Consider the following 51,328-nt stretch of genomic DNA (forward strand, 5'->3'; position numbering starts at 1 on the left):
TGCTAGGTTCGCCCTGCCAATGCCGCTGCTATGGCAACACAATCATAATCAACCGATTGGCGAAGTTACGAATGCCACTGTCACTGAAGACGGTATCGAAATCACTGCGACCATCGTAAAGATTGAAGAAGAAGGCGCACTCAAAACCCGCATTGATGAGGCTTGGCAGTCTATAAAGTCTGGACTGGTCAAAGGCTTATCAATTGGCTTTAGATTGCTTGAGTACAACTACCTTGAAGATAGCTACGGTCTGCATATCAAAGAGTGGGAATGGTACGAGTTATCCGCTGTCACAGTACCAGCAAACCCTGATGGTCAAATAACCAGCGTCAAAAAAATCAAGCAAGCATTTTCGGACGCTCAAAACCCCGCGCCCACGCCTTCAAACGCAGCGCCCGACCCAGCAGTACCAGCCACACAAACAAAAGCTCCTAGCACTACTAGCGTTCCAAACCCACCACCACAAACTATTACCTTAGTTGCCACCAACCAAGGCAGCATACAATTACTATCCGGAGATTAAACCATGTGGGAAAAACAACGCGCGCAACTACTTGCGACGATCCAATCTAAAAAAGGTCAGTTAAAAACCTTGATGACAAAATCTGCGGAAGAAGGTCGCACGACTGACGATACCGAAGACGCTGCAATCAAAACAGTCGAAGATGACCTTGCTAAGCTCACCGAAAATCTATTACGCGTAGAAGGCATTATCGCTGACATCGCAACAGCTGCATCTTCAGCTACTCCTGCCGCTGGTGGCAACCCTGATGAGGCTGGCGCTAGTGCTGACGGCGAGCCTGAGCCTGAGAAAGCGGCTAAAGGCATTACTGTGAAGCCAAACCAAGCTAAAAAAGGTATCGGCTTTGCGCAGCTTGCAAAAGCAAAAGCACTGGCAGTACTCCAGCAAAAGAACGGCAACTACATCACTCCGCTTGATGTTGCAAAGTCGCAAGGTATGGACCCACGTGTCATCCAAGCACTTGAAAAAGCTGTGGTGCTTGATACGTCAAACTCAAGCGCCTTAATCGTTGAAAATCAACTCGCAGGTGAGTTTGTTGAGCTATTACGTGCTGAGACTATCGTGGATAAGCTAGCTTCATTTATGCGTGCTGCACCATTTAACGCAACTATCCCAGGTATGGCAACTGGCGCAATCGCTGCTTGGGTAGGCGAAGGCGCTGCGAAACCTGCTACCAATCCAACGTTTAATACTGTCGAAATCAAGCATCATAAATTGGCTGGTATCGTGGTCCGTACTGATGATTTGCTTAAACTATCATCGCCTAGTACTGACCAAATGCTACTTAATGATTTAGTCGAAGCATCTGCTACGCTCATTGATACGACGTTTATGGATGATGCAGCCCAAACTGCTGCGCGACCCGCAGGTGTATTGAATGGCGCTATTAAGATAGTCGCTACTGGCATCACTGCTGCTGCATATGATGCCGATATTGCAGCGTTAACCGATAACTTCATCTCCAAAAACTTATCTTTAACGGACGCTCATTACGTCATGAGCGCCACCCGCGCTAGTGCGATGGGTCGCTTACGTGATGCTCTAGGCGGTCGCTATTATCCCGACATGGCTAATGGCTCTGGTGCAAAAAGCTTAGACGGCATTCCTGTCATTGAATCGGAAAATGCCGGTGAAATCATCGCTTTGGTCAAACCTTCTGAGCTATACCTTGCAGACGATGGCGATGTCGAAGTTGCCTTCAGTGACCAAGCCACTATCGATATGGGCGCTACTACTTTAGTCAATTTGTGGCAACAGAATATGACGGCTATTCGTGCCGAGCGTCATATCACTTGGGCACCACGCCGTACTACCGCCGCTGCATATATTGACTACTCACTAATCCCATAATCTTAAATATCATCTAGCTAAAGACAGACCAAAACCTCAACCATGTGTTGGGGTTTTTTATGAGTAGGTATTAGTAGCGCCCTTCCTTCGCTATTAGTATCTACTCCTAAAAAATACGAGGTCACTATGAAAATTAAATATATCAAAAACGCGCCCAATGGCCCTGCCGGTATGACTGATGATGTCAGTGACTTTCATGGCAATATCTTAATCCTAACTGGCTATGCTGAATTAGATAACACGATTTATTTCGATGACCAATCACAGTTTACGCTGGTGACTGAATCAAGATCGTTGGTTAATTCTAAGCAGGTGTTTGAGCCAACCGAGCCAACCGAGCCAACCGAGCCAACCGAGCCAACCGAGCCAAAGCCTAAAACCAAATCAAAGGCTAAAGCAACGACTAAAACCGATAACGAGTAAAAACTATGGGCAAGTTTATTGATTGGATGACTGGCAAAAAATCAGCAAGCACTGCCCAACCAGTCACTGGTGGCGATGTTTGGCACACGATACATGAGCCGAGCACCGGCGCATGGCAACGCAATCAAGAGATTGAAGTTAGTAAAAACGACCAGATGCGCCACCATGCTGTGTTTGCCTGTATCTCTCTAATTACCTGCGACATTGGCAAGTTAAAAATCAAGACTAAAAAAAATATTAACGGCGTCAGTCAAACCTGTGACAGCAATGTAAAAAAGCTTTTGGCCAAACCCAACGAGTTTCAAAACTGGCAACAGTTTGTAGAAGCATGGGCGACAAGTAAAGCCACCAGCGGTAATGTATATGTTTGGAAGGTCCGTAATATATATGGCGATGTATGGAAGTTGCAAATACTGAATCCTGAACGTACTAAGCCATTGGTAGATCCTCATGGCAATGTGTTTTATCAAGTGCGAAAGGATCGGCTATTTGATTTATCTGAAGACGTTGTATTCCCTGCGTCTGAAATTATGCATGACCGCTTTAATTGTTTTTACCATCCGTTGGTTGGCTTATCCCCTATTACAGCTTGCGCATTATCAGCCAGTCAAGGCATTAGCATTCAGCGTAACGCTCAGTCATTCTTTGCTAACGAATCACGCCCGTCTGGAATATTAACCGCACCTGGTGCTATCAGCGAAACCAATAGTAAAGAGCTTAAAGAGAATTGGGAAAAAAACTACTCTAAGGGTGGCAGAGGCGGCACAGCTGTATTGAGTGACGGCATGACTTACGTTCCTATGTCTGTTGCTGCACACGATGCTCAACTTGTTGAGCAGTTAAAAATGTCTGGCGAAATCGTTTGTACCGCGTTTAGAGTGCCGGCTTTTAAAGTTGGACTTGCCCCTATACCTGCGGGCAAAGTTAGTGATCATAACGATATCTATTATAGCGATTGTTTACAGCACTACATTGAGAGCGCAGAAAATCTACTTAATCAACATTTAGATTTAGAAGATGGTGTCGAAGTTGAGTTTGATTTAAAAGCGTTATTGCGTATGGATGCAGGTAGTCAAATGGCATTTCTCAAAGAAGGCATTGGTGCAGCGATATTATCACCGAACGAAGCCCGTGCTGAGCTTGGCTATGCAGCCGTATCTGGCGGCGAAAGCCCCATGATTCAACAGCAAAACTTTAGCCTTGCCGCCATCGCCAAGCGTGACAGTGGCGACCCGTTTGCCAAAGCACCTACTCCAACTACTGAAGAACCGAAAGGAGATGATGATGGATTGGGTAACGCTTGAAGAAGTAAAGCATCATCTGCGCTATGACGATGATGCTAACAACTCAAATCTAACAATGTATATCAAAGCTGCTGAGTCAGCGATAAAGCGTTATATAACCGAAGATATACCAGCGACCGGCACTGACGATATCAAAGTCGCAATGCTAATGATGGTCGGCTACTTTGACGAGAATCGCAGCCCAGACAAAGACACGCCCACCAATGGCAACTACTTACCAGCGCCGGTCGTGTCTCTGCTTTATACGTACCGTAAGCCAACTGTGACATAAGGATGATTATGAAAGCCAGCGCCTTACGTAATCGCGTGACTGTGTACGAGCCTGTTATCACATCGTCACCAATGGGTGGCAGCAGTAGCACATCATGGACGCCCACTCACACACTATCAGCAAACTTTACACCGCTATCGGTCAAAGACATCATCAATGCTCAAGCCGCTGATAGCGAAACACGCGCTCGCTGTGTGTTGCGCTATCGAACTGACATCACTAGCAAGATGCGCATCGAGCATCGTGGGCAGATGTACGCCATCGACGGCGACCCATTACCTGATGACCGCAGTGGTCTTGAGTACATCACGCTGATGTTAAAGAGCATGCCATGAGCGATGATTGGGGCAGCGTAGACATCGACGGTCTGTCCGAACTTGACGATAAACTCGAATTGTTAACTGACAAATTAATAGGCAAATCATTAACGGGCGCATTAAATTACGCCACTGCGCCAATGCTGAAAGAAGCCAAAAAGCTCGCACCGAAATCCGAGGAAACTTATCGCCGTTATATGTCTGGCGGTCAAGGCGAAAGCACCAAGGTAAAAACCAAGCGCGGTAAATTCCGTCGTGGCAAATCTAAAAGAGCGAAACGCGGCGAAGGTAAATTCGTAATGCAAAAGCCTGGCACCCTTAAACGCAGTATTAAACGCCTAAAGATAACCAAGCTAAAAGAGTTTAAAAATAATGGCGTCGCAGTCGGTATTTTTATTCAAAACTCCAAAAACGACTTGCCGCCTTACTATTGGTACTTTATCGAAAAAGGCACATCAACGATGCCCGCCACGCCATTTTTGCGTCCAGCATTCGACCATAATGTCGAAGAAGCGGTGAATCGATTTGGTGAGAAACTTAACGAAAACATTGATAAATATTTGGAGTAGTCATGATTGCAGGTGTGCAACTGGTACAGACGCTGGGATCATTGGTTGACGCCCGCATCTACCCTATGATTATCCGCGAACACGATGATGCAACCGCTCCATACATCATTTACCAGACCATTAGCAGCGTCGCTGAAGTCACCGACGACGGCATCACTGGGCATGAGTGGGTACGGGTGCAAATAGATGTCTATCACAACGACGCTTATCAGTGCACATTACTCGCTAACAAAGTCATTAATGCTATTAACGAACAAATCAAGCCAAGCATCTACGATGGACAAGAGCAAATGCACGATGCTGCAAGCGACTTATATCGTCAATCGATAGATTACGAATTTAGCCAAACCACCCCAACCGAATAGAGGACAATCACATGGCAGCAATTATCGACGGCTTATCAGACAGCCAGCACTTTTTAAAAATCAGCGCTGATGCAGGGCTCACCTTTGTAAAAGTGCCGCTACTCACTAACATTGATATGCCAGATCAGAAAAAATCAATCGATGAAATCACCACGACTGATGCACGGAACACGCAAAAAGCCGTAGTTGATTTTACTGAAGTTAACGACTTGGCATTTGAACTGGTCTATAAAGCCACTGACCCACAACACGTCCAGCTTAAAGCCGCCTATGACAACAATGAAGTGGTGCAATGTGAGATTCACTTTGCGGATGTCGCCGTATCTGGATACGCCTTTGATGGCATGATCTCAGAGTTTAGCAATGTCACTGACCCGAAAAAGAAGTTGCGCAAAAAAGGCATGATCGTGATTGGTAGCAATGTGACCGAAATTACATCAGTGCCATAATCCTAACTGATCCGTATCTATTCAAACGCCCACTTAACTGTGGGCTTTTCTTTACCTAATTTTAGAGACTAATATCATGGCTGCCAGACTCCCCAAGACTAAAGAAATCCCCGCACCACAACTTAAAAAATCTGTCACTAATGAAGATAAAATACTTAGCGTTGCTAGTTTATTATCTGTAATTTCAAAAACAAAACTATTAAGTCCATCACGACTCCCTATCAAAGAGTTGGATGCTGACGTATTCGTCAAGCGCCTGACACTTGGTGAGCGCGATGATTATTTTGAAGAAATGAAGAATGTTAAAGGTAAGGGTAATGTTGAAGCTTTTATCATTGCTCTTGTTGATGAAAACAATGAGCCATTATTTACACTAAAGGATATTGATGTCGTCAAGACCATCCCACCAGTGCTGACTGATGCTGTGATACTTGAATTTAATATTATTAATCGTTTTGTGGTCAAAAAACCTGAAAAGAAAGATGCCACCGATCAACCACAAGAAGATGAAGACCTAAAAAACTCCTAACCCAGCGGGATAAATTTTTTAAATTTAAACTCGCTGGGCATCTATCAAAAACCGTCGCTGAGCTTGATGCTGAAATGAGCATCGATGAGCTACGTGAGTGGCAAGCGTTCGACAGCGTCAACCCGATTGGCGATTATCGAATGGATCTAAACTTCGCGCTACTCGCACAAAAAATAATTTCATGGTCTGGTCACTGCAAAGAAGCGCCTAGCATTAAAGACTTGCTTGTGATTGACCCTTTCCCGTTGACCAATGAACAACGGGCTATTGAAACAGCGAAAGCAGACGCTGAACGTAGCCAAGCCTACACAGAATCGCTGATAGCTACTCTTAAACGACGTGCCAAAAAATAAAGGATTGCATCATGGCAAAAGTATTACAGCGCTTAGATATTGTACTGTTTGCCAACACTGCACAGTATCGCAGTGAAATGCGTGATACTCAGGAAAGCACCCACACCATTTTAGGTGCTATCAAAGCCGATGCTGCTAATATGGCGAAAGTAGGCGCTGCTGCTTTCGCTGGTATGGCTGCTGCTGGTACTGCTGCAATCGGCGTGATGATCAAAGAGCAAACAGAACTCGCAAACGAAATCGTAAAAATAGCTAAAGTATCAAATACCAATATTGAAGTTATGCAAAAACATATTGTCGCTGCACGCGCGATGGGTGTTGAACAAGAAACATTGGGCGATATTTACAAAGATACTCAAGATAAAATCGGCGACTTTTTAACCACCGGCGGCGGTGCAATGGCAGACTTTTTTGACAGTATGCCCGCAAGCGTAGACATGACCGCCGAGAGCTTTCGAAACTTGTCAGGACCTGATGCTCTCCAAAGATACTATAACGGTTTACAAGAGGCTAACTTAAGCAACTCTGAATTAATATTTTACATGGAATCTATCGCGTCAGACGCGTCGTTACTGATTCCACTACTGCATGACAACGGTGCTGGGTTTGATGTGTGGGCGGAAGCGGCAGAGAATGCCGGCGTCATCATGGATGAAAAAACGGTCGCTGCTACTCAGGACTTGATAGCTGCGAACAGCCTTTTAACCTTGTCTGTCGAAGGGGCAAGGACACAGTTCACCAGTGCATTTATCCCAGTACTGGCAGATGTCGCTGACGAGCTAGTAGGTACAGCAGGCGCAGCCGATCTCGCACGCGAAATGGGCGAAGACTTAGTCGTCGTCTTTAAGAGTGTTGCCAAGGTCGGTATCGGTGTCGCCGCTGTATTTGACGTGGTAGGTAGCAGTATTGGCGGCGTCGCCGCCACAGTTGGTGGGCTGCTAGACGGCGTTAGTATGATGGACAGCGTGTGGGTTACGTCTCTTAAGATTGCTAAAAACTTTGGCGCTGCAAATGAGATTGCAAGATTAGCAGATCAAGATATCTCTGCATCACTGTCAAGCTACGCAGCCCAGCTTGATTTTATTGACAACCTAGGTAGTGGTAAGCGTGAAAGCCGTTTCTTGACTGCGGCCAAACAGCAAGAAGAATTGCGTCGGCAACTAGGTTTGACCGGGCAAGCAGTACAAGCCAATGCTGCGGCAGAAGAAGATGCGGCTAAAAAAGCGGAAGCTAATGCTAAAAAACAAGCTTCAGCAGCAGCAACCGCTAGTAAAGCCGCCTCACTTATACCCAAAGCTGTCAGCGATGCGATACTTGATGGCGCTAAAAAGTTAGGCATCAATCCAAATGATTTAGCTGCGGTAATTTCATTCGAAACAGGTGGTACGTTTAGCACAAACGCGCGCAACCCAACATCATCCGCCACTGGCTTAATCCAATTTATGGAAGGCAGCGACAATAAGGACGATGGTAAATACTTTGGCATGACACGTGACCAGTTTGGCAACTTGTTACCACTTCAGCAGATGGATCATGTTGTCTCTTATCTTAAAGGTCGCGGCATTGGACCAGGCGCAGGGGTCGCTGAAGTATACGACGCTGTCGCTGGATACGGCTATAAGCGAGGCAGTACAGGCTATGAATCAAACAAAGTATGGGATGTTAATAAGGATGGTGTAGTCGCTAAAGGCGAAGCTGTTACTGGTAAACGATTTAAACAGCATATAAAAGACTACTACGGAGACGGGGTTGCCATTGCGCAACAGTCTATCAGTCAGATAATGCAAAGTGAAATCACCGCCGCTGCTGAACAAGCACGAATTGCAGAACAACAGGGTAAAGATCGCAATGCTATCCGCTTAGAGTACGGCGACGAAGCCTTGCGCATCGAGGAGCAACTAAAAACCGCAATCTTAAAGATTGATGCCAGCGGTTTTAATGATAATGAGCGCGATATCTTTATCGCTGCTGCAATCGACGTCGCCAATGCCAAGCTCGCACAAATGCAGCTTACGCATGATCAACAAATGCAGTATGCACAGCAATCAGAACAAACTGACGCTGAGCGTATCCGCAATCAATACGCCCTTGAGCGCCGAGAAATCCAATTAACAGTCAAAATGGATGAAGAGCTGCGAACAGCTAAAATCGATGCGCTGAATCAAGCCGAACAACTGGCACTTGATGAACGTCGTTATGCTTTCGAGAGCGAACTGCGCCAACTAACCAGTATTGGCCAATCAGATTTAGCAGCCTTGCGGCAATCTTATGCGGATCAACGCCGCGCCCTTGATATGCGCACTGACATTAATGGTGCGCAAAAGTCTGACTTGCGCAACGCTATGGCTGGCGCTCAGATATACGATACCAACCAGCTGCAGAAAGCACCTCGCGCGGCTTTCGAATCGCAACAAGCAGAAATGGGCGGTACAAGCGAAGAATATGGACTTACCCAACACTATCAGTCGCGACTTGATGTCATCCAAGAAGCCCTGAAAGCAGAGGTCATCACTAAGCAGCAGGCATTGGATGCTGAACTCGAAGCACAAACACAACACGAAATAGCTATGAGTGATTTGCGCTTAGGTCAGGCTGAAGGCGTCGCTGGCAGCCTATCTGCCATTACTAAAAATATGTTTGGCGAACAGTCAAAAATTCATCAAGCCATGTTTATCGGTGAAAAGATACTTGCCGTTAGTCGCTCAGTTATGAACATCCAAGTTGCTATGTCGTCCGCAGCAGCATCACTACCCTTCCCTGCCAATCTTGGCGCGATGTTAACGGTTGCATCCAACGTCGCCGGTATTGTTAGCACGATCTCAAGCCTAAAACCACCGCCAGTACAGGGTCAGGCGCATGATGGGCTTGATTATGTACCAAAAGAAGGCACATGGATGCTTGATGAAGGCGAACGAGTCGTTAAGCCTGCTGATAATCGCAAGCTAACTGATTTCTTGAATTCAAAACCAACTCAAGCTTCAGCACCTCAAGCACCAGTCATCAATATGACTATTGAAAATTATGCAGGTGTCCCGGTATCGCATCGTGTAGACGATGATGGCCGTATTCGTGTGATTGTCGGCGAAGAGCTTAACAAGCAACTGCCCAACCATATCAATGACCCATACAGCGCAACCACCAGAGCATTGAAAGCCAACTATCACCTACAGCGGGACCTATAGTTATGACTGAAATACCCAAGCTCATGCTAAAGCCGCAGCGCGATGGCTATAACTTTAGCCTCGCACGTAGCGTGACCAGCACTGAAACCATTGTCGGCTTACCTCGTGAGCGCAAAGACAGCGTGGGTAAAGTCCATCGCCCTAACGTCACTTATAAATGCACCCGTGCTCAGTGGCAGTACTTTCTAAAGTTTATGCGCGCTTACGAGGGCTTGCCATTTTTGGCATACCTACTACTTGATGATATTGACCACCAATGGTACGAATGCCGCATCGTTGGTGACTCACTGCCAGTCAGTACATTGGGCGACCAAATATTTACCGTGCAGTTATCACTGGTTGCCAAGCCCATTAAATATGATGTTGAAGCCGACCTTACCTTTTTAGAAATCTACAAGATGACAGATGGTCAGGTCGAGCGATATTTCAATCTACTCGCAAAACTGGTCAATGAAGATCTGCCAGATGCTCTTGGAGGTTTGTAGTGGCCAATATAAAAGAGATGGAGTATTGGCTGCGCGGTCGCCATGATGACGTGCGCCTTGAATGTATCGAAATCAAGCATCCATCCTTCAGCCGCGACTATCGTTTTGTACGCAATCACGCAGATGGCGTGCGTGTAAAGCATGAAGACGGGGTTTACCGTGATTATCAGCCATTACCGCTGACCATTAAAGCCGCCAAAGCCGCTGACGACTTACAGCAAAAATTCACCATCGGTATCGGTGATGTCGGTGAGATTATGCCGTATGAGATTGACCGCTTAAGACGCGGCGCTCATTCAACTGTCAGACCGACTTTAAATTACCGGGTGTTTTTAACCAGTGATTCAACAGAGCCCATGACCAGTGTGCGCGGCTTAGAGATAACCGACAACCAACCACAAAAACGCGGCGCCGTCTTCTCCTGCCAAGCTAAAGAGCTCAATAAAACCAGCACTGGCATCCTGTTTACCATCGATTTATTTAAGTCACTGCGAGGATTTTAGCCCATGCTTGATTTAACTAAATACGACAGTAAACGTTATGACGATGAGCTTTATAACTGCTTGCATTTCGCCGTTGATATTTACCGTGATATCACTGGACGTGACATGGGCGTCTATGTTGACGATCTGATGACGGGGCGTACCAAGCGTAAGGTGAATACCGCCAAGCTTAAAGAGTTTGCTCAGCTCGATAAGCCTATCGACCCGTGCTTAGCTTTGATGCATGGCAAAGAGCTACACGCCGGTATTTACCACCAAGCAAAAATCATACACATGACTGAATCGGGACCGCAGTGCGTACCACCGCATATCGCCACGCTGAAACACGGACGGATAAAATATTATGCACTCTAATATCGAACTGATCGTTGTCCGCAATCCTATGGCTTATGCTTGCGACAACTCCGACTGTAAAATCGTGCGCGGTGAAGATTTGTTTGAGCTTGTCACTGGCATTTACCCAAAAGGCATGCCGCCAAACACTTATTGGTATCATGAGACTTGGGATACTGAGTGTGATGTGACGCCTGAAACGCCTGAAGATATCATCGCTTTAAATGATAAAGGCGGCTCATTCTATATCGTCACGTATCCTGCCGGACCTGAAACATGGATACCGATATTGGTATCGGCGTTTATCACTGTTGCCGCCGTCTTACTCATGCCAATGCCGGTGATACCAAACGGCTCAGCCAATGCGCCGCCAAGCCCAAACAATGCCTTGGCTCAGCGCACCAACCGTCAGCGCCAAGGCGGTCGGACCGCCGATATTTACGGTCAAGTGTGGTCGGTACCAGATTTGGTCGCCGTCACTTATACCGTTTATATTAATAACCGCGCCATCGAGATGTCATACATGGTCATCGGCCGTGGTTGGTACTTGGTCACTGAAGCACTGGATGACACCACGCCCATCAATCAAGTATTTGGTAGCGGCGTGCTGATTTTTAACCCCGATAGCACCCTTGATGATACGCCCGCTTACCAGTTTGGTAGCGCCTTTACCCCAGATGAAGCGGCATTATCGCGCCTGACGACCAAGCGTTATACTTCGGTCAATGGGCAATTATTGCCACCTACTGATAACTACCTGACACTAGACAAGGCGGTCTTTCGTGCGCCCAACATCATTGAAATCAGCGGCTTTAATTTTGTAAATCAATTCAAAGTCGGTGATAGCTTGGTGGTTGAACAAGCCAATGACCTCGCATCGGCAAATGGCATTGTTGATGCTGACAGCAATCCAGTAACCTATACGCTCAGCGGCACTTATATTATTGAAGCACTGACTGAAACACGCATTATGTTATCAGCGCCCATCAGTGTAAATGCAGACTGGCAGAAGCTTTTAGATAATGCTGATTATACGGTAGAGCATGAAGTGACCGTTTCAACGCAGTCATCAAGCTTATGGCAAGGCTATTTTTATACCAGTGAAAAAGACCATGAGTTCGTGATGGTTAATTACATAGCGTCAGGCGGGCTTTATATCACGGACGGACAGACGTTTGAGCCGATTGGTATTGAAGTCGAGATTGAATCAGAGATTGTTGATGTCACAAACAATCCGGTACCGGGCACACTGCAAGTCGATACCCATATTATTTACGGCTCGAAATACGCAGAATACGCCAATAATAATGGCTTAGGCGTATGGCGTGATGGCAATCACTGGTGGTCAGGCGCTCATGTCAGTAACACCGATGCCGCGCAGACTGCTGCAAGTACCATTAAAATTGAAAACGCACACATGGCAGAAGGCAAGCGCCTGCGTTGGCGCTCACGGCGCAAGCACGGTCGGATGCGACCTTCTAAGGGTTATAGCGTCGTACAAGATATTCGTATTGCGGATTTTTATGGCGCTAAGTTGATGGGTGCGGACTACAGCCCGCCAGGGTTCACCAAGGTATATAGCAAAACGTTGGCAACTGAAGGGGCTTTATCACTTAAAGAGCGCAAACTTACGGTACTTGCGCAGCGCCTTGAACGGGATTGGCAAAACAATGATGCGCTTATTCCGTCCAAACGTATCGATGACATTATCTATGATATTGCTACTGACCCAGTGACCAGTAACTTGACCGCTGATGACTTGGACATGGTGCAAATCAAAGCGGAGGTCGATGCGCAAATCGCTTATTTTGGCACTGACTTGTGCGCCCAGTTCTGCGGGACATTTGATAGTAAAGACATCACCACAGAGGAAATGATACAAACGGTCGCTATGACGGGATTCTTTACCGCTTATCGCATCAATAATAAAGTCTGTCTGCATTTTGAGCGTCCTGAAGCTTATCCCGTCGCCACTTTTAACAGCCATAGCATCACACCGAATAGCTTTGAGTATAGTGAGTCGTTCGGACCGCGTAATGATTATGACGGCATTGAAGTCACCTACACTGACCCTATCGATGATGCCAAAGTAACTTTACGCTATCCAGAAGATGGCTCAGCGACCAATCCTGATACTAAAAATAAGGATTTGGTGGGCGTGCGTAATAAGGTACAAGCACATATGCACATGATGCGCCGTCACTGGAAAAACCAACATGCTTATAAGACTTGCTCATTCACGGCCGCCGATGAGTCCGGCATTGTGTTACCAACCAACCAAATTAATGTGGCTGACCAATATCGCGCTGATACCCAGCAAGGTGCGGTCGAAGCTTTGCAAGTGAATGGCAACGGTCAAGTCGTTCTGACCCTAAGCGATAGTGTTGATTTTGGCGGTAAAGCCCAAGCGACGGTGTTTGTGCAGACCGTTGCCGGTATCGTTGACAATATCCGCTGCATGCCAAGTAACAATCCGCATGAGGTGATATTAGCCCGTGCTCCATCTCAACCCATCAGTACGTCTTGGGATGCGCAGGTGCACGCTACTTATCAGTTGGTATTGCATGATGACTTTGAGCGCGACAATTATATCGTGACGACCAAAGACCCTGGCGATAATCCGTATTCGCATCGTCTGTCGTGTATCAACTATACCGACAAGTACTATCCAAACGACAAAGACTTTATAAACGGCTTGATAGCCTAAATTAATTTAAACATACGCCCTCCATTGTGAGGGCTTTTTTGTGGGAGTTTGAAAGATGGCTGACGATATAGTACAGGCAATAGCTAACACTAGAGTAGATGCTACATCGCTCGAAAAAGTAGTTAATGGCGACGAAAATACGCAAGTAACAACGAGGCTTGGTGAGAGCTATCCGACTGTCAAAAAGGCTATTAAGCTGATGACCCATGCAGGTGTCGGCTTTACACCGTTTGAAAGCAAAAACCTAATGATTGCCAGCTCGTTAGCAAACGGCACTTATGCAATTGTGACAAATGATACGCCACAAAATAGCGGTTTGCATTTAAAAAAATCGGGCGCTTGGTCTAAAGTAACGTGGGATATTGACGAGCGACAAAAGACTTATACCGATACAGCAAAACAAGATGCTATATCTAGTGTTGACACAATGATTGTAGATTATGACAAAAGCACTGATGCTGTTGCTATTAACTCAGATAAAAACTACCCTTTCAAGCCATTGGTGCGTAATGGCATTACGTCTGCAAAAGATGCAATCAGTGATACTGACAGCTTAAAGCTGTTTTTAGATGCAGCTGTCTTAAACGCTGAGCAGGGTTTTTATTATAGTGTCGCATACTATCGAAACGGCTTAACTGGCGATGGTAAGTCTCCTAACGGCTGGATAATAACAAAGCACACAAAAGCAACTTACGCCACTGCGTCAGATTCTGTAGAGATAATAGACGCAGAAACAGACCAAACTCCTCTTGTACGTGACGGCAGTATTCAAACGATATTTCTGACATCGCCGAACAACCCTGAGATTATCAAGCTAACTGTCGATACAAAGTATCTTGCTGCGTCAGGTGGCTTCTATGCGTGGAATACAAATTTAAGACCGTTATGGTCGTGGGTCATTGATGAGAATACTTATGTTTACCCCGACTACTCTTTGAAAAATCAAGTTGTGAAGTTAGGTAGTGACGACACAATGACCATAAATAGCGGTAAGAACTACCCTTTCAAACCATTGGTGCGTGATGGTATTACATCTTCAAAAGATGCAGTTGGTGACACAAAAAGCTTAGAGATGTTTTTAGATGCTGCTGTTATGAACGCTGAAAAAGGTTTTTACTATGCAGTGTCGTACTATAGAAACGGGCTGACAACGGGTGGCAAATCAGGTGATGCTTGGATGATAACCAAACATACAAAGTCAACTTATGCTACTGCCTCAGATGAAGTGCAGATTATGACGACTAGTGACGACCAAACACCACTAGTCCGTGACGGTAGTATCCAGACTATATTTCTAATATCGCCAACCAACCCCGAAATAGTAAAACTGACTATTGACACATCTAAGCTTAACCCAGCTGGCAGCTTTTACGCTTGGAACAACAACCTACGACCGCTTTGGTCGTGGATTATAGACGAAAACACTTACACATTGCGTGGCGGTGCTGATGCCATAGCGCCTGTAAAAATACCCGAATCCGGTTTGTACGTGACACTTGATGCAGGTGTGTTAAAGGTCGCGCACAATGGTGGCACACACGACTACCGTACAACTATCAAACCAAACGGTTATAACGCATTACCTAATATCGCACAGATTGATAAAAAGACAGTCGCTAGCACAAGCTGGTTGTGGTTGACAGGGGGAGACACTGATTGGCTGCCACCATTGCGAGCAACAGTAGTGAGCGGTGATGCTGGTGGCAGCGACATAACAACGGGCGGCAATCATGGTAAAAATGGTGGGGCAGGTGGAGGTCAAACAGCGCGTAATATTTACTACAGTACCGAAATTGACGGCAAAAAACAGACAGCGTTTGACGGGTTTGCGTCTACTATTAAAGTAACTATTGTTAACGAGGTGTTAGCGATGAACACTTTTACTACAGACCGTTATGCAGTACGAGAAGCTTTTGTGATTGATGTCAATCAATACGGTGTAATGACAGTCAGTTGTGACAGACGGGCACTAGAGCCGCTAACAATATCTCGTGACAGGGGTTTGCAAGCGATGATAAACGCGTTCAATGCGTCCGTATTGTTCTTGGAGGGCAGTGTTAACGCTAGAGCAGCAGTCATAGAGGGTGGCGGAAGTGGTCTAAAATCAGCAGCCCCTACTGCCCATACTGCTATATTCCACGGTGCAGCTTTAGACCAACTCACTATGAGCGTTGATAAAAATTATGGCATAGGTGACGGCTCAAAGGTGGCTACTACTGAGCAGTTATTTGTCACTAGCAATAACACGACATCACGTAAGGCTTATACAGCTATTATTATGGGTACAGACATGGTGCTTGCTAAAGGTGAGGGTTATCAGTGGCGTAGTAGTTATCAGATAAAAGCGATTGCCGCAAAGCCGACAGGCGCAGATAGTCAGCTTGATACTGTTAATAATCGCATTATTGCTTATGATGCTAATGATTACATGCTTGTCTAACCCCTTAACTGGGGGTTTTTATTATCTAAAATTTGAGGACGGCGTATGCCAAACAACACACCCTTTTGGGACATAATCCTACTAAAGCTTTTGGTGTTTCTGCCCAAAGTTTTTGCAGCCGTCATCGGCGCCATTCTTGGTCTGATGCTAAGCGGCGACATTGGCAGAGATGGTAAGATGCAAGTCAATATTTCAGTCATCATTAAGTTTACGATCGCTGTTACGATCAGTCTGTATGGCGGCGCGGCATCTATCGAATATTACGAATTGCAAAACTACAGTGTTATGACCCATGGTTTTGTCATGCTTATGTGGGCAGTATTTGGGATGCTTGCAATCGGCATTGTTTATCAAGCTATAGCATTGTGGCAGGGCAAGACGCTTGCTGAGGTGATAAAAGAAGTCAAAGATGCAGCGTTTGCAATCTTTGGCAAATAATAATCATCATTAAATACAGCCTCTATTTAGAGGCTTTTTTAATGTCTAAAATAAGGTAAAATTTATGAGCGTATTCGACGCAATTTTCGAGCGACTAATGAAGCACGAAGGTGGTTACGTCAACCATCCAAACGACCCAGGCGGCGAAACAATGTATGGCGTGACCAAGCGAGTAGCGCAAGCGCATGGTTATTTCGGTGATATGCGTAAGTTGCCAAAATCTACTGCTAAAGCGATTACCGAGAAGTCATACTATAAAGCAGTGAAGGGCGATCAGTTAGACCGATTGATTGCATGGCAGTTGACAGATGCGGCATATAATCACGGCAATCGCCAAGCTGTTAAGTTTCTGCAGCGTGCAGTTGGCGTTACTGCCGATGGGTTGATTGGTCCGCGCACGCTTGCAGCAGTTGCGGAGATGGATAAAAATGACGTAGTGTTTTTATTCTTAGCGGAGCGCCTAGAGTTTTTCACCAACCTTCGCATTTGGCAAACTTTCGGTAAGGGTTGGGCTCGTCGTATCGTTGGAAACCTACGTTACGCAGCAGCAGATAATTAGTCTGTGACATGATTCTTGACATCCTATCGTCATACGCTATCACATCTAATCACATTGCATAATCGTAAGTCGTTGATATTATTAAGAGTGAATTTGATAGCGTGTGATAGAATGTGATGTAATCGGGTTCAACTCCCGCCATCGCAGCGAACCATATTACCCTGAATACAAAGCGTAAAATTTGACGCAGTTTTTGACGCAGTTCGCAGTAAGTCAGTTTAAATCAATCAAAACCGTTTATCATAAATATATGATTTAATTATATTTATTCTTAACTGATTTATATTAAGCTATATCAAAAAGAGTTCGAGTCTCTCCAGCCCCACCATTTTCGGATAGTACATCTTAGACCAAATATCAAAGCCTGCTTTTTAGCAGGTTTTTTTGTGTCTGTATTTTGTCGGAAAACAAACACTCACTTCAAAACTAATTCAGATCTCCTTCGCTTTTCTTTAATACCAGATTAGTATTTTGGAATAAAAACCCACACCCATCTAATAATTACAATAAAACAATATTTATAATTAATTAGTAATACTAACGACTAATTGTTTACATTAGTTAACTTTTTGTTTACATTACCCTTGACAGGCTTAGGTATGAGATATTCTATAAACATCATACTTAAATAAAAGAGTTAAGTTTATTGATAGTCCAAAAGGAAAGATAATGAAAACTATAGTTGCCTTGTTGGCTGCCCTATCATTGGTTGGTTGTGTTTCAGCATCTGAGCATGCTGCCCAAGTCCAAAACAATGGAAACATCTCTGTAGGGGTTGTTCAAAAACAGATTAAAGTTGGAATGAGTGGCGCAGATGTGTTGCAGGCGCTTGGCTCACCAAATATGGTTTCTACTGACGACAAAAGAAGAGAAGTTTGGGTTTACGATAAGGTAGCAACAGATACCGTGCAGTCATCAAGTACAGGCTGGGTATTTGCTGTTTTAGCTGGTGGCCAGACTAGCTCAGGAGCATCGTCTAGATCACAAAGAACGCTGACTATCATAATAAAATTTGATGAGCAAAACTTGGTAAGAGACTTTGCATACCATTCCTCAAAATTCTAAAGGCCAGCTAAATGAAAAAACTGAAATATATATTTGTTGCTTGTGCCTTAGGAATAACAGGCTGTGCAACCACTCCACCAGAAAACTTATTTCAAGTAGCAGAGACCTCATTACAAGATCGACAAATGCAATCGAGATTTTTTGAAACAAGCAACGAGGTAGAGCTTCTTTCGGCTGGGGTAGCTGTGTTACAAGACATGGGATATTCAATAGATGAAACAGAGACAAAATCAGGTGTTGTGACCGCATCTAAAACTGTAGATGCTACTAACAATGCGCAGATAGCGGGTGCTGTATTACTAGCGGTACTTGGTGGCGGAAACATGTCGATTGATAGCCAGCAACAGATAAAAGTTAGTTTCGTAACATTACCGTCTAAAAACAATAAAAATGGTTATTTAGCTAGAGCTACTTTTCAACGCATTGTGACGAATACACAAGGACAGGTAACCAAAGCCGAAACAATGAAAACAGAAGAGCTATATGCTGAATTCTTTAACAAACTATCTAAATCAGTATTCTTAGAGGCTCAAAAAATATGAATACATTAAAAATAGCTTTATTCGCAGCTTGTCTAACTTTGATTACTGGTTGCGCTACAACTCATGATGCCAGAATTTTAGGCGCTGACAATCAAGTAGAATTACGTAGTATGCAAACTAGATCTTTTGATACTAGTGATAAAACTGTAGTTGTTAGAAATGTCATATCAACGTTACAGGATTTGAGCTTTGTAATTGATAAGGCTGATACCGACCTTGGTACTGTTTCAGCGACGAGATTGTATAATGGCAACAAGGTTAGAATGACTGTAACCGCGAGACCGTCTTCTTCTAGCAAGTCTGTAATCGTTAGAGCTAACGCTCAGTACAACCTAAAGCCAATTGAGAATCCTAAAATATATCAAGATTTCTTCTCATCTTTATCGAAGTCGCTTTTCTTATCAGATAATGCTGTAGAGTAAAACATAATATCCTAACCATTAAAAATAAAAAAAACTCACTAAATAGTGGGTTTTTTATTTAACTCCTTCCACATAAAACTGTACTCTTAGTAAATTCGTAATTGCTCTAAACTCTTCAACACCTCTTCCATACTCTGATACCTTCTCTCCACCCGCTTTGCCAATGCTTTATTAATGATACCTTGATAGTGACTATATTCTAACGGTAAGGTTGGAATAGGCTGTTGGCAATGCTGAATCGCCCATGCTTTTAATTTGTCATTACTGTTAGCACATATCTGAAACGGTCGCTTGCCTGTTAGTATTTCAACCATCATAATACCAAACGCATAGATATCACTTTGCACTGTCGCACTCTGACTCTTACTTTGCCAGCGTTCAGGGGCAAGATACGCTGGTGTACCAGCAAGACTAGTCTCTATTGATTTACTAATTGGCTTAGCTAAGGCAAAATCGTTTAACAATAAATCAGCCTTGATACAGCTATCATCCGCATGATTTGGCAAAAAATCATCTAGCAAAATATTACTGGGCTTAATATCATTATGTAGCCAACCAGCGCTATGTAGAGTAGCGATAAGGTGCGCAGATTGCACCATAAAATGATGCTTTCGTTGAGAATTTAATAACGAATGATTTCGAATATTAAGCTGAGTTGCTAAGCTACCACTGAGATAATATGGCATGGTAAGTATCGTCAGCTGCGAAAACGGATCTAATACCTGTACCCTTAAAGTTTCATAAGCGAGCATTGGCGGAGCAATAGCAAAAAGACTGTCTTGAAATCTCTTTTGATTGGCTGATAAATTATTGATAGATTTTAGAATACCGATTTCATGGGTTAAGCCCGCCAAATTTTGATTGCTAGCAGCCGTTAACTGCCATTTAATCATCACTCGACCAAACTGTAGATGCTGGGCACGCGTCAAGCCTTGGTAGTCATTCTCGTTATTATTGTTACTTTGCTGGCTGAGTCGTTGATGCGAAATATCGTTATAATTCAGGCTTGAGAATAACGCAGTCAATGTTGGCAACATTTGCTGCGCTTGCATTTGTAATGCTTGTTTTGCACACGCTTTTGCATTAGAGGAATTACTGGCACTATTTTTCATGGTAAAGTGATACCTCTATATAGCTAGTATGCCGAACGTCATTTTAATTTTTATGAGCGACTGAGTATTATGCCCCAATCCACTAAGCCTGTTACGAATTACGCCCTACCCGACCATTTATTGGATTTACTCGGACAGTATCTACAAGAGCAGGTCACGCCCACTATCGAAATTGATCCTGCACAGCTGGCCTATCGCTGGGTCGGTGGTCATAATGGACATTTAGAGCCATTGGCAGTTAACTTATTTTTAAGTTTAGATGATTTGCATGGTATCGATACGCAAAAGGCAAAACTGGTACAAAACACACGGCAATTTCTAAAGGGCCATCCTGCCAATCATGTCTTAATGACAGGGACACGTGGTGCTGGTAAATCATCACTGATTAGGGCATTGCTACAAGCCTATCATAGTGAAGGATTACGCATTATTGAAATTGCCCGTGATGACTTGCGAGTGCTTGATAAGATACGTGCCGCCATTAATGCGTTGCCAGCGGATTGTGGCTGTCATTATGTGGTGTACTGTGATGACTTGGCGTTTAACGGTCAAGATGAAAGTTATCGGACATTAAAAAGCGTATTGGACGGCTCGCTAGACTCAGAGCAAGACAAGCTACTGGTCTATGCGACCAGTAATCGCCGTCATCTATTGCCTCAGCTAATGAAAGACAATGTCAATATTTATAATGGTCAAACCGATGAGGTCAATCCTTATGAAGCCATTGATGAGACGGTATCGCTGTCTGATCGCTTTGGGCTTTGGTTGTCCTTTCATCCAATGGATCAAAATACCTATTTACACATCGTGCGCCATTATTTATCACTTTCGCCAAACCGCCATCTAGATAATGCGAATGACGTTAAAGAAAGTAATAATGAAGAAAAAAATAAGACGTTACCTGATAACATCAGAGCAGCAGCGCTACGTTGGGCATCAGAGCGCGGTGGACGTTCAGGACGAGTGGCGTATCAGTTTAGCCGCCACTGGATAGGACAGACACGATTAACAGCTGAAGACAGTCCATCGTAAAGCTTCATTAAAAGTTATTTTTATGATGACGCTCAGTACTTAACGACCGCGTGCAGAACCCAAATATTGTACGCGGTTATTTTCTTTAATACCTGCCACATCAACCGCACCATCGACCATGTATTGGTCAAAATCTGCGGCTAGCCATAGATTACCTTTGTAAACGCTCTCAGCATCTAGACGAATGTATGCCATATTTGGCGTTTTGCTATTAGGATTCTCAAAACCCTGATAACGCGCGCTAAAATGGGTCAATATTAGATTGTTTACACCACTGTTTTCTACAAAATCCGCCACCAATTGCGCACTACTATGCATTGGATCAAACTCTGGATTTTTGGCTTGAATCTTAGTCAATACCTCATGCGTATATGTCGCTTCATGCACCAATAAATCCGTATCAACCAACGCCGCAGTGAGACACGCTGGCGTATCGTTATCACCAGCCACCACTACTCGCGTTCGTGATAGTTCATCATTGACATAATCACCTGCACATAATTGCTGACCCTCTTCAGTGATGACATCGTGACCTTGCTGCAATTTACCCCATAGTGCGCTTGCAGGAATACCTTGCGCCAGCAGTTTGTCCGTATCAAGCGTGCGATGATGGATAGTCTGCGTGATACCAAATGCATGAGAAGCAACCCGATGTGCTAGCAACGTGATATCAATATCAAGCTGATGCTGGTCGCTTAATCGGATATTCACCTTGCTTGTATCACGTTGCTCAGATAGCACCTCTTCAATCGCTATAAAATTAAGAGTAAAGGGTAAATACAATTCCGTGGTTAAGGTAATGGCTTCGAGCAATGTCGCGATTGCTTTTGGGGCAATGAGGGTCAGCGGATCACGGCGTTCTGACATGGCGGCACTCGCCAATAACCCTGGTAACCCGTAGCAATGATCGCCATGCACATGGGTGATACAGATAGCGGCTAGTTGATGCAAAGAGAGCTTGGTATGCAATAGCTGCTGCTGTGTGCCTTCACCGCAATCTATCAGTAGCCATGGACGCGATTTTTTATTTTGATTGGCATTCTGTTGACGAATGCCTTGCTGTAACCCAGATAAATAAGGATTCAGACATTCAATCGCCAGTGCGGTCACATTGCGCTGTTTGGTTGGCACACCGGCAGAGGTACCCAAAAAAGTCAGCTTCAACATAGATTACCTCTCTTACACATGATACTTATCTGCTATGACAATTGGCACATCATGGTTTTTTGCGCTGCAACCATCTGCCCACCATTGGCCGTACATTCACTGACCATATTTGACTCATAAGATTTCCAGCCGCCATAAAAGCTGGCAATACACAATATAACCACGAGCAATTTTTGTGACCATGCTTTAATGGAGACCTGCTGATGGTTCACATTGTCAGCAGTCGTATCAAGCGCAGGCTTAGCAGCAATGCCAGTATCGACATCAGTATGCTTGTTATTCAATTTATTTAAGTCTGTCATTTCTTATCCTAAAAAAGGTTTTGTTTATGAATAAACAAAACCCTTCATTTTAATATTAAATCAGTCATTTATTAACGATTAAATGCGACGCTTTTAGAACTGCAAACGACCACCCTTTTCTTCTGCACGCTTAAAGGCATCACGCTCTTCACAGCGTTTTAGCCAAATTAAGATATTGGCATATTTACTGCTATCTAATCCTGTACCAGCATTAGCACCTACAACCGCAAGATGCATTTGGATATCAGCGGCACTAAATTCAGCCCCAGCAAACCAATGATTGTCTTGCAAATGCTGCTCTATCATCGCCAATATAGCATCTAGACTTTTGCTTATCATATTTTTTTCGACTTGATTGCGAATGCTTTTGCTCACAGGCTTGATCAGCATGGGCGACTGCCCAACCACTTTGTTAAATACCAAACGCATGACCAATGGCGGCATCACTGATGCTTCAGCGAAATGTAACCAAAACGTGTAAGCCTCCCACGCCGCTTCATTATCATCCGCAGGCTTGAACTGTTTCTCTCTATCATAATGCTTCAACAAGTATTCGATAATAAAACCTGATTCGATGAGCACACGGTCATTTACTTCTAACATGGGTGCATGACCGAGCGGATGTATTTTTTTTAAACTGTCAGGCGCACGGTATGCTTTATTGCGCTCATAGCAAGTCAATTGATAATCGACGCCAAGCTCTTCTAACAGCCAAATAATACGAAATGAGCGCGAATTTGCTAAATGATGAAGGTGTAACATAAACCATCCTAGTTATAATGTGAATAAGTTATCGTATGAATAAGTCGTAATATGTATAGTTGGTGCCACGCATTCCATTAATAAACGTTGTTAAGCGTGGCAGCAATGCTATCGATAATAGCGTAATTAATGCCTCTTTAACACAGAAACTGTGTAGAGTAATGACGAAAAATACTGCCCGCTAAGTCAAGTCTAGATCGACTTGCTGGCAGGCGCTACTTTGAATGCAGCTCTTCAATTTTGCGTGTCATCTTATGTATTTTTTGCTGATACTTTCTAATTTTGCGGAAACGATGCGCGGTTAATACACCTTTAATACGGCGGTTTTTCAGACGGCGACGTGGCGGGAAGCTACCCACTTGTGGCTCATTATAACCATGCAAACGGTCATCACGCTTACGCGCCAAGTAACCAAGCGCACTATCCACAATCATCATCAACAGCGCGACAAAAATCATGCCGTACATAAATAAAGAGCCGCCCTCATCGATACTTTGATGCAAAATCGTGATGGAAAATATAAATAAAAATATCGGCTCAAGGTAGCATAAGGTGCCAAATAATGAGACGGGCAGCTTTTGACTGGCAACCATGGTCAACGACATCGCAGCCGTACTGATAATGCCTAATAGTGGCAACAGATACCAAAACTTATCGGTAGATATCGCCAGCGCAAACCCGCCATTGAGATATAAAGCAATCAACACCACCGGCGTCAATAAAACAAGGTCAGAGATAAGCCCTGTGATCGGCGGCACTGCCAATTTACGACGCAGTAGATAATAAGGCGGATAACCCAAGCAAACAAATAAAGTCGCCCAAGAAATACTGCCGTACTGAAAGACATCATAGGCAATACCTGCGCCTGCGCAAATGGTGGCAATCCATTGTAACAAGCTCATGTCTTCGTTATAAAAAAACCGACCAACCATAATCATAATCATTGGATATAAAAAGTAACCCAATGTCACCTCAAGCCCTAAATCATTGACAGGTGCCCACATAAATATCCAGATTTGCGCGCCCAATATTGGTGTGGGTATGATAAATAAAAACCATTCTTTTGGCGTCTTTAGGGTTTTTAAATAATCAAAAATATGCTGCCACTGCTTCAGCACACTAATCAGCAGCACCAGACTCAATAGCATCATCAATACGCGCCAAGAAGCGACTTGCGTGCCTGACAACGGCTGCATCAATAGACCAAATAAGAATAGCAATGAATATAAAAAATTTGCTGCCACTGCAGCGATGGTACCCTGCGACGTTTGATTCGTGGTGAGCATAACGACAACCTTGAAAAATGAGCGCACGTCCTTGGCAATTTTAGAAAAAAAACAAAAGCCTCCGACGCGGACGTCGAAGGCTTTTTGATCTATAAACTCTGTTATCTACAACATTATCATATAAGATTGAGATAAATACTTGGAATATATCGTGTTTATCTTATGGTCAGTATTATGTCAAAGTCAGAATAGATAAGCAATACACCTGCTTCACTAAAGCGTGCGCCTATTCATTCAGTATCTTACTTTGCACTCAACTGCTCGATTTTTTGCTGTATTCTATCCATCTTTTTTTGATAGCGCCGAATCTTGCGAAAACGATGCGCGGTTAAAACCCCATCAATACGCTGATCTATGAAACGACGACGCGGCGGAAACCCGCCCACTTGTGGCTCTCGATAGCCATGCAAATGATTGTCACGGCGGCGCTTAAGATAACCTTTTATACTATCAGCAATCATCACCAGTAACGCCAAACTTACCATACCATACATGAACAAAGAGCCGCCCTCATCGAGGCTTTGACTTAGAACAGTGATGGATAAAACAAACAGCAGCATAGGTTCGACATAGCTTAGCGCCCCAAATAATGACACGGGTAATTTGCTACTGGCAATCATGGTTAAGGACATCGCCAGCGCACTAAAAGCTCCTAGCAGTGGTAATAAATACCAGAACTTGATGTCCTGTGCTGCCGTACTAAAGCCGCCGCTAAAATACAACATAATGAGCACTACTGGCGTTAACAGAGCCAAATCAGACAACAGCCCTGTAATAGGCGGCACAGCCAGTTTACGACGCAGCAGATAATAGGGTGGATAGCCCAAGCACACAAACAACGTTACCCAAGATACTGAGCCATATTGAAAGATATCATAGCCAATACCTAAGGCTGCACATAGCGCGGCCACCCACTGCAACGCACTCATATGCTCGTGATAAAAGAAACGACCCAACACTATCATCACCAGCGGTAACAAAAAATAGCCCAAGGTGACATCCAGACCAAAGCCATTGACTGGTGCCCACATAAATAGCCAAATTTGACCACCCAAAATCGGTGTGGGCAAAATAAATATCAGCCACTCTTTCGGAGTTTCTAAGGTTTTCAAATAATCAAAAACATGTTGCCATTGCTTGGTAAAACTGACCAACAATAGCAAACTTAGCAGCATCATGAGCACGCGCCATGAGGCTACCTGCGTACCTGTCAAAGGCAGCATAAATAGCCCAAACACGAACATCATCGAAAATAAAAAGCTCGATGATATCGAAGCAAGGGTTCCTTGAAAAGTTTGATTGGTCGAGAGCATAACAACAGCCTTAAAAATAGAACTTTATGGGCATTATTTATAAAAAATTAGAGCAGCGGAAACTTAAAGGCAGACTCTAACAATAGATGACGTGCAGAAAAAAATAAAAGCCTCCGACGATAACGTCAGAGGCTTTTTATAGAACAATCATATAAGACTAGATCAAAAAGCTAACTACTGAGACATTTATTCGTCGTCTGCGTTTTCACCGTCTGTACTATCAACATCTAATTCATTGTCAGTAGCAATATCCATAACGTCATTCGTTGCTGTGTTGCCAGTCGCCGCATCAATATCTATCTGCTCTTGACCTGCCACATCAAATGTACCGTCTTCTCTCATGGCATCAACCAGCTCATCGTCACCTTCTTCATGCTCAACACGCGCCATAGCGACCAGCTTCTCGTCTTTTGATAAACGAATCAGCGTCACACCTTGCGTATTACGACCAGAGCTAGCGACATGCTCAACGGGCGTACGAACCAACGTACCTTTGTCAGAGATTAAAATAATATCGTCTGTAGAGTCAACCTTGGTGGCTCTTACTAGCGCACCATTACGCTCACTGGTTTTGATAGCAATTACACCGCCGCCGCCACGATTTTGGGTATTGAACTCATCGATAAAGGTACGTTTACCAAAGCCGTTTTCACAAGCAATAAGGATTTCGCGGACATCATCTTCGATCACAACCAATGATTTTATCGACTCATTAGCCGCCAAACGCATACCACGGACACCTTTAGCCGTACGACCCATCACACGCGCATCATTTTCATCAAAACGAATGGCTTTACCACTGGATGCAAACAACATCACTTCTTGGCTACCATTAGTGATACGAGCACTGACCAGCTTATCGCCCTCTTCTAGTCCAACCGCAATCAAGCCGTTCGAGCGAATATTGGCAAACTGCTTAAGCTCTACCCGCTTCACCGTACCATTGGCAGTTGCAAAGAACACAAAAGGTGGCTCTGCTTGCGTGATAGCGTCTAATGAATCATCATCCCCATCTATTAGAGCATCTGTTAACGCGTCACCTTTTACCGATAATTCTTCCACTATTTTTGGAATTGGCAGTATCGTAGTGACGGTTTCATCAGGATTTAAGCCAATTAAATTCACCAATGGACGACCACGAGCACCGCGACTGGCAATCGGCACTTCAAAACCACGTAAGCTAAAGACACGACCGCTATCCGTGAAACACAATACGGTAGCATGCGTTGAGGTCACCACCAAATGATCAATCACATCATCTTCTTTCATTGCGGTTGCAGACTTGCCTTTACCGCCACGTTTTTGTGCGACATAATCATCAATCGGCTGAGTTTTTGCATAACCTGTACGCGAGACCGTCATGACAACCGTCTGTTCAGGAATCAAATCTTCACGGTTAAAGTCAGTACGTGAGTCAATAATATCGGTACGGCGCTCATCACCAAAGTTATCACGAATCTCAATCATCTCATTGGAGATAATGGTCATTAGCTTATCAAAATCACCAAGAATAGACTCTAAATGAGCGATTTCACGTAGCAAATCTTGGTATTCTTCGGTTAATTTGTCTTGCTCAAGACCCGTTAGACGATGCAACTGCATATCTAAAATCGCGTTGACCTGCTCAAGTGATAAGCGATAACGTTCTTCGCCCTCAATCAAGCCAAATGGTGCTTTAGGATCTTCGCCTTCGATATAGTCAGGACGCACAGATTGGCTACCAGCAGCGGTCAGCATCGCCACCACGCTACCTGAACCCCACGTATTATTCAATAAGCTTTCACGTGCCAAACCGCGGTTTGCAGACGCTTTAATCGTTGCAATAATCTCGTCGATATTGGCTAACGCAACAGTCAAACCTTCGAGCAAATGACCACGTACACGCGCTTTGTTTAACTCATAAATCGTACGGCGTGTCACCACTTCTTGGCGATGACGTACAAAGGCGGCAATCAGCTGACGCAAAGTTAGTAGCTTAGGCTGACCATTATCGAGCGCCACCATATTGATACTAAAGCTTGATTCGAGCGGCGTTTGCAAGAACAAGTTATTAACGATAACTTCAGCTGTCTCACCACGACGCAAATCAATGGCGATACGCATACCATCTTTGTCAGATTCATCACGAATCTCGCTAATACCTTCAATCTTTTTATCACGTACGAGTTCTGCGATACGCTCAATCATTTTGGCTTTATTAGATTGATAAGGTACTTCGGTAAAGACAATACGCTCACGATCGCGGTTGACACCCGTATCACTCATGGCTTCAATATGATAGCGACCACGTATGTGCAAACGACCTTTACCCGTGCGATAAGCATCTAAAATACCAGCGCGACCATAAATGATACCGCCTGTAGGAAAGTCAGGACCTGAGATGTGTGACATCAACTCTTCAGCTGATACTTGTGGGTTTTCGGCATAAGCCAAACAAGCATTAATCACTTCTGTCAGGTTGTGCGGCGCCATATTAGTCGCCATACCAACAGCAATACCAGTCGCCCCATTAATGAGTAAGTTTGGAACACGCGCTGGCATGACGCTAGGCATACGCTCAGAACCATCGTAGTTGTCTTCCCAATCAACCGTGTCTTTGTCTAAATCAGCAAGCATCTGATGCGTCAGCTTGGTCATACGTACTTCGGTATAACGCATCGCTGCCGGAGGATCATCATCGATCGAACCAAAGTTACCTTGACCGTCAACCATCGGATAACGCAAACTAAAATCTTGCGCCATCCGCACAATGGCATCATAGACCGCACTATCGCCATGTGGGTGATATTTACCAATGACATCGCCGACGACACGTGCAGACTTCTTATATGGCTTATTATAGTCGTTAGATAGCACGTGCATGGCGTACATCACACGGCGGTGTACAGGTTTGAACCCATCACGCACATCAGGCAGCGCACGCGAGACAATCACGCTCATCGCATAATCCAGATAGGATTGCTTTAGTTCCTCTACGATGCCAATAGGACTGACCGATTCGCTCATATACACTCCTTCACTCACATTGTTTTTCTAATGTTGACACGTTTGTTCAAGATACTCATGGGTTATACAAAAATATAGCTGCATCAATGCGCAGCTACTATCAGAATATAGACCCTAAAAAAGCACTGTCAAAGGTGCAAAACAATAGGAAAATAGTGATACGGTTTTTGTTAAAAATAATGTTCAATTAAAGAAGCTATTTTAGCACAAATTTGCTGATTTAGGGGCGTCTGGCTGTTATTAAAATTAAGCAAAACAGCTGATTAGCGGTTTTTTTCACTCTAATAACAAGGGTAAAAACAACTTTAACGACATACTTGTTTTGATTGACTGATTTTGCCGTTTTTACAAACAAATTTACCATCTTTTGAGCAGTGAGATACGCCGCCCATTTTGCCCGAACAAGGTGTATTCTTAGCCTGTGCTTGACTGATCGGAGCTGTGATAAAGACACAGGCAATTAGTGATAATATTATCGATTTCATATTTTTCTCTTATTGATGATTAAATGATATTCATGAAAAAACTGCATCCAGTGGATACAGTTTTTTCGATAGTCAGGCTATTTTTTATGGTTAAAATGACCTCTATTAAGCAGGTTTAAATTCCTGATTAAAGAACTCACGTGTGGCTTGCGTACAAGCCGTACTGACTAGACCGCCGTGATAGTTGCCCAATACAGCAACGCTTGCAGGTATGCCTTGCTGTGCTCCTGCATCTACTACGCGTTGAAGATTTTGAACAAAGTTACTTTGAACACTTGTTACCACAGAATTAATATTCCATTGGTTCATGGACGCCTGTCCAATAAGTTGAACATTAGAATTATCAGGACGATCATCAGCTGTCGTCGCATCAACATCTAATACTGTCACGTTAACGGTAAGCGCTGGATTTTGTGCGACACTCCCTTGAATAATAGCAGCCATTGAACTGGTATTTAGGTCATAAAAAACCGTTGGATCTTGATTACCACCACATAGCAGAGTTGGCATTTTTGGTACATATCCACGTAGATCATTGGCTTTTAAGGCTTTTCGTAAGTTGTTTTGTGGATTGGCTGCTAGTGATGCTCCTGTCATCGCGATTAGGCTATCAGGGTTCTGTAATGCATCTGCGACATAAGCGGTACGGAAGTCTGTTTTGATCAGATAATTATCATCCGCGAAGCCAATAGAAGCAAAGGGAACGGTAGGCGCTGGTAGAAGATCAAGCGTGGGATTGTTTTCAGGATCTTTTTCAAACAGCGCATTATCAGGCAGTTTATTAGCAGCGACCAACTCACCAAAGCTCAATAAACTTGGTAATTGTGTGTTTGCATAATTGGCAGTGAATATATCAGCAGTACTATTATAGACATTGCCATACGCATTTTGGAGACCAGATGCCAGTAGCGGTGCAAAACGCGATGCACCGATATTGACGTTACCCGAAAATATTGCATCACCAAACGCTGCCAGTGCATAAGGCCCTGATAAAGGTGCAATGGCAGTGACAGGCTCATCATTTTTCTCGAACATTCTTGCAGTTGCCATCGCCACATGCCCACCCTGAGAGTAACCACTGATGAATAACTTACCAGAGTCATCAAGGTTGGTGTAGTCAGGATCATTAGCGCGTTGTTGTCTTGCAATGATGGTACGGGCACTGTCTAACGCATCAGCCATGTCAGTGGCTTGTTGCTCAGCCACAAGGTATGGATGGTAATCAAGATCAGACTCATCGTAACCAGCATAGTTTGGTGCAACGACGATGTAGCCTTGAGCGGCAAAGTTGGCAGCGATTAATGTCGACTCACCAGCGGCTGGATTTTGAGGATTAGCGACTTGACTAAAATCGTAGCCTTTGTCCGTAGTTGTACCATGGGCATACAGCAAGATAGGTCGATCGCCTTGACAGTCAGCACTGTCGCCACTTGGTAGCATCAAAGCTGCTGTCGCGTTGGTACGCTCACCCGCGGCTCCTACTGTCGGATAGCTGACTTTTTCGATTTTGATATCGCATTTGGCATCAGGGGTTGCCGTACCATCAAGACCAAACTGGGTATTTATTTGCGCGGTGTTAAATGAGCTGATTGATTTAACTGACGTCGCAGAGTCAGAGCCTATGACAGCATCAAAGTCATTGTCATCGCCACAACCGACGAGTAGCAAGCTACTGGCAATAGCGACGGATAATAGGCAGCGCAGCATCACAGGCTTGCTCGTCGTAATGGATACTGATTGATGGGTACTGCTAGATGATTTGTCAGTTATAGCGGTAGTAGATTTAGATACGATCATGGTTGCTGTCCTTAGCGGTGGTAGATCAGACGTTTGCTGAGAGTCCTTGACAATAAAAAATTTCAGTATGGCAGACTCTTTTTATCGATTGGTTTTTATCGAATACAGTGAAGTATCAAATATTTTCAATAAAACTTACTCAATAATTGTTTCTTAAACCTTACTACTTATACCGTAAAATATTGTGAAAAGCTACTGGAAAACAGGTATTTAATGGCATCTTTAATGCTATGGTAAAGCTAGTATTGGCGTCAAACCTAGCTTAGCTTTTGTCTTTGTTGTACGATGTTCCAAAATACCACCCTAATACAGATAGCGCTTTATGCAAACCCATAGTGAAAGTACCAAAGAACATGACAACCAATCGGTTGATCTGACACAAACAATCGACGCATCAGGCGATATACGTGCCGATCGTAGCTTCGATGCGATTGCGGATCATTTTGAAAAAAAGGTCTACGGTGGCTTAAAAGGCGATATTCGATTGGCGGTGCTACGCCGTGATATCTTTGAATATAGCGCGCAAATGAGTGAAAGCCTTGGGCGACCTTTACGTATTTTGGATGTGGGTGCAGGGCTCGCACAGATTGCAATAGAGCTGGCAGCTCAAGGTCATACATTGGTCATCAATGACATCTCAGCCAATATGCTAGAAAAAGCGAAAGCGAGTGCCGCGCAGATAGACGAAAACCTCGATATCACATGGTATGTTTGCCCCTATCAGGAGCTGCCAGAAAAATTAGACAAAGAAAAGCATGAAAAGTTTGATTTAATCATGTGTCATGCGCTGCTTGAATGGTTGGCAGAGCCCGCTGCCGTGATGGACTTTTTTGATCAGCAATTAACGGATAATGGTGCGCTATCTTTATGCTTTTATAACCCAGTAAGCTTTGATTATCGCAACCTGATCATGGGGAATTTTAACTTACTCGATAATACAGAATACAAGGCGGACAACAAAAAAAGCCTCACGCCCAACCATCCTGTCGCCAAAGAAGAAGTTGAATCTTGGTTGACGGCGCATCATTATCAGACCATACGTACCAGTGGTCTGCGCGTATTTCATGATTATGCCCCGCTTAAGCGTGGTGGTCACAATGACCCAGAGGCCGTGATACGCATGGAGCTGCGCTACTCGCAATTAGAGCCGTATAAACGGTTGGGACGTTATTTGCACATATTGGCGACGCGATAAGCGTAAGTGCAAGCACCTGTTTTTTGGAGGGAGTTTTAATCAATATAATCGCAGCAGTGTAAAATCGCAGCAGTGTAAAATAGGTATAAAGTAGATACAAGGCAGCCAAGCGTCAATAGCATACCGTGTGCATGTCGCGAGGTTAATTTCCTAATCCTTTATAAATGCTTTGATTATAACGACTATTCTGTCTCATCAACTCTCTCTGATCTATCATACTCTGACCAAGTCGTCGCATTGATGTCTTTTTCATCAAATACCACGACATGCTCTAGGATAGGTAAGATACCAATCTGCGATCCAATCTCATGATTATGGTGACTGGCGACTAAAGACAGTACCGTTTGCCCGTCGTCAAGTTGCAAGCGATATAAATAGTTGGCACCGCGAAATACGCGTCCAACGACTAAAGCGGTTTGTGTGCTCTCATCGTCATGAATGATATCATCAGGGCGCACCAACACCTTAATCGGTGTGCCGTTAGGATAATCATACTCGCAATACTGTGGGTACCCTGATTCATCATACACTTCCATACGCCGATAGATATCGCCTAATGCCGTCTCAACATGGCCTTCTTTGATGATGCCATCTATCATCGCGCCTTCGCCGACAAACTCGGCGACAAAAGGACTGATTGGCTCATGATATAGCTCGCTTGGGGTTGCCCACTGTACCAGCTTGCCTTTATGCATCACCCCCACTTTATCAGCCAGTGCAAAGGCTTCGTTTTGATCATGAGTGACCAATATTGCCGTGGTATTGGTGCGTTTAAGAATATCACGGACATTCATTGCCAATGATTCACGTAGCACCACATCTAGATTAGAAAACGGCTCATCGAGTAGTAATAGTTTTGGCTTTGGGGCTAATGCACGGGCTAATGCCACCCGCTGCTGTTGGCCACCTGACAGCTCATTTGGACGTTTGTCAGCATGCTCAGACAATTCAACCAGCTCTAGCATCTCAGCGACACGGGCTTTTTTGTCAGCAGCAGACCATTTATTCAGACCAAAAGCGATGTTTTTTGCCACGCTCAAATGCCCAAACAACGCATAGTCCTGAAACACCATACCCATACCGCGTTTGGCGGGTGCGACTGCATACGAGTTGCGGTCAGTTTTATCAGTAAGACATTGATTGTTTAAGAGAACCGTACCATCACGGCTTTGTTCCAGCCCTGCAATCGCTCTTAGTGCCGTGGTCTTGCCGCAGCCGCTATAACCCAAAAAGCAACCAATCTCGCCTTGCTTCAATTCCAATGACAAACCATTGACGATAATCGTATCGTCATAACCGACGATTAAATCTTGCACACTAAAATAAGGACTAGTAGCCGTAGCTGCCTCAGTATTTGTCTCAACATCTTGGCTAAAAGCACTACTTTTTTCTAAAGACTTACTAGGCTGGGCGGGCGACGTCTTAACTTGAGCAACTGGTAATTTTTTTATATGCTCCAGTCTTGCCTTCGCCTTTATTGACTTGGCATTGATTGATTTAGAGTCTGCTGAGCCTTTCATTGAATCAGTGTACATAGACGGTACCAGTTAGCTATTAGTAAATAAAACCCATAGATAAAACAGTGAAAACAATCATAAAATGGAGCGTTATCGGATAATGCAGATTCACTCTAAAAACACCTTAACCTTGCTTATCGCTTTGACGCAATAATATCCAAACAGGCAGCAGCCCAACCAGCACAATCAATAAACTTGGCAACGCAGCTCGTCCCCACATGCCTTCGCTGGTCATCTCAAACACCCGCACCGCCAGCGTATCCCAGCCTTGGCGACGCGTCATTAACGTAATCGGCATCTCTTTCATGACTTCAACAAACCCCATCAATAGTCCTGTCAATATTCCTGGACTAATGACAGGCAACATCACTTGCCGCCAGCGCTGGTAAGGACTGTCACTCAGTAATTTGGCAGCCGCTTCTTGATTGACCGTTAGTCGCTGTAGCTGTCGATCAACTGGCTGAAAACTCACCGTCATAAAACGCGTTGATAATGCCAATAGCATCACTATCACACTGCCTGATAATACTTGCTGCGTGGTAATCCCAAAGGCAATCATTTGGTTGTCTAGCCAAGCAATTGGGATAAAGATGCCCACTGCCAATACTGTACCCGGCACCACATAACCCAAATTTGCCAAAGTAGTCATGAGCTTGGTCAATTTATCAGGATACTGCCGCTTAATCCACGCAATAATAATCGCCAAAAAGGCAATAAAAATCGTGGTCATGCTAGCAATCATGAGGCTGTTGGTCACAAAATCAATATAGCGCGCATCGAAATCTTGGCGAAAATTCAATGCCGTCCAGTAGATAAGCTGCAAAAATGGGATTAAAAAAGCGCCAGCAAACACCAAGGTACACAGCAATGTCATACCCAATTTCGCGGGCGTGCTGGCATCAAAACGCTGACTACTACCTTGAGTCACATTATTGCCGCGCTTGGTTTGCCAATACTGCTCAAACAATACCACAATAAAGATCACACCGATGAGCAAAGCTGCCAATTGTGCCGCAGTGGTCAAACTAAAGAAGCCAAACCATGCTTTGTAAATAGCCGTGGTAAAGGTATCAACATTAAAGACTGACACGGCACCAAAGTCTGCCAAGGTTTCCATACTGGCAAGCAATAGTCCGCCAATAATCCACGGCAAGGCTTGTGGTAATGCCAACCGAAAAAACACGCGGCTACGGCTTAAGCCCAGCATTTGTCCTGCTTCAATCGCGCGCCTGCCTTGCGATAAGAACGCTTGACGCGCCAGCAAATAGACGTAGGGATAAAATGCTAGGGACAATACCAAACCTGCTCCCCAGACATTACGGATCGAAGGAATCGCTGTATCAAAGCCTAGGTCGCGCAAACCTGTTTGTAATGGTCCACTAAAATCAACAATACCAATGGTGACAAACGCCAATACATAGGCAGGTATCGCCAGCGGTAACATCAGCGCCCACGAAAAAAACCGCTGTCCAGGGAAGCGGTACATACTGGTTACCCAAGCAAGCGCTGTGCCAATAGTGCCAGACACGACCGTTACCATCAGCAATAAAATCGCGGTATTTTTAAGCACTTGCGGCAGCACATAATCTGCCATGTGCGTCCAGATATCAGCAATTGGCTGCGTCCAAGATAGCAACACAATCAAAATTGGCAAAAGCATAAACGACGAAATCAGTCCTAAGACTGATTTTGAGATAATACGTTTACGGACGGCGTGGTCTTGGCTGACAGTCTGCTTGCCATCAATATTATGATTATCCATATTGTTGGCATTAGCACTATCATTGACTGTATCGTTTTGACGTACAGACGCGTCTGGCGTTTTGATCATATCATTATTACCGTGTCATACGCATAAAGACCTTATAACATTATACCAAACTCAAAAATACGGCTAAAAACACTGTCTGCTTTGAACATAAACACTATCATTTAGCCTATCAAGCTTGATACTCGTGCTTGATAGGCATTGTCATTTTTGAGAAGGGTATGACTGTCAATACCTTATTTATAACCTGCTTTGTCCATCAACTGAATGGCTTGGGTTTGTAGCTCACCAAACTTTTGCACATTGATATCGTCTTTTTTGAATTCACCCCATGATCTGAGCATTTCTGACTCATCAACCCCTACTTTTACTGGGAATTCTTTGTCTGAGCTGGCATAAAGACCTTGCGCCTCATCAGAAGACAACCACTCTATCAGTTTAAGCGTCCCATCTGGATTGTCTGAACCTGCGACCACACCAGCACCTGAAATATTTACGTGTGTACCAGTCGTGCCTTGGTTTGCCCAAAATATTTTCACAGGGAAGTTAGGTTTTTCATCGAGCAGACGACCGTAGTAGTAACTGTTGGCAATGCCCACTTCACACTGACCAGCAGCGATGGCTTCTAGCATACTGGTATCATCACTGAACACGTCAGTAGCTAAGTTAGCGACCCAACCACGGACGATTTCTTCGGTTTTCTCTTCGCCTAAATGCTCCATCATACTGGCCACAAGCGACTGGTTATAGACCTTTTTAGAGGTACGTAGGCATAACTTGCCTTTCCATTTTGGATCGGCTAAATCTGCATAAGTAGACAATTGGTCGGCACTGACTTTACTTGGGTCATAAAAGATCGTACGAGCACGCAATGATAGCCCTGTCCACTGACCTTTTGGATCACGATATTTGGCAGGAACGTTGGTCTCTAACACAGTAGAGGATACTGGTTGTAACAAGCCTTGCTGAGCCGCTTGCCATAAGTTACCCGCATCAACCGTGAGCAGCATATCGGCTGGCGTGTTCTGACCTTCAGCTTGCAAACGCGCCATGAGCGGACCTGTACTATCTGTGACCAGCTCAATCTTCACACCTGTCTGTTCGGTATAACGGTCTAGCAATGGCTTGATCAGCTGCTCATTTCGCGAAGAATAAATAGTAATCGTTTGACCACCTTCACTCGTAGCACCATCATTAGCAGCTGGTTGCTCAGTAGCCGCCGCTGATGTCTCCGCCTCCACGCTCTCTTCTGTTGTAGATGAATTGCTACAACCAGCCAGTCCCAACATCATGCCAAATACGGCAACAGGCAAGATAAGCTTAGTAGAAGTTAGGTTAGCGCTAATGGCATTCAATGACATGGTTTTCCCCATAATGATGCTACGAAAAGGTGAGATAAATAGATGAGATGACAATAAGATAAGACGGCGCTAAAGACCTCTAACAATAAGGTTCAATCACGCGATAATCTCTGAAACAACATACTAATAGAAATGAGATTAATTATCAATACATTTGTTTAACTCAGAAATGCACCGATAATTTGGCTCAACTGTCACTTTCTAAGTGATAAATTTATAGATCTTCATGGAGTAATGTATAGATTTTCTAAGTGATGGCATGTCTTAATTATCTTTCAATGATCTGCTGATTCACGACAGCAACCATTGACCTAAAATCACATTGACGGCGGCTTCTGTACGCAGGATACGCGAGCCTATAGTGACTGCCGCGCAACCTTGAGTGGCGAGCAGTGCTATTTCATAATCAATCCAGCCGCCCTCGCTACCGATACAAACCAGACTTGGTAATCCTAACGATGGCGGCTGTTGTAGATACTGTGTAAAGGATAGCTCACTATACGGGTGCGCCACGATGGCTCGATTGGTTACCAAACCTGCCAGCTCATCTTCCACGAATGGCTTAAAGCGTTTTTGTAAAGTGATACGAGGCGCTATGGTGTCAACCCCTTGTTGCAGCCCTTCTAATACAAACTCATCAAGGCGCTCAAGCATCGGACTTTGCCAATAGCTTTTTTGCGTGCGATAGCTATTGATTAGGATAATATCGCGCACCCCAAGCGCGGTCATATCCATGATTAAGCGGCGTAGCACTTTAGGACGCGGTAGTGCCAACACAACGGTCAAATCTAGTTTTGGTGGCGGCGCAGTGGTGAGCTGAATATCACGCAACTCAATAGCATCAGAGCGGATGCTCTCAATCACAGCAGTGCCCAAATGACCGCCCATTTGACCGATTTTCAGCGTATCACCAACTTTTGCTGTTAGCACTTTATTGACGTGATTTATTTGTGATAATTCATCAATATATGCCGCATCCGAAGAGAAGTTTTCAATGGGTAATAATAGACAATTCATAGCAGCTCTTGGCTTGGTTGTTGAATAGCATGCTGCTCGACAACCTCTTTAATCATGGTAAATTGGCGGGTCAGTACGGCTTGCTGTTGTCTCGTCATTCGCGCGCCAGCTTGCCCTGCTTGTGCCGCTACCTCAAGATCACTGAGCCAAGACACTAGCTGCTGATAAATGAGCGCTACATCCTCTTTAGCGGCAGGTTTCTTACGAGAGGATTGTTGATTCGTATCATCATTAGTAGTAGCCGTATTAACAGTAACGGGACGATAGAAAACATTGTTTGGCTGATATAACGCGCCGACCTCCGCCAATTTATCCACCACGCTTTGACAAGACTGCGTATAGCGCCCCATGAGTACAGGCGTTGCCACACTCGCTGGCTCAACAGGATTGTGCCCACCGACATCCACTAACGAGCCGCCGACCAGTGCCACATCTGCCAACTTATACCATGACATCAGCTCACCCATGCTATCAGCCAGATAGACTTGTGTGTCTACATGAATGCTATCTTCTGCACTACGCCGTGCCATTGTTAATTCAGACGCTTGAATGAGCGCTGCTACTTCATCAAAACGTTCAGGATGTCTAGGTACAATGATAAGCAGCGCATCAGCGAGCGCGGGATGAGACAATAGCTGTTGATGCAATGATAATGCCGTCTCTTCTTCGCCACTATGGGTACTTGCGGCAACCCAAATCGGTCGACCAGCGATATTCATCTCTTTTGCTAATGTGGACTCTTTGGCCGATTCAGAATATTGGTTTGGTACGCTAGAATTTTCTGTATAGTTGTTTTCTATATCAGCCGCTTTATCTTCAATTTGAGGCGTATTAATCACCCATTTGAGTGAACCTGCGACACGAATTTGCGCGCTATTCGCACCCAATTGTCGAAAGCGTTTCGCTGAGTCGCTGTCTTGGGCGATAATCAAAGTCAGATTTTTCATCATGCTGGCACTGACCGCAGCAATTTTTTGATAACTTTTAAAAGAAGACGCTGACAGCCGACCGTTGACCAAGATACTGGGAATACGGTGTTCGGATAATTTGGTTAGGATATTTGCCCACAGTTCCGTTTCTACAAACAGAGCAGCGATGGGCTTGACATGCGCCAAAAAAGCCTCAATCACAGTTGGGCTGTCGACAGGTACGTAGCTATGGCTCATCCGACCTTGAGCAATATCATCGGCGAAACGGCTAGCACCGCGAGCAAAACCTGTCTGCGTGGTATTGGTTAGCCATATTTGATAGCCATCAGCCAATAATGTATCTAATAATGGCGCGACGGTATTGGTCTCGCCCAATGACACCGCATGACACCAAATAACGCCTTTATCAGTTTGCGCATTAGTCACTTTAGCCACTGGCCGCGGCGGATATTGTTTGCCAAAACGCTGCGCCACTTCTTGTTGATAGTTGTCGCGGTTGTGTGAGCGTTGCCAAACTTGGAGTCGATATAGCGGCTTAAGTAAGCCAATGGCGCACTGATAATACAAAGGCGCAGTATAAACAGTGCGGCTGGGCAACGATACTGGGTCAGTCGCTTCTAAAGCACAATCAGAGGATATAGGAGAAGATGGCATAAAGTTGCCCAGATTAGTAATGGCTTAAATAATATAGTCAATTCACTATAAAAGAGTGACGGCATTCACCTCTTTAAATTAAATCGACTATAGTAAGGTGACGGTAAAAAATGCGCCAATTCTACCTGAATTTAGCGATTAACAATACGCTTTACAGCGTGTTGCCATAAAATATTTTAGACAATAATTAGGATCAATATTGCCACTACGAGTATGGCGGCGAATAGCAGCTGATAGCGCTTCATGCTATGTTGCTCTTGTTTTTGTGTCGTTATCAGCGCTTGCGCCTGTTGCCATTGCCCTACTACGCTCGCCGCTTCCGCGTGTCCATTCTCCGCTGCTTGCTCTAGCCAATACTTGCCAGTATCTATATCTTGCGCCACGCCAACCCCTTGGTAATACATCTTGCTTAGTAGGCGCTGCGCACGACTGTCATTTTTGCTGGCTGCCTGCTTAACCCACTCAGCACCTGACGCTGTAGCAGCACCCTTATCAACCGCTAATCCTTCACCAAGTAACTCATACATTGCCAAATGTAGCATGGCAGCGCTATTACCCGCATGCGCCGCCTCTTGTAGTGTTAATAACGCTTGCTTTTTTGTCGTCAAATGACTCTCTGAAAAGCGCATTTGCGTGCGCGGCTGACTTTGCTTGGCAATATGCTGTTCTAACTGCTCTAGCACTTTATGGGCTTGCTGATATTCACTATTGCCAGCCGTTTGAATGACCTCTATGTTATCCAGCTCTACGAGTAGTTGCGTAAAAATCGCGGGCGTTGGCAATTCTTGAGGAGAAGACACTGACGATGGTAGTGGCTGCTCTAATACCGTATTTTCTGAGGTCGTATGAGGTTGCACTGTTTCTGATTTAGACAGCACAGGCTTAGTTTGGTTCTCTTGCTGAGACAGGTTCTGAGATTCTGGCACATCATGTGGCGTATGACTCAACCCTTCTTTTTCTAACGGTTCCTGACTATCAACCGTTTTAATGCGCTCTACACTAGCGCTTGTATTTGGTGTGCTGATATTAATGGCTGGTGTGATCGAATTAGCAACGTGATTGTCGTGCGCATGTGGCAACCTTGCGCTAACCGCTTGATACAGACCACTAGCCACTTGACCGCCTTGTACCGCCTTAAACGGCCGATCAATATGACCAAATAGACGCATCCCTATCGGCTCTATTGCAAAAAACAATGACGTAACGCTATTAGCATCAGCCGACTGACAATAGACAACCGCCAGATGTTGATAAAAATCATCGGTTGTAAGAGCCAGTTCAGGATAGCGCTTATGTAGCTCAAACTGTCCATACCAATGCGGCGTATTTTGCCATTGCTGTGCCAATACTCGCCCTGCATAAAACGCCAAAAATACCATAAAGTTACGATAGCGTTCATCGAGCAATAATGTCTCTTCATGCCATCGACCAGTTTTAACCATCTCACGGCGTATGTGCGACAGCAGCGTATCGACTCGCTGTAAGCTGGCCAATGACTCATCTAATATACAATCACGAAGCTCGCTTTCGTAAGCAATGCCACCAGCGATAGGACGATCCGCTAGAAAGTCTTGCCAATAGCCTGCTGCAATATAATCAAAGGGCGTTAGAGGTGATGCAGACGATGCATACATAGACAAGCGCATCCTTTATCGGGATAAATTAATAGTAATAAAAATAAGGTCATCATGGGACTAAACTGACATCAGTCGTTTACCTTACCCTAAAATCGAAAATGCTACAATAAAGGACTAAATAAGCGTACCACATTATCAAACAAACGCTCTGCACCATGGCGCTGTTGCCACTGCTCTAAACTCAAAAAACGGCAACTTTGTAAGTAGACTTCTTGACAATCAGCCACTTGAGCGACCATCTCTGGTGTATAAATGGCCAAGCTCACTTCCATATTTAGATAAAAACTGCGCATATCGATGTTTACAGTACCAAATAAACAATAATCATCATCGATAACCACTGTTTTGGTATGCAACAAACCACCCTTAAACAAGGCAATCGTCACGCCTGCCTCGAGCAGCTCTTGATAGTAGGCTTGTGACGCATGCTGTACAAGAAACGAATCCACCTTTTCAGGGACAATCAGCGTCACCTCAACTCCGCGTTTGGCAGCGATCGTTAATGCTCCTGAGAGCGCCTCGTCAGGTACAAAATACGGTGTGGTAATGCGAATGCGTTTATTGGCGCGATGAATAACGGTCACCAATGTATTGTAAATCACATGGGCCGTCACTTGCGGTGCGGAGGGTATCAGCTGCGCCAGCACCCCTTCTACCATCGGCATCTTCGGTATCACAATCGATGTCGAGCCAATATTTGGCTGCTCATGATAGTCCACCTCACCAGCCAATACCTTTACCCTACTGTTTAAATCATTAATGGTTGGGTTCATCACATATAGTTTACGAGTATAGCCATTCACTCGCTGATTGAGCGCGTCTAAATTATCGTTGTTTTCCGCACCAATATCCGTGGCCACCACGATCGCCATGGCGGTCGTAATACTAATAGAGTGTTGACTGGTCGTGCGTATCGCCACATCGATCCACTGTCCAACGTTTTTATTTTGTTTAAAAAATCTTGGATCGACCAAGTTAAAGCTACCGATATAGCCAATGTGCTCATCAATCACCACAATTTTACGATGATTGCGCAAGTCAGAGCGCTTAAATAGCGTTTTAAATAAACCCACTGGTAGTGACTGATGGACAAAAACACCTGCTTTTTCTAATGTACGATGGGCGCTACTATTAAAGAAACTAAAGCTGCCCACGCTATCGGCCAATATATGACACTCAATACCACGCTGCGCTGCCGCTGACAGTGCCTCTATCACCTCTAGTACTTGTCCTTTAGGATAAACAATATAAAACTCCATCAAGATAATACTCTGAGCGGCATTGATATCTTCGATTAATCTCTGAAAAATAGTATGAGGATCTGTCAATAGCTGCATATTGTGATTAGGAAACACGCCCAGCCCCGTCCAACGCGTGCCTATTTGACTGACACCGCGGTAGTTGGCTGGCAGCAGCTCTTGTCCCTGATCAAAAACCAAATTCTCACGCCGTGCCATATCATCCATCAATAAGCTTGCTTGGTCTACCCGTTGACGATAGCGCCGCCCTATCATCGGCTCACCCAATAGTATATAAGCGATAAAGCCGAAAAGAGGCAAGGTATAGAGCACAGCAATCCAAGCAATAGATACACCGATATTGCGCTGTACCGACACAACACGTAGCGTCATTACTATCATGAGAACAACATGCAATACCAGACCCAAGCCTGCAAAGTCTCCCCAAGACCAGGTCGTAAAAGTTTGTTCAATAGTGGAATTTTCTATGCCCGCCTCCAACAATCAACATAAAATAAAGCATGAGTCGTAAAACACCCTCAATAGTATAGTAGTTTTTGACCATCAAACAATGACTAACCATAATAAGTTTTTAGGCAGCAACCTTAGTAAACACGTGCCTCAGACTACTATTAATAATAGCTTTCAGACAGTATTTTCAATTATTTTTCAAAATAGTTAAAAAACTGTTTGACAGCCATGTGTAAATCTATATAATACACACCCACAGCAGCAGAGCTTAGTGACAAACTTAGAGCTCAGTTGATGTTGAATAAATTGCTTAGCAATTGTTCGAAGGGTGATTAGCTCAGTTGGTAGAGCGTCTGCCTTACACGCAGAATGTCGGCGGTTCGAATCCGTCATCACCCACCACTATTTGGTATAGCGTTACTCTCAAGTAGTAGGCTAAGTGGTTAAATAAACTAAGTACGACCTAAGCAGCGGTAGTTCAGTTGGTTAGAATACCGGCCTGTCACGCCGGGGGTCGCGGGTTCGAGTCCCGTCCGCTGCGCCATATTTAAAACGAATTTAGACTTTCGAGTTTAAGCAAGTTTCGCCTCAAGTATTAGTTTACTTGAGGTTTTTTTGTGTCTGCAGTTATTCTAGAAGCCTGTGTTTATAAGGGTTGGATGTTTTCCCTATGTTGACCTTTACGAAATGCTCTACTCTTTAACAATGCATGAATGATAAGTTTTCTTACAAGCACTCTATGCTTTGAAAATCGGTGACCAAGTACTCGGTGACCAAACGGTGACCATTTTGTGACCAAGGTTGTTAAAGCTTGCTGCTAGTAACTGATCCCTAAAATTTGATCTTATCGACAAGTCCAGTAGCTTAAAGTACTAGACTCAAGTTAAGTATGAGATAGAGATGGAAACCTTTCTACCCATTCACCAATAACCAATTTGTCAGTTTTAATACAAAATGGTATTGCCCACAACCTCAATTTTCCTGCTAAATGAAAGCAGTCCAAAGGTGTTTCGAACTGATGATGTTTAGGATAAATAAGCATCATATCCCCACACCCATTCAAATATTTGTGACCGTAAGCAAATAGCTGATAAATATCGTCCTGTTCTATATTAAAATTCTTCTTATTGCTATTTGAGCTTATTAACTTCCATTTAGTATCAAGTATATGGTGGTTTTTTCTTTCTTGACTGATTAATAAATCAGGCTTTAATTGAAAGCGCGATTTCAAACCTTCTTGGTCATTCACCATGTACTTACTAGAAGCTTGTGTTGTTAGTTGCCAAGGTGCTTTGATATCTCGTCGTAGACAGCTTGCTACATACTTCTCGAACAAAATTTCCATTGGGAATAACAATGCAATACCCCGATGCTCTCCCTTTTGAAAGTTTGGATTAAGCTTTTCAAGTATTAGTTGGCACCATGGTTTTATCGCTCGATAGGATTGCAATATTTTGATGTCTGACCATTTAGGCATTGAGTTTAAAGGATCTCTAAGACTCGTTATAGGTTCTAAGATGTGTGATAGCTCATTAGCCAGTCGCCAGTTCTCAGAGCTTCTACAGTGCTGGTGTACGTAATCCAATGCCGTTTTAATTAATTGGTTCTCAAGTCGATTGGGATGATAGACATCATGACGAATATGAAAAAGATGAGCTCTACCAACTGTTTGCCTTTGTTGGACTGTAATATCAAGCTGGCCACGAATAAATCTACTTTCTTCTTCGATTCTTTGATAGTCAAATCTGAGTCCAGACGCTACCAACTCCTTCAACAGATATAAAAATTGGTAGTATATCCATTCGTGAATAGGTAGATTCATTCGATTGAGATTGGCGGATTGGGCTTCTTTATGAGATAAGTTTAAGAGGGAGCTTAGTATTTTGCATAAGACGGCTCTGCTCTTATCTGGTTCCTGTAAACCTAATCCTGTCTTTGGTAGTATCTCAATACCTTCACCACAAGGACTTTCTAAATAACCTACGTAAGAATGTAGCTGTAAGTATTGTGGACGCTTATAAGTAATAAACCGCCCATAGCTCTCTTTTTCACTTAATTCCACTAACCAATCAAATGTTTCTTGCTTGATAATAGCTAAATCTAAGCTAGGACATGCTGTCTTATCTGTTGTCAGCTGAGCATATTCTCTGACTTGAATCATGCTTCGCCATCCGAAGATTTATACTCAGGTTGGATTAATATTTTCTTATAGGATTCGGGATTGTTAAAAGCAGTCTCATTGATATGGTAACGACGATCATTTAAACCCTTGATGCTACTATCAAATAATTCACTAATTACTGGAGATATATTTCCAGTTTGAATAAATCGTTCTGAATTATGTTTGCTAGGATCATTCAGCACCCAACCAATGCGCTCCCAGTCTGAAAAGAAGTATTCTTGCAGTAACGGGATAATCCGTCTCTTAAAAATATTACCTAGTTCTTTTTCCTGTTCTTCGTCTGAATCCAAGTCTTTCAAAGACCAAAAATATGAGTGCCCTATGGTGTGTTCACGATCTAATAGCACTTCGATGCGTTGATTCATTACTGCTAATATTTCAGATACAGCAATACCATGAACTATTATGCCATCTAAAAGTTCAGGCTTAGGTAATAGCTCAATAAAATCAAATCGACGCCTTAATGCTAAATCCAGCTGTGCAAGAGATTTATCAGCGGTATTCATAGTTCCTAGTACGTAAAGATTTGAGGGCACTGAGAATTTCTCTTTAGAATAAGGCAGTATGACTTCGCGCGCATCTGTACCGCCTTTACGCTTATCAGGCTCAAGTAATGTAATAAGCTCACCGAAGATACGAGATATGTTGCCGCGGTTGATTTCGTCAATAATCAGTACGTGATTTTTTGAAGCTTTTGGCGAGTTACTTATAGACTGACTATCTAGTGAGTAATCTTGATGCTCCAAACTTTTAGCTAAATCATCCCACGTAAATCTATTAATTTTATAACAAGTTTTCTGAGTTAAGTTTGTATTGTTATTTAAGGTATATATATCAAAATTAATGTCTCGTAGAATCCAGTTCACCTTGCGAGTATGGTGAAACTCTGCGAGACCCTTGAAGCTTGTATCAAAGACATAGTCTGATGTGACGATACCAACAGCTCGTATGGTTTTCTGATCCTTAAGGCAAAGCAACACATCTCCAATTTCAATGTTTTCAGAAAAATCTTTAATAGAAGACCTGTCATTACTACCCATACCTTTTAAATAGTCTTTCTCTTGTTGACTACGCTCTGATAAATTAGTACTTAAATCACCCGTATACCCCCAACCTATACGAGCTTCATCATTATCAAAACAATACTCACGCAGCTCTTTCTGCCATACATCACCTAACGATATCTTCCAAAACTTTGGTTTTTCAGCTAATCCTTCTATTTTATTTCTAGTAACTATATTAGCCGCACGGTCTGCAATCTGTTTGAATATCCCGTCTTCTATATCGTAGGAAATTTGCTTTGTGTCGTCATCAGTCTTTGCCCGAATTCCCTCAACAAAGTCTTCGTAAGCAAAGCTTTGATGAAAGGTAGTGAAAGCTATACGCTGTTCTGATACGAGCTCATCGTACCTTTCCTTAGTAACGTTCCTCTGATCATCAGGAGCTAAATCTTGTTCTTCCAGCTCAAAATACCATTCGGGATCTGCTAAGCTAACAGCCCGCCATGTGGTTGAGTAGGTTTTACCTGTACCTGGGGGTCCATAGAGAATCTGATTAGGAGAACTATAATTAGAAATATTCGCGATTAATGGCTCATTTAATTCATCATTGGAACTAGCATCAACTGTCACTTTCTTTGGTTTAATGCCCAACTTATCACTATAAAGAACTGACATAAACTGATGCGGAGTGAGATCTAAATTATGTTCTTTTTTAATAGCTTGGTATACATCAGTAAGCATTAATAAGCGTTGGATCACATTTTTATAAGGAGGTATTTCCGATTCAGGAAGACCTAACGCTTTCAGAAAATGCTTGATATGAACGGTAGAGGAAATAGGTAGGATAATGTCTGGATTGTATATAGATACTAAACGAGCACGACGTCCTGCTCCCATAACACATCTAGGATCTACACCTGCGCGATCATATACCTCATTATCTTGGTCAATCCAAGTGATATCAGCGTTAACGTCAGCATCGATTATCACTTGATGTATATTAAGAACATAACTCAATGCATCATCGTCACTTAGGTCGCTCAAGCTTTGATGTTTATATAGTGTTCCATCTTTTTGTAGATAAAGTAGATGACCTCTCGCCGTGCCCGGCATATAACGACCAAACATAGGCTGTAGCTCACGCTCTATCCATCGACAATAATTATCTGTGATAGACCCTTGACCTAAACAGTATTGTTCCTGAGTTAATTCCGTTATTTCATTTTTTGGAAACTTCTTTAAAAACTCTTCATAAAGCTTTTCAACGCCTTCAGGTCTACTTGTAATCGCATCGTCTTGGCTTAGTTCAATAATCTTCGATACCAAATCACTATCTATTTTTGTTACACCCATACTGCTAATTCCTTTAAAAAACTCAAAAATTACAACCAGAAAACGGTTGATAGAGCATTTAATCACAAATAAAAATTTTTACGGCACTAACCCAGTGGGAGGTCGCTCGAATGTTTGAGACTATATAAATGCCACTAAAGGCATACACAAAATAGGAGTGACACCATGAGTAAGTCTACACAAGCAAAGCCAACTTCGAACCAAGGCAACGGTGGAAACTGGCCAACGAAGAATGGTACACGTAATCCCTCAGGATCAAATCGCGGAAATGCAAAGCCTAAATAAATTCAAATATAATTAATTTGGAGAGGCAGATGCGGTAGCAAGCCACATCTGCTTTCAAAAATATGAGATATTCGACCAATAAAGATTTTAATCATCATATAAAGTGCCTTATAAAGCAAGGCTGGTTGTTTAGAAAGAGAAGAAAACACAATCAGATCGTTGCGCCAAGTGGACAATCTGTTACTTTTTCTAAAACACCGAGCGATCATAGAGCTCTTAAAAATTTTATCAACGATATTAGACATACAAAAGAAGGATATACACAATGAGAACTACAAGCATTAAGAAGAGCCCTTATTTTTTCCCTGCTGAAGTAGTAAGAGCGATTGCTAGAGCCCTTGATAGCAAGGCTGATAATGACTTATTAGACAGCAAGTGCCAAGATTTATATCTAAGCAAGAATGAGCTTGATCAGCTTATCAATACACATATACATAAAGTTATCGAACGAGTTGAGCTAAAAAAATCAGTTGAGAACGAGCTTAAAGCTTTAATCGCGCAAATGTTTGATGACTATATAAAGATAGTAGCAACCTATAATCTATCAGAGCAGCATAGAGATGATATTGGAACTTGGATAATAGAAGCTTTCTTTTGTCCTCACTTAATTAATATTGTCTCTTTTTTAGGGATAAGAGCAAAACCCTTTCAAAAATCTGACTATATTGAGCTAATGACCGATACCTCTACAAGCTTGGAGCTTGCTTTTAAAATAGTTGAAAAACGAGTTAAAGGTTGGAGTGCCTTTTATGCAGGTTTATCTAAGGGTGATAAAGATAAGCTTACGGCATGGCGTCGCGGCGATGACCTACCCAGTTATGGCAGTTTGCTGTCGATTCTCAACCCTAAGCGCCATGATATATCAAAAAATATCCTCGTCTTCTTAATAACGGCTCGTGCTCTGGGTTACTTTAAAAGACATAATGATTTTGAATTATTAACTCAATATTTCAAGTCGCCTAGATCTTTTGAAGCTCTAATGGTTCAATTCGAAGACTTACTATTAGCACTACAAGAGAGTGATATGCAATATGTAGCCACTCTATATCAGAAGAAAGATGAGCAATTCCTTCATCAGCCTTCTACTATTATTTTAGAATTGCTGACTTATAGTCTAAGCAGTTTTTCGAAGGATGAAGTAAAGCAGGCCAAAGAATATTTTGTTAATGCATTCGAGCTGAGCCTATATCGGTCAGGACATTTATGCGAGCGGATTATTGAAGTTGGTTTTGTCATTGCTAGCTGGCAAGAGTCACCTGATATGAGTTTAATATCAAAGCTGAAAAGCATTCAAAATCTATATGGCTACACTCTACCTACGATAGTGACTGAGGATACCAAACGCAAGAAAGAAAACCTAGTTGAAGACTGGGAAATAAATATGTGGCGAAGCAATGCTCAGAGGGTGTTCAATAACTTTAAGGTTGAACTACCAAAAAAATACCAGGTGAGTTCAGCTATCCTACCTGTATATTTAGATGCAAAAGAACTGAAGCTTGATCTCAAAAAAACCAATAAAAAAATGAAAATAAATGACAATGATAAGCTCCATAGAGATAAGAATAAGAAGAAGCAAATAACAACACAGCTCATTTGGAATACGTTGCTAGAAGACCTAGATGCCGTTAATCAACTCTTGCAAGCTGGTGCTGACATCAATATCCTCTCTGATAACAACGAATCAGCTTTATTAGTCGCTTTACAGCACATGAATTTGACTGAGCCTCATGAACCAGACGATAGCTTTTATCAAGCGCTTAAAGATTTGGACTATGCGCCAAAGACAATCAACGCGGTAACCGCTAAAAAGCATCTTTTTCCGTTATTAAGTACAGTGCAGACTGGACGACTTGAAGTCGTTGAACATATCCTAAGCCTAGGAGCGGATGTGAGTCAAAAAGGCGGCAGTGGTCACCTTGATGCATTAACTATGTGTATATCTTTAATTGGAACAATTAAGAACTCAAAACTGCTACTTAACCAGTTTAATATGATGACTAAAGATCCAAAAAAAGCGATAGCTAGGATGAGTGATTTTGAGTTTTCTGCTTTTGTTAGAGAAACTCAAGGTAGTATGGGTTTCAATAGACAACAGGTGACTCAACATCTTGCTCAAAGTAAAAAAAGCTCAAATGCAATGGCTATTCTTAAAGAGGTATCTGAAGTTTTTAAAGAACAAACTCAGGCAAACTACGAGTTATTCGATTTGAGCGAAATGCGAAAAATAGCAAAGCTACTAATTGATCAAGGTGCAAACCCTAGCGCTAGATATGATTGGAGTGGCATCGACGGATACACTCCAATCATATCTAGCCTGCGAGCTAAATGAAGCTGAACTAGTCTCTCATATCCTAGATAACGCTACTGAGTACTCGAAAGATGATATTATCAATACGGTATTTCGAGATCGTAGAGATGGTCAAGCGGTCGGCTATGAGAAAATTTGTAAGTATTTTAAGTCTGACGATGTACTGGAAGTTATAGACAGGCATTTAATTTTAGAGAGTAGTGATAAAATAAGTTAAGCTATTTCGCCTCAAACATTAGCTTGTTTGGGGCTTTTTCTCTCAACTTGCTGTAATTGAAAGTCGAGAGTGAATGGCTATCACAACACCTCATAGAACACTCTCTCTCAATAAATAACCATGAACTGAACCTCGCTCAACCATAAAGTCTAAAATGTTGATTATTTTAGTTTTTAATCTGACATCTTGCTTAATTCTTTGACGATTCAAAAATAGGTATTGACGTAAATAACTCTCTAAATTAAACAAAGTATCAGATTCAACGTCTCCAAGTTTTAAATCATAATTATTTGAAGTGATACTACTAATCCAATCAATACCTTGATCTTGGAAGTTGCTAGCTACTGAATTTAGTACTCTTGCAATTGAATATAGTACCGAAGGGTGATAGCCTAAATCTTTAGATATACTACTATATAACCATAAGTTATTTTCTTTTAAGCTACGCCATTCTTTTGTATTCTGCTTCCAACTTCCCCAAGCAAGTAGATAGTTAATAATTAAATTGTCGTAATCACGATTGTAGCTAGTTTGAGGATAAAGGTTAATTATCTCAGGATAAAATACTCGCCAAATGTGCCAAAAACTTGCTGGCTGATAAAAAATATCTTCTGCTCGAACAAACCACTCAATTAGCTGTTCCGTTTCTTCGCTCTTTTTCAAATAACTTAAAAATGGCTGTAATAGACTATCTATAGTATCTTTATTCTTTTGATGAACAATAATAGTATTTATTTTTTCAAGGATATTTAGTCTGATTTTATATAAATTATGGATATTATTAATATCTCGCCTGTTTTTAAG

Annotated in this window: 44 protein-coding genes and 2 tRNA genes (1 of these 46 only partly in view); 27 read left to right on the forward strand and 19 right to left on the reverse strand. The window is 43.3% G+C overall.

What is annotated here, in order from left to right; translation table 11 throughout:
* The 22 genes from ACT3S4_RS04375 to ACT3S4_RS04480 all read left to right on the forward strand — a co-directional run.
* On the forward strand, nucleotides 1-523 hold the 3' portion of the coding sequence (locus ACT3S4_RS04375; RefSeq protein ID WP_444760543.1) for an HK97 family phage prohead protease. Its footprint begins 125 nt before the window's first position; only the last 523 of its 648 coding nucleotides appear in the window; its start codon lies off the left edge, out of view; it ends in the stop codon at nucleotides 521-523.
* 3 nt (nucleotides 524-526) lie between these two features.
* Entirely contained in the window at nucleotides 527-1,873 is a 1,347-nt protein-coding gene (locus ACT3S4_RS04380) for a phage major capsid protein (RefSeq protein ID WP_444760544.1), read from the forward strand.
* A 126-nt stretch (nucleotides 1,874-1,999) separates the two neighbouring features.
* On the forward strand, nucleotides 2,000-2,296 hold the full coding sequence (locus tag ACT3S4_RS04385) for a hypothetical protein (RefSeq protein ID WP_444760545.1): 297 nt from the start codon (nucleotides 2,000-2,002) through the stop codon (nucleotides 2,294-2,296).
* A gap of 5 nt (nucleotides 2,297-2,301) precedes the next feature.
* On the forward strand, nucleotides 2,302-3,600 hold the full coding sequence (locus ACT3S4_RS04390; RefSeq protein WP_444760546.1) for a phage portal protein: 1,299 nt from the start codon (nucleotides 2,302-2,304) through the stop codon (nucleotides 3,598-3,600).
* Nucleotides 3,581-3,871: a head-tail connector protein gene (locus ACT3S4_RS04395; protein WP_444760547.1), complete on the forward strand. Its 291-nt coding sequence runs from the start codon at nucleotides 3,581-3,583 to the stop codon at nucleotides 3,869-3,871. Before ACT3S4_RS04390 ends, ACT3S4_RS04395 begins: the two co-directional genes overlap by 20 nt.
* An 8-nt stretch (nucleotides 3,872-3,879) precedes the next feature.
* Nucleotides 3,880-4,206 (forward strand): phage head closure protein, encoded by a 327-nt coding sequence (locus tag ACT3S4_RS04400; RefSeq protein ID WP_444760548.1) that lies wholly within the window; start codon nucleotides 3,880-3,882, stop codon nucleotides 4,204-4,206.
* The gene (locus tag ACT3S4_RS04405) at nucleotides 4,203-4,757 is read left to right on the forward strand and encodes an HK97-gp10 family putative phage morphogenesis protein (RefSeq protein ID WP_444760549.1); all 555 of its coding nucleotides are present in this window, start codon (nucleotides 4,203-4,205) and stop codon (nucleotides 4,755-4,757) included. The genes ACT3S4_RS04400 and ACT3S4_RS04405 overlap by 4 nt, the downstream gene beginning before the upstream one ends.
* 2 nt (nucleotides 4,758-4,759) lie before the next feature.
* A complete protein-coding gene (locus ACT3S4_RS04410) occupies nucleotides 4,760-5,122 on the forward strand; it encodes a hypothetical protein (protein WP_444760550.1) in 363 nt (120 codons plus the stop codon).
* Nucleotides 5,123-5,133: 11 nt separating this feature from the next.
* Nucleotides 5,134-5,571, forward strand: coding sequence for a hypothetical protein (locus ACT3S4_RS04415; protein WP_444760551.1), 438 nt, complete (start codon nucleotides 5,134-5,136; stop codon nucleotides 5,569-5,571).
* A 76-nt stretch (nucleotides 5,572-5,647) separates the two neighbouring features.
* A complete protein-coding gene (locus tag ACT3S4_RS04420; RefSeq protein ID WP_444760552.1) occupies nucleotides 5,648-6,100 on the forward strand; it encodes a hypothetical protein in 453 nt (150 codons plus the stop codon).
* A gap of 74 nt (nucleotides 6,101-6,174) precedes the next feature.
* Nucleotides 6,175-6,453 carry a phage tail assembly protein T gene (locus tag ACT3S4_RS04425; protein WP_444760553.1) on the forward strand — a complete coding sequence of 93 codons (279 nt, stop codon included), beginning with the start codon at nucleotides 6,175-6,177 and terminating at the stop codon, nucleotides 6,451-6,453.
* An 11-nt stretch (nucleotides 6,454-6,464) separates the two neighbouring features.
* Nucleotides 6,465-9,635, forward strand: coding sequence for a hypothetical protein (locus ACT3S4_RS04430; protein ID WP_444760554.1), 3,171 nt, complete (start codon nucleotides 6,465-6,467; stop codon nucleotides 9,633-9,635).
* A 2-nt stretch (nucleotides 9,636-9,637) separates the two neighbouring features.
* The gene (locus tag ACT3S4_RS04435) at nucleotides 9,638-10,120 is read left to right on the forward strand and encodes a hypothetical protein (protein ID WP_444760555.1); all 483 of its coding nucleotides are present in this window, start codon (nucleotides 9,638-9,640) and stop codon (nucleotides 10,118-10,120) included.
* Nucleotides 10,120-10,623, forward strand: a complete 504-nt coding sequence (locus ACT3S4_RS04440) for a DUF1833 family protein (protein WP_444760556.1) — start codon at nucleotides 10,120-10,122, stop codon at nucleotides 10,621-10,623. Before ACT3S4_RS04435 ends, ACT3S4_RS04440 begins: the two co-directional genes overlap by 1 nt.
* Before the next feature lie 3 nt (nucleotides 10,624-10,626).
* Nucleotides 10,627-10,977 (forward strand): hypothetical protein, encoded by a 351-nt coding sequence (locus ACT3S4_RS04445; RefSeq protein WP_444760557.1) that lies wholly within the window; start codon nucleotides 10,627-10,629, stop codon nucleotides 10,975-10,977.
* On the forward strand, nucleotides 10,967-13,663 hold the full coding sequence (locus ACT3S4_RS04450) for a host specificity factor TipJ family phage tail protein (protein WP_444760558.1): 2,697 nt from the start codon (nucleotides 10,967-10,969) through the stop codon (nucleotides 13,661-13,663). The genes ACT3S4_RS04445 and ACT3S4_RS04450 overlap by 11 nt, the downstream gene beginning before the upstream one ends.
* Nucleotides 13,664-13,718: 55 nt before the next feature.
* On the forward strand, nucleotides 13,719-16,103 hold the full coding sequence (locus ACT3S4_RS04455; RefSeq protein ID WP_444760559.1) for a hypothetical protein: 2,385 nt from the start codon (nucleotides 13,719-13,721) through the stop codon (nucleotides 16,101-16,103).
* A 45-nt stretch (nucleotides 16,104-16,148) separates the two neighbouring features.
* Nucleotides 16,149-16,541 (forward strand): hypothetical protein, encoded by a 393-nt coding sequence (locus ACT3S4_RS04460; protein WP_444760560.1) that lies wholly within the window; start codon nucleotides 16,149-16,151, stop codon nucleotides 16,539-16,541.
* 64 nt (nucleotides 16,542-16,605) lie between these two features.
* Nucleotides 16,606-17,100, forward strand: coding sequence for a glycoside hydrolase family 108 protein (locus ACT3S4_RS04465; protein WP_286796290.1), 495 nt, complete (start codon nucleotides 16,606-16,608; stop codon nucleotides 17,098-17,100).
* Nucleotides 17,101-17,769: 669 nt separating this feature from the next.
* Entirely contained in the window at nucleotides 17,770-18,165 is a 396-nt protein-coding gene (locus ACT3S4_RS04470; RefSeq protein ID WP_201539591.1) for an outer membrane protein assembly factor BamE, read from the forward strand.
* Nucleotides 18,166-18,176: 11 nt separating this feature from the next.
* Entirely contained in the window at nucleotides 18,177-18,707 is a 531-nt protein-coding gene (locus ACT3S4_RS04475; RefSeq protein WP_060490679.1) for a hypothetical protein, read from the forward strand.
* The gene (locus tag ACT3S4_RS04480; protein WP_060490678.1) at nucleotides 18,704-19,129 is read left to right on the forward strand and encodes a hypothetical protein; all 426 of its coding nucleotides are present in this window, start codon (nucleotides 18,704-18,706) and stop codon (nucleotides 19,127-19,129) included. Before ACT3S4_RS04475 ends, ACT3S4_RS04480 begins: the two co-directional genes overlap by 4 nt.
* A gap of 86 nt (nucleotides 19,130-19,215) precedes the next feature.
* Here the strand turns inward: ACT3S4_RS04480 and ACT3S4_RS04485 are convergent, their stop codons facing one another.
* The gene (locus ACT3S4_RS04485) at nucleotides 19,216-20,241 is read right to left on the reverse strand and encodes a protein kinase domain-containing protein (RefSeq protein WP_250163892.1); all 1,026 of its coding nucleotides are present in this window, start codon (nucleotides 20,239-20,241) and stop codon (nucleotides 19,216-19,218) included.
* A 69-nt stretch (nucleotides 20,242-20,310) separates the two neighbouring features.
* Here ACT3S4_RS04485 and ACT3S4_RS04490 point away from each other — a divergent pair, with 69 nt between their 5' ends.
* On the forward strand, nucleotides 20,311-21,273 hold the full coding sequence (locus tag ACT3S4_RS04490; RefSeq protein WP_250163891.1) for an ATP-binding protein: 963 nt from the start codon (nucleotides 20,311-20,313) through the stop codon (nucleotides 21,271-21,273).
* A gap of 39 nt (nucleotides 21,274-21,312) precedes the next feature.
* Here the strand turns inward: ACT3S4_RS04490 and ACT3S4_RS04495 are convergent, their stop codons facing one another.
* From ACT3S4_RS04495 to ACT3S4_RS04530, 8 genes are all read right to left on the reverse strand, one after another.
* Nucleotides 21,313-22,440, reverse strand: a complete 1,128-nt coding sequence (locus ACT3S4_RS04495) for a ribonuclease Z (protein WP_201539588.1) — start codon at nucleotides 22,438-22,440, stop codon at nucleotides 21,313-21,315.
* Nucleotides 22,441-22,472: 32 nt separating this feature from the next.
* Nucleotides 22,473-22,742, reverse strand: coding sequence for a hypothetical protein (locus ACT3S4_RS04500; RefSeq protein ID WP_201539587.1), 270 nt, complete (start codon nucleotides 22,740-22,742; stop codon nucleotides 22,473-22,475).
* A gap of 93 nt (nucleotides 22,743-22,835) precedes the next feature.
* Nucleotides 22,836-23,504 (reverse strand): glutathione S-transferase, encoded by a 669-nt coding sequence (locus ACT3S4_RS04505; protein WP_201539586.1) that lies wholly within the window; start codon nucleotides 23,502-23,504, stop codon nucleotides 22,836-22,838.
* Between the two features lie 215 nt (nucleotides 23,505-23,719).
* Entirely contained in the window at nucleotides 23,720-24,790 is a 1,071-nt protein-coding gene (gene rarD, locus ACT3S4_RS04510; protein ID WP_055124458.1) for an EamA family transporter RarD, read from the reverse strand.
* A gap of 242 nt (nucleotides 24,791-25,032) precedes the next feature.
* Nucleotides 25,033-26,103, reverse strand: coding sequence for an EamA family transporter RarD (gene rarD, locus ACT3S4_RS04515; protein ID WP_201559884.1), 1,071 nt, complete (start codon nucleotides 26,101-26,103; stop codon nucleotides 25,033-25,035).
* A 186-nt stretch (nucleotides 26,104-26,289) separates the two neighbouring features.
* Nucleotides 26,290-29,109, reverse strand: coding sequence for a DNA gyrase subunit A (gene gyrA / locus ACT3S4_RS04520; protein ID WP_201559885.1), 2,820 nt, complete (start codon nucleotides 29,107-29,109; stop codon nucleotides 26,290-26,292).
* Between the two features lie 305 nt (nucleotides 29,110-29,414).
* Entirely contained in the window at nucleotides 29,415-29,594 is a 180-nt protein-coding gene (locus ACT3S4_RS04525; RefSeq protein ID WP_193009516.1) for a hypothetical protein, read from the reverse strand.
* Nucleotides 29,595-29,699: 105 nt separating this feature from the next.
* Entirely contained in the window at nucleotides 29,700-31,391 is a 1,692-nt protein-coding gene (locus tag ACT3S4_RS04530) for an alpha/beta hydrolase family protein (RefSeq protein ID WP_201559886.1), read from the reverse strand.
* 322 nt (nucleotides 31,392-31,713) lie between these two features.
* On the opposite strand from ACT3S4_RS04530, the gene ACT3S4_RS04535 reads away from it, so the two are divergent.
* Entirely contained in the window at nucleotides 31,714-32,586 is an 873-nt protein-coding gene (locus ACT3S4_RS04535) for a methyltransferase domain-containing protein (protein ID WP_201559887.1), read from the forward strand.
* Nucleotides 32,587-32,768: 182 nt separating this feature from the next.
* Here ACT3S4_RS04535 and ACT3S4_RS04540 read toward each other — a convergent pair whose 3' ends face one another.
* The 7 genes from ACT3S4_RS04540 to ACT3S4_RS04570 all read right to left on the reverse strand — a co-directional run bounded on the left by ACT3S4_RS04540 (nucleotide 32,769) and on the right by ACT3S4_RS04570 (nucleotide 43,208).
* On the reverse strand, nucleotides 32,769-34,121 hold the full coding sequence (locus ACT3S4_RS04540; RefSeq protein WP_201559888.1) for an ABC transporter ATP-binding protein: 1,353 nt from the start codon (nucleotides 34,119-34,121) through the stop codon (nucleotides 32,769-32,771).
* Between the two features lie 106 nt (nucleotides 34,122-34,227).
* On the reverse strand, nucleotides 34,228-35,934 hold the full coding sequence (locus ACT3S4_RS04545) for an ABC transporter permease (protein ID WP_201559889.1): 1,707 nt from the start codon (nucleotides 35,932-35,934) through the stop codon (nucleotides 34,228-34,230).
* A gap of 173 nt (nucleotides 35,935-36,107) precedes the next feature.
* Nucleotides 36,108-37,232, reverse strand: coding sequence for an extracellular solute-binding protein (locus ACT3S4_RS04550; RefSeq protein WP_201559890.1), 1,125 nt, complete (start codon nucleotides 37,230-37,232; stop codon nucleotides 36,108-36,110).
* A 291-nt stretch (nucleotides 37,233-37,523) separates the two neighbouring features.
* On the reverse strand, nucleotides 37,524-38,249 hold the full coding sequence (locus ACT3S4_RS04555; RefSeq protein ID WP_193009521.1) for a 16S rRNA (uracil(1498)-N(3))-methyltransferase: 726 nt from the start codon (nucleotides 38,247-38,249) through the stop codon (nucleotides 37,524-37,526).
* Nucleotides 38,246-39,832 (reverse strand): 3-deoxy-D-manno-octulosonic acid transferase, encoded by a 1,587-nt coding sequence (locus tag ACT3S4_RS04560; protein WP_444760561.1) that lies wholly within the window; start codon nucleotides 39,830-39,832, stop codon nucleotides 38,246-38,248. The genes ACT3S4_RS04555 and ACT3S4_RS04560 overlap by 4 nt, the downstream gene beginning before the upstream one ends.
* Nucleotides 39,833-40,008: 176 nt before the next feature.
* The gene (locus tag ACT3S4_RS04565) at nucleotides 40,009-41,466 is read right to left on the reverse strand and encodes a tetratricopeptide repeat protein (protein WP_250163886.1); all 1,458 of its coding nucleotides are present in this window, start codon (nucleotides 41,464-41,466) and stop codon (nucleotides 40,009-40,011) included.
* A 104-nt stretch (nucleotides 41,467-41,570) separates the two neighbouring features.
* Nucleotides 41,571-43,208 carry a cardiolipin synthase gene (locus ACT3S4_RS04570; RefSeq protein WP_444760562.1) on the reverse strand — a complete coding sequence of 546 codons (1,638 nt, stop codon included), beginning with the start codon at nucleotides 43,206-43,208 and terminating at the stop codon, nucleotides 41,571-41,573.
* A gap of 296 nt (nucleotides 43,209-43,504) precedes the next feature.
* Between ACT3S4_RS04570 and ACT3S4_RS04575 the strand changes: the two genes are divergently transcribed.
* Both ACT3S4_RS04575 and ACT3S4_RS04580 read left to right on the forward strand, forming a co-directional pair.
* Nucleotides 43,505-43,580: transfer RNA gene (locus ACT3S4_RS04575), tRNA-Val, on the forward strand.
* Between the two features lie 65 nt (nucleotides 43,581-43,645).
* A tRNA-Asp gene (locus ACT3S4_RS04580) sits at nucleotides 43,646-43,722 on the forward strand.
* Nucleotides 43,723-44,061: 339 nt separating this feature from the next.
* Here the strand turns inward: ACT3S4_RS04580 and ACT3S4_RS04585 are convergent.
* Together ACT3S4_RS04585 and ACT3S4_RS04590 are read right to left on the reverse strand one after the other, a co-directional pair.
* Nucleotides 44,062-45,339, reverse strand: a complete 1,278-nt coding sequence (locus tag ACT3S4_RS04585; protein ID WP_444760563.1) for an McrC family protein — start codon at nucleotides 45,337-45,339, stop codon at nucleotides 44,062-44,064.
* Nucleotides 45,336-47,714, reverse strand: a complete 2,379-nt coding sequence (locus ACT3S4_RS04590; RefSeq protein ID WP_444760564.1) for an AAA family ATPase — start codon at nucleotides 47,712-47,714, stop codon at nucleotides 45,336-45,338. The genes ACT3S4_RS04585 and ACT3S4_RS04590 overlap by 4 nt, the downstream gene beginning before the upstream one ends.
* Nucleotides 47,715-48,264: 550 nt before the next feature.
* Here ACT3S4_RS04590 and ACT3S4_RS04595 point away from each other — a divergent pair.
* Complete coding sequence (locus tag ACT3S4_RS04595) at nucleotides 48,265-50,328, forward strand: hypothetical protein (RefSeq protein ID WP_444760565.1); 2,064 nt, start codon at nucleotides 48,265-48,267, stop codon at nucleotides 50,326-50,328.
* Nucleotides 50,329-50,614: 286 nt separating this feature from the next.
* On the opposite strand, the gene ACT3S4_RS04600 is transcribed toward ACT3S4_RS04595, so the two are convergent.
* Nucleotides 50,615-51,328: hypothetical protein (locus tag ACT3S4_RS04600; RefSeq protein WP_444760566.1), on the reverse strand; the 714-nt coding region annotated here is incomplete at its 5' end.

Source organism: Psychrobacter sp. AOP30-A2-5, assembly GCF_052378115.1.
GTDB lineage: Bacteria > Pseudomonadota > Gammaproteobacteria > Pseudomonadales > Moraxellaceae > Psychrobacter.

Coding starts and splice junctions, on each gene's coding strand:
- ACT3S4_RS04435 (WP_444760555.1), top strand. CDS start 9,638: ATGACTGAAATACCCAAGCTCATGCTAAAGCCGCAGCGCGATGGCTAT.
- ACT3S4_RS04445 (WP_444760557.1), top strand. CDS start 10,627: ATGCTTGATTTAACTAAATACGACAGTAAACGTTATGACGATGAGCTT.
- ACT3S4_RS04450 (WP_444760558.1), top strand. CDS start 10,967: ATGCACTCTAATATCGAACTGATCGTTGTCCGCAATCCTATGGCTTAT.
- ACT3S4_RS04485 (WP_250163892.1), bottom strand. CDS start 20,241: ATGAAAAATAGTGCCAGTAATTCCTCTAATGCAAAAGCGTGTGCAAAA.
- ACT3S4_RS04525 (WP_193009516.1), bottom strand. CDS start 29,594: ATGAAATCGATAATATTATCACTAATTGCCTGTGTCTTTATCACAGCT.
- ACT3S4_RS04455 (WP_444760559.1), top strand. CDS start 13,719: ATGGCTGACGATATAGTACAGGCAATAGCTAACACTAGAGTAGATGCT.
- ACT3S4_RS04585 (WP_444760563.1), bottom strand. CDS start 45,339: ATGATTCAAGTCAGAGAATATGCTCAGCTGACAACAGATAAGACAGCA.
- ACT3S4_RS04420 (WP_444760552.1), top strand. CDS start 5,648: ATGGCTGCCAGACTCCCCAAGACTAAAGAAATCCCCGCACCACAACTT.
- ACT3S4_RS04530 (WP_201559886.1), bottom strand. CDS start 31,391: ATGATCGTATCTAAATCTACTACCGCTATAACTGACAAATCATCTAGC.
- ACT3S4_RS04490 (WP_250163891.1), top strand. CDS start 20,311: ATGCCCCAATCCACTAAGCCTGTTACGAATTACGCCCTACCCGACCAT.
- ACT3S4_RS04390 (WP_444760546.1), top strand. CDS start 2,302: ATGGGCAAGTTTATTGATTGGATGACTGGCAAAAAATCAGCAAGCACT.
- ACT3S4_RS04400 (WP_444760548.1), top strand. CDS start 3,880: ATGAAAGCCAGCGCCTTACGTAATCGCGTGACTGTGTACGAGCCTGTT.
- ACT3S4_RS04540 (WP_201559888.1), bottom strand. CDS start 34,121: ATGTACACTGATTCAATGAAAGGCTCAGCAGACTCTAAATCAATCAAT.
- ACT3S4_RS04500 (WP_201539587.1), bottom strand. CDS start 22,742: ATGACAGACTTAAATAAATTGAATAACAAGCATACTGATGTCGATACT.
- ACT3S4_RS04405 (WP_444760549.1), top strand. CDS start 4,203: ATGAGCGATGATTGGGGCAGCGTAGACATCGACGGTCTGTCCGAACTT.
- ACT3S4_RS04380 (WP_444760544.1), top strand. CDS start 527: ATGTGGGAAAAACAACGCGCGCAACTACTTGCGACGATCCAATCTAAA.
- ACT3S4_RS04555 (WP_193009521.1), bottom strand. CDS start 38,249: ATGAATTGTCTATTATTACCCATTGAAAACTTCTCTTCGGATGCGGCA.
- ACT3S4_RS04560 (WP_444760561.1), bottom strand. CDS start 39,832: ATGCCATCTTCTCCTATATCCTCTGATTGTGCTTTAGAAGCGACTGAC.
- gyrA (WP_201559885.1), bottom strand. CDS start 29,109: ATGAGCGAATCGGTCAGTCCTATTGGCATCGTAGAGGAACTAAAGCAA.
- ACT3S4_RS04545 (WP_201559889.1), bottom strand. CDS start 35,934: ATGATCAAAACGCCAGACGCGTCTGTACGTCAAAACGATACAGTCAAT.
- ACT3S4_RS04495 (WP_201539588.1), bottom strand. CDS start 22,440: ATGTTGAAGCTGACTTTTTTGGGTACCTCTGCCGGTGTGCCAACCAAA.
- ACT3S4_RS04430 (WP_444760554.1), top strand. CDS start 6,465: ATGGCAAAAGTATTACAGCGCTTAGATATTGTACTGTTTGCCAACACT.
- ACT3S4_RS04480 (WP_060490678.1), top strand. CDS start 18,704: ATGAATACATTAAAAATAGCTTTATTCGCAGCTTGTCTAACTTTGATT.
- ACT3S4_RS04550 (WP_201559890.1), bottom strand. CDS start 37,232: ATGTCATTGAATGCCATTAGCGCTAACCTAACTTCTACTAAGCTTATC.
- ACT3S4_RS04590 (WP_444760564.1), bottom strand. CDS start 47,714: ATGGGTGTAACAAAAATAGATAGTGATTTGGTATCGAAGATTATTGAA.
- ACT3S4_RS04505 (WP_201539586.1), bottom strand. CDS start 23,504: ATGTTACACCTTCATCATTTAGCAAATTCGCGCTCATTTCGTATTATT.
- ACT3S4_RS04475 (WP_060490679.1), top strand. CDS start 18,177: ATGAAAAAACTGAAATATATATTTGTTGCTTGTGCCTTAGGAATAACA.
- ACT3S4_RS04565 (WP_250163886.1), bottom strand. CDS start 41,466: ATGTATGCATCGTCTGCATCACCTCTAACGCCCTTTGATTATATTGCA.
- ACT3S4_RS04465 (WP_286796290.1), top strand. CDS start 16,606: ATGAGCGTATTCGACGCAATTTTCGAGCGACTAATGAAGCACGAAGGT.
- ACT3S4_RS04470 (WP_201539591.1), top strand. CDS start 17,770: ATGAAAACTATAGTTGCCTTGTTGGCTGCCCTATCATTGGTTGGTTGT.
- ACT3S4_RS04425 (WP_444760553.1), top strand. CDS start 6,175: ATGAGCATCGATGAGCTACGTGAGTGGCAAGCGTTCGACAGCGTCAAC.
- ACT3S4_RS04535 (WP_201559887.1), top strand. CDS start 31,714: ATGCAAACCCATAGTGAAAGTACCAAAGAACATGACAACCAATCGGTT.
- ACT3S4_RS04415 (WP_444760551.1), top strand. CDS start 5,134: ATGGCAGCAATTATCGACGGCTTATCAGACAGCCAGCACTTTTTAAAA.
- ACT3S4_RS04395 (WP_444760547.1), top strand. CDS start 3,581: ATGGATTGGGTAACGCTTGAAGAAGTAAAGCATCATCTGCGCTATGAC.
- rarD (WP_201559884.1), bottom strand. CDS start 26,103: ATGCTCTCGACCAATCAAACTTTTCAAGGAACCCTTGCTTCGATATCA.
- ACT3S4_RS04410 (WP_444760550.1), top strand. CDS start 4,760: ATGATTGCAGGTGTGCAACTGGTACAGACGCTGGGATCATTGGTTGAC.
- ACT3S4_RS04460 (WP_444760560.1), top strand. CDS start 16,149: ATGCCAAACAACACACCCTTTTGGGACATAATCCTACTAAAGCTTTTG.
- rarD (WP_055124458.1), bottom strand. CDS start 24,790: ATGCTCACCACGAATCAAACGTCGCAGGGTACCATCGCTGCAGTGGCA.
- ACT3S4_RS04595 (WP_444760565.1), top strand. CDS start 48,265: ATGAGAACTACAAGCATTAAGAAGAGCCCTTATTTTTTCCCTGCTGAA.
- ACT3S4_RS04385 (WP_444760545.1), top strand. CDS start 2,000: ATGAAAATTAAATATATCAAAAACGCGCCCAATGGCCCTGCCGGTATG.